Here is a 55,592-nt window from a genome sequence, read left to right as displayed (position 1 = left end):
TCCTTCACCGCGCTGTCGGCCGCGTCGGCGACCTCCGGGAAGCGGGCGGAGACGGCGTCGAGGAAGGGCACGGAGACGTCCGCGCCGGCCAGTTCGCGGTAGAACTTGGCGCCGTGGAAGTCGTGCGGGCCGACCAGGTCGGCACGCAGGACCGTACGCGAGATCAGGCCGGAGACGGTCGAGTTGAGGCAGGCGGAGGGGATGAGGAAGTCCTCGCGGGTGCCGTAGGTGCGCACGCAGGAGCCGGGGTCGGCGAGGACGGCGATCTCCGGGTCGAACCCGGTGACGCCCTCGGCGGCCTCGAACTCCTCGACGGCCTCGGCGAGTTCGCGGGTGATCGCACCCTTGCCGGTCCAGCCGTCGACGAAGACGACGTCCCGGGGGTCGTGGTGGGCGGCGAGCCAGCGCAGCGCGTTGGCGTCGATGCCCCGGCCGCGCACGATCGACACGGCGTAGTGCGGAAGCTCCAGGCCGTGCCGGAACTGCGCCCAGCGGCGCATCAGGATCCCGACCGGGGTGCCCGCGCGGGCCAGGGAGACCAGCACCGGACGGGGCGACCGCTCGGTGACGACGGTCTCGGTGACGACGCCGACGGCGTGCGCGAGCCGGGCGGCCGACGCGTCGAGCGCCGCGTGGAACAGCTCCTGGTACTGCTCGCTGGGCTGGTACTCCACCGGCAGCGACTCGGCATAGTGCGCGCCGCCGCTCTGGATGGCCTCCTCCCGCTCCTCCGTCGGCGCCTCCAGGGTCACGTCGGACAGGTCCTGGAGCAGCCAGCCGACCTCCTCCGGCGCGTACGAGGAGAATGCGGGGCCACGGAGGGGCTCGGGCAGCATGACCGGCCTTTCGGGAGCATGCGGGACGTACGACGGTACGACCGCGAGCAGGACGTGCGGGACGTGCGCGGCGAGGCGGGCGAGCAGGCCGTCGGGCGCGTGCAGGGCGGGGGTGTCGGCGACGGAGTCGACCACCGCGACGACGGCGTCGAAACCGGCGCCGGCCACGTTGTACGCGTACCGCTCGCCGGGACCGTCGGCCGGGTCGTCGTGGGCCGGGAAGACCAGGCGGGTGCGGATCGCGTATCCGGGGTCGTCCACCGCGAGGACCGGCGAGCGGGTGGTGGTGGAGAACCGCACCTCGGCGTCCGCACCCCGCTCCAGCTCCTGGGCGAGCCGCAGCGGGGCGTACATCAGCTCCTCGAAGCCGAGCACGAGCACCCGCCGGGCGCCGGCGGGCAGGGCCTCGCGTATGCGGCCGGCCATGGCGGGAAGCGCCGCTTCGAGCCGGGCCCGGTGGGCGGGGGTGAAACCGTGCCGCCCGCCGTCGGGGAGCCCGGGAGGCCAGTGCAGGTCGACCTCGGTGACGTGGCCCGGCTGGTGCGCCCCTTCGTTCCCGCACCCGGCGGGCTCACATTCCGCGACCAGCCGCTGCCCCTGCTCCAGCACACCCTCGGGCAGCCGTACGGTCCCGGACGCGGCGGCGACCAGATCCACCCGCGCCCCGATCTCCTCCGCGAACCGCTCCAGCCGGCCGGAGTCCTCCGCCGACCGCATGTCGACCAGCGCCACCACCACGTACCGCCGCCGCGGATACCGCGCGTGCAGATCACGGATGGTGTTGAGCACGGTGTTACCGGTCGAGAACTCGTCGTCCACCAGCACCAGCGGCCCGTCCCCGGCCAGCAGGCCGGGGTCCTCCGGCAGCAACAGGTGCGATGTGGCATGGGAGTGCGACTCCTCGAACCCGCCCGCAGGGGCGACCCCGGGGACCGGCCGCCGCGTGGAGTGCAGATACGGCACCGCACCGAGACCGTCGGCCACCGCATGCCCCAGCCCCGTCGCGGTCTCCGCGTAACCGAGGACGGCAGCAGCCCCCGCCTCGGCCTCGCCGAGCACCGCCGCGACCCGTCGGCCCAGCCGGAACCCGTGGTCGTAGACCACGGCCGGCGACTGCGGCACGTGCTTGCCGAGGACGTTCGAGACCAGCAGGTGGGCCCGCTTGGGGTTGCGCCGCAGGGCGAGCCCGAGCAGCGCCGGCAGCGCGTCGTCCCCCACGAGTCCGACCCCGAGCCGCTCGGCGACCCAGCTGCCGGACCAGACCCCGTCGTTCACTGCGTTGTTCATGCGTTCCTTGGAGAGGTGGCGAAAGGTTCAGCCGGGTATGCCGGCGGCGAGCAGTTCCACGAAGCCGACGTCCTCGTTGGCGACGCCGAACACCTCGGCGCGCAGGAGGGTCCGCTCCGCCCAGGCGCGGTGCGGTTTCACTTCGTTCATCTTGTTCGTGTAGGCCGACCGGAGTACACCCCCGCCGCCGCGTTCCGGCCGCAGGATGTCCTGGGCGTCGCTGAACTCCTCGTGACTGACCACGGAGAGCGCGTGCACGGGCAGGACGTGGGAGGGGTGGATGCAGGTCTTGCCGAGCAGACCGTTGGCCTGGTCGAGGGAGATCTCCCGGAGCAGTCCGTCCATGGCGTGTTCGATCAGCTTCTCGCGCAGCTCGACGGCCTGCATCTGGAGGAAGGGGCTCTGCCGGAGCTGCGGCTTGAACATGCGTTCGGGTACGCGGAAGTACTCCCAGACCGGGCCGGTGACGGTGAAGCCGGTGCCGTCGGCGCGGCCGAGCATGTTCACGACGTCGGCGATCACGGAGGCGACGATCTGGACGTCGTACGCCGTCATGTCGGGGGCGCGGCGCAGGCCGTAGGAGGAGCAGAAGTCGGTCACGCCGAGGCGGAGGGCCAGCACCCGGTCGCGGTACTTGTCGACCGCGCGGGAGATGCCCTCCAGGGTCTCCACCCGCGACTCGCGGTAGAGCAGCTCGGGGGACTCCAGGACGGGCATGGCGAAAAGCCGCCGGCCGCAGGCCTTCTCGGCGGTGGCGAGGGCCTCCAGGAAGGGGACGCCGCGTTCCTCGGTGAACTTGGGCAGCACGAATCCGGACAGCAGGCGTACGGACGGGCCGAGGCGGCGGACCAGGTCCGGTATCTGCTCGGGGGTGCGGACCCGGATGAACAGCAGGGGCGGCTCCGCCCCGGGCCGGCCGGCGAGATCGGCGAACTGCCGGACGAGGTTGTCCTCGCCGGCCCCGACCTCCGCGTCGTCGATCGAGTCCTCCAGGCACAGCACCATCGAGACCACGCCGTTGGCTGCCTGTTTGACGATGTCGTCGGCGAGCCGCGGCCGGGTGGCCGGGCTGTACAGCGTGGCGCCCAGGGCCGCGGAGAGCAGCCGGGCCGGGGAGTCGGCGGTGAAGGCGCACGGCTCCTGATGGAAGAGGCGCTGTCGCACCTCGGGGGCGATGTGCCCGAAATGACGCATAGGACTCCCTTGGAGCGCGAGCCGATCCTCTGGGTTCGGTAAAGGGTGGCCGGTAATAGTACGTAGGGATCCATGTCCGGGGTTCCCTGCGCGCATGAATTTCCGGTAACCCACCCGTGTCGGCGTCAACCCCCCGCATTGTCGTGACCAGGACCGAGAAGGCAGGATGACCGCATGACGCACGCGATGCTGAAGGGGTCGAACGTCCCGCTGGAGGCCACCACGGTGCGCGCCGTGCTGCGCTGGACACCCGGGCAGGGTGTCCCGGACGTGGATGTGTCGGCGCTGCTGCTGGGCCCCGACGGCCGTGTGCGCTCCGACGAGGACTTCGTCTTCTACAACCAGCCCCGGCACCCCTCCGGGAAGGTGTGGCGGCTCGGCAAGAAGCGGGTCGCCGAGGGGCTGACCGACACGATCCAGACAGACCTCTCCGCCGTGGAGCCGGGGGTCGGCCGGATCCTGCTGGTCGCCTCCGCGGACGGGGTCACCTTCGACCGGGTGCCGGCGCTGTGCATCCTGCTGTACGACGCGGCGCTCGCCGACGGGGAGCCGCTGGCCCGGTTCGAGATCAAGCCGGAGACCGGCGCGGAGACGGCGCTGATCTGCGGTGAGCTGTACCGGCGCGGGGAGGGCTGGAAGTTCCGGGCGCTGGGCGAGGGCTACTCGAACGGGCTGAAGGGGCTCGCCACGGACTTCGGTATCTCGGTGGACGAGTCGGAGGGGGCGGAGCCTCAGGCCGAGCCGACGTCGTCCCCGTTGCCTCCGGAGCAGCCGACGCCTCCGGAGCAGCCGACGCCTCCGGAGCTGCCGACGGCTTCGGTGCCGGCGCAGCCGCCCGCGTACGGCTATCCACAGCCCATGCAGGCACCGGCGGCTGTGGTGGGGGACGCATACTTCCGGCTGCCGCCACAGGGGCCGCAGTTCATCGGGCGGTAGGGCGCCTCCGCCGGCCCGCGGTGTTCATCTGTCCGCCTTCGTCTTGTAGCCCCTGCCCCACTGGAGGCCCCAGCCGTAGAGGCGGTCGAGTTCGCCCTGGAAGCCGTAGACGAACTTGACCTCGCGGCGGACGATCAGTTCGCCCTTGACGTTCTCGATCATGACGACGGCGCAGGAGCGGGCCTGCGGGTGGCGTTCGTCGAGGCCTATCTCGATGCGGGGCCCGTTGCTGGGGTACAGGGTGACGACGGCGTGGGTACGGTCGAAGGCGGGGGTCTGGTCGTAGATGTAGACGAAGACCAGCAGCCGCTTCAGGGCGTCGCGGTGGTCGAGATTGACGTACATCGTCTCGCCGGACGCCGAGCCGAACCGGTCGTCTCCGCTGAGTTTGATGTACGGCGGTGCGTTGACGTCGCCGAGATAGCCGCCGAGGGGCTGTACGACCCCCTTGGTGCCGTCGGTCAGCTCGTACAGGCAGCCGAGGTCGAGGTCGACGTTGACCATGCTCTGGCCGTGGCCGAGGACCTCCGGCGGCTTCAGGGCCTTGAAGGGGTGCCGGAACAGGCTGGCGCGCTGGGTTCCGTCGAAGTCGGAGGTCCGCATCCGCCAGGAGAGGTTCACGCGCAGGTGACCGGTGGCCGCTTCCTGCCTGGTGAGAGACACCGTCTGGTGCCGCCTGGTCAGTTCGATGGCGTTGGTCGACGCGTTGCCCGAGTCGAAGTCGGCGGCGCGCCCGCCCAGCAGTCCGTCGAAGAAACCCATTCCCGCCCCCAGGTACCTGTTGTGACGCCGACGGGGCGGCCGACCGTGTCGGCCGCCCCGCTCAGAGCGTTCCTCACCGTCCGGGCCGTCACACCCCGGAGGAGACCTCGGCCTTCTCGTCGGTGCCCTCCTCCCCCGCCGCGGCCAGTGCGCGGTTGCGGCGGACGGAGGAGAAGAAGGACCAGGCGATCAGGACGACACCGACGAGACCGGTGACGACCTCGTTGATCTCGTGCTGGATGGTGACCATGAGGATCACGGCGAGGGCGCCGATGGCGTAGTGGGCGCCGTGCTCCAGGTAGACGTAGTCGTCGAGGGTGCCCTGGCGGACCAGGTAGACCGTGAGCGACCGGACGTACATCGCGCCGATGCCGAGTCCGAGGGCCATCAGGACGATGTCGTTGGTGATGGCGAAGGCGCCGATGACGCCGTCGAAGGAGAACGAGGCGTCCAGCACCTCCAGGTAGAGGAACATGAAGAACGCGGCCTGGCCGGCCAGGACGATCGCGGGCTTCTGCTTGCCGCTGCGGGCGGCCTCTTCCTCCTCCTCGTGCTCGCGCTCCTCCTCTTCCTCCAGCTTGTCCTCGAAATAGCCGGAGAGACCGCCGACGACCATGTAGGTGATCAGGCCGGCGATCCCGGCGATCAGGACCGTCTCCGCCTTGTCCACGTGGGCGCCGCCGTGCTGGTGGGCGTGGGTGGCGAAGGTGAAGGACGTGATCAGCAGGACGACCAGGGCGATGCAGACCGACAGCATGTCGACCTTGCCGAGCTTGGCCAGGGGCCGCTCGATCCAGCGCAGCCACTGGATGTCCCGGTCCTCGAAGATGAAGTCGAGGAAGATCATCAGCAGGAACATGCCACCGAAGGCGGCGATCGACGGGTGGGCGTCGGTGACCAGCTGCTGGTAGCGGTCCTTGTTGTTGAGCGCCAGGTCGACGGCCTCGATCGGGCCCATCTTGGCGCTGATCGCGACGATGACGACGGGGAAGACCAGCCGCATGCCGAAGACCGCGATGAGGACGCCGACCGTGAGGAAGATCTTCTGCCAGAAGGCGTTCATCTTCTTCAGGATTCCGGCGTTGACGACCGCGTTGTCGAAGGACAGCGAGATCTCAAGGATGGCGAGGATCGCCACGATGCCGAAGGCGGTCCACCCCCCGTAGAACGCCGCCGCGACCAGGCCGAGCGCGGTGACCGCGAACGACCAGCCGAAGGTTTTCAGAAGCACTGGCTACCCCATCTGTGTGTACGGGTCTCCCCCGAGCCGTACCGAGTTTTACGAAACGTTGACTCCGAAGTCTAGAGCGATGCCCCGGAGGCCCGACGCGTACCCCTGACCGACTGCACGGAACTTCCACTCGCCCTGATACCGGTACAGCTCACCGAAGATCATCGCGGTCTCGGTGGACGCGTCCTCGCTCAGGTCGTAGCGCGCCAGTTCCTGGCCGTCGGCCTGGTTGACCACGCGGATGAAGGCGTTGGAGACCTGGCCGAAGGTCTGGCCGCGCTCGTCCGCCATATGGATGGACACCGGGAAGATGATCTTCTCGCACTGCGGGGGCACCTTCGCGAGGTCGACCAGGATCGATTCGTCGTCGCCCTCACCCTCACCGGTGAGGTTGTCACCGGTGTGCTCCACGGAGCCGTCGGGGCTCGTGAGCTGGTTGTAGAACACGAACCACTCGTCGCCCAGCACGCGGTTCCCCGCGCCGCACAGCAGGGCGCTGGCGTCCAGGTCGAAGGGGGCGCCCGTGGTGGACCGGGCGTCCCAGCCGAGCCCGATCAGGACGTTGGTGAGGTTCGGTGCGGCCTTGGAGAGGGAGACATTGCCTCCCTTGGCGAGCGTGACGCCCATGATGCTGGTCCTCCCCTGGTGGTGCTTCCCTGGTTGTCCTGCGCGTCCGGCGCCGCCCGTAAACGGTGCGGCGCCGGATGGTGCAGGTGTCGTGACTCTGCCGGGATCAGACGTTGACGCCGAAGTCCTGCGCGATGCCACGCAGGCCAGACGCGTAGCCCTGGCCGATGGCGCGGAACTTCCACTCCGCGCCGTGCCGGTACAGCTCGCCGAAGACCATGGCCGTCTCGGTGGAGGCGTCCTCGCTCAGGTCGTAGCGGGCGATCTCCTGTCCGCCGGCCTGGTTCACGACGCGGATGAACGCGTTGCGGACCTGTCCGAAGGACTGCTGGCGGTTCTCGGCGTCGTAGATCGACACCGGGAACACGATCTTTTCGATGTCGGCCGGGACGCCGGCCAGGTTGACCTTGATCTGCTCGTCGTCGCCCTCGCCCTCACCGGTGATGTTGTCACCGGTGTGCTCCACGGAGCCGTCGGGGCTCTTGAGGTTGTTGAAGAAGACGAAGTGCTGGTCGCTCGCGACCTTGCCGGAGTTGTTCAGCAGCAGCGCGCTCGCGTCGAGGTCGAAGTCCGTGCCGGTCGTCGTGCGCACGTCCCACCCCAGGCCGACGATGACGGCGGTCAGGCCCGGGGCCTCCTTCGTCAGCGATACGTTGCCGCCCTTGCTGAGGCTGACTCCCACGGGTCCTCCATGTGGTGTTCAGGGGCGGGGAGCCCCGTCGTGCTTCGGATATGGGATCAACGTGCCGATCCTAGTGACGGGTTCCCGCCCTCCGCAGACCCTGGAGCCGAAGATTCACAGGTGTCGGCCCGCGGGCCGGCTCACAGGGTGTCGAGCGCCTTCACGTAGTCGTCGAGGTCGCGGGCGTCCGGCAGGCCGTTGACCACGGTCCACCGCACGACGCCCTCCTTGTCGATGATGAAGGTGCCCCGGACGGCGCAGCCCTTGTCCTCGTCGAAGACGCCGTACGCGCGCGAGACGTTGCCGTGCGGCCAGAAGTCGCTCAGCAGGGGGTACTCGAGGCCCTCCTGCTCGGCGAAGACGCGCAGGGTGTGGATGGAGTCGTTGGAGACGGCGAGCAGCTGGGTGTCGCGGTCGGCGAACTTCGGCAGGTTGTCGCGCAGCTCGCACAGCTCGCCGGTGCACACGCCGGTGAAGGCGAAGGGGTAGAAGAGCAGGACCACGTTCTTCTCGCCGCGGAACTCGGAGAGCTTCACGGTCCGGCCGTGGTTGTCCTTCAGCTCGAAGTCGGGCGCCTTGTCGCCGACCTGGATCGCCATCGTCGTGCATCCCTTCGGTGGGCTGTTCGGGTGGGAGCGTGCAGACGCTCGGGTCCACCCTACGCAGCGGGCACCGGGGTCCTACGGACGGGCCGAGCCTGCTCGGCCCGTCCGGTGGACGAGGACGGTCACCTCTTGGACTTGGCCGCCTTCGGCGTGGCCAGCCGGCTGCCGCTCCAGTCCTTGCCGACGCTGACGCTCTTCGAGGCGGTCAGGCCGGCCGTCGTGGCGGCGTCCTGGATGTCGCTCGGCTCCACGTACCCCGCACGGCCGGTCTTCGGCGTGAGGAGCAGGATCGCGCCGCCCTCTTCGATGTACGTGGTGGCATCCACCAGCGCATCCGTCAGGTCGCCGTCGTCGTCACGGAACCACAGCACAACGGCGTCGGCCACGTCGTCGTAGTCCTCGTCCATGAGGTCGCCTGCGATGGTTTCCTCGATGGCCTCGCGGAGCTCCTGATCGACGTCGTCGTCGTAGCCGATCTCCTGGACCACCTGCCCGGGCTGGAACCCCAGCCTGGCGGCAGGGTTCGTCCGCTCCTCCGCGTGGTCCGCGGTCGCGCTCACGGGTTGCCTCCTGATCATTTCTTGTTGAGTATCTCAGCCACGCGCGTGCGCGAAGCATTGGCCGTAGTCCACACGGGCGGGGCGGATCGCGCAAGTACCCGGCCGTCGGGACCGTCGAAACGGTGACGATCCCGGCCGTGTCGCCGCAACTCCTGGCACCGTATCCCGTTTCCACGGAACCCACATCACACCGATGTGCCCGGTTTGCGCCGTTCGGAATCATCCAGTGTTACGTCGCTCGAACAACTTTGCAAAGCACGTCACACCCCGGGCGTATCGTTGCGTTTTGACCGATCCAGACGACGGTGCGGATGACGTACGCCTTCCCGAGGTACACGATGGGGAACGGTGTAGGCAGGCAGAAACTGGCCCTCTGACAGGTAAGGAACAGCGTGGCTTCCGGATCCGATCGCAACCCGATCATCATTGGCGGCCTTCCGAGTCAGGTTCCTGACTTCGATCCCGAGGAAACCCAGGAGTGGCTCGACTCCCTGGACGCCGCCGTCGACGAGCGCGGGCGGGAGCGGGCCCGCTATCTCATGCTGCGCCTCATCGAGCGGGCCCGCGAGAAGCGGGTGGCCGTGCCCGAGATGCGCAGCACGGACTACGTCAACACGATCCCCACCAAGAGCGAGCCGTTCTTCCCGGGCAACGAGGAGATCGAGCGCAGGATCCTGAACGCGACCCGCTGGAACGCGGCCGTGATGGTCTCGCGCGCCCAGCGCCCCGGCATCGGCGTCGGCGGCCACATCGCCACCTTCGCCTCCTCCGCCTCGCTCTACGACGTCGGCTTCAACCACTTCTTCCGCGGCAAGGACGAGGGCGACGGCGGCGACCAGGTCTTCTTCCAGGGCCACGCCTCCCCTGGCATCTACGCGCGCGCGTACCTGCTCGACCGGCTCACCGAGGAGCAGCTGGACGGCTTCCGCCAGGAGAAGTCGAAGTACCCGAACGGCCTGTCCAGCTACCCGCACCCGCGCTCGATGCCGGACTTCTGGGAGTTCCCGACGGTCTCCATGGGCCTCGGCCCGCTCGGGGCGATCTACCAGGCGCGGATGAACCGCTACATGGAGGCCCGCGGGATCGCGGACACCTCCAAGTCGCACGTCTGGGCGTTCCTCGGCGACGGCGAGATGGACGAGCCGGAGTCGCTCGGCCAGCTGTCCATCGCCGCCCGGGAGGGCCTGGACAATCTGACCTTCGTGGTCAACTGCAACCTGCAGCGCCTCGACGGGCCGGTGCGCGGCAACGGCAAGATCATCCAGGAGCTGGAGTCCATCTTCCGGGGTGCCGGCTGGAACGTGATCAAGCTGATCTGGGACCGCACCTGGGACCCGCTGCTCGCGCAGGACCGGGACGGCATCCTGGTCAACAAGATGAACATCACGCCGGACGGGCAGTTCCAGACGTACGCCACCGAGACCGGCGCGTACATCCGCGAGCACTTCTTCGGCGACGACCACCGGCTGCGCGCCATGGTCGAGAACATGACCGACGACCAGATCCTGCACCTGGGCCGCGGCGGCCACGACCACCGCAAGATCTACGCGGCGTTCAAGGCGGCCAAGGAGCACAAGGGCCAGCCGACGGTCATCCTGGCCAAGACGATCAAGGGCTGGACGCTGGGCCCGAACTTCGAGGGCCGCAACGCCACGCACCAGATGAAGAAGCTGACGGTCGACGACCTCAAGCGCTTCCGCGACCGGCTGCACCTGCCGATCTCCGACAAGGAGCTGGAGTCCGGCCTGCCGCCGTACTACCACCCGGGCCCGGACTCGGAGGAGATCCAGTACATGCACGACCGCCGCAGGAGCCTCGGCGGTTACGTCCCGACCCGCGTGGTCCGCTCCCAGCCGCTCCCCCTGCCGGACGACAAGGCGTACGCGACCGTGAAGAAGGGCACGGGCCAGCAGTCCATCGCGACGACCATGGCCTTTGTGCGCCTGCTCAAGGACCTCATGCGGGACAAGGAGATCGGCAAGCGGTTCGTGCTGATCGCGCCGGACGAGTACCGCACGTTCGGCATGGACTCCTTCTTCCCGAGCGCGAAGATCTACAACCCGCTCGGCCAGCAGTACGAGGCGGTGGACCGCGATCTGCTGCTCGCCTACAAGGAGTCGCCGACCGGCCAGATGCTGCACGACGGCATCTCCGAGGCGGGCTGCACGGCCTCGCTGATCGCCGCGGGCTCGGCGTACGCCACGCACGGCGAGCCGCTGATCCCGGTGTACGTCTTCTACTCGATGTTCGGTTTCCAGCGCACCGGCGACCAGTTCTGGCAGATGGCCGACCAGCTGGCGCGCGGTTTCGTCCTGGGTGCGACCGCGGGTCGTACGACCCTGACCGGTGAGGGTCTGCAGCACGCGGACGGCCACTCCCAGCTGCTGGCCTCCACCAACCCGGCGTGTGTGGCCTACGACCCCGCGTACGCCTACGAGATCGCGCACATCGTGCAGGACGGCCTGCGCCGGATGTACGGCAGCTCGCCCGAGCACCCGCACGGCGAGGACGTCTTCTACTACCTGACCGTCTACAACGAGCCCATCCAGCACCCGGCCGAGCCGGCGGACGTGGACGTCGAGGGCATCGTCAAGGGCGTCCACAAGCTGAGCGAGGGCACGGGCGGCTCGATCCCGGCGCAGATCATGGCGTCGGGCGTGGCGGTCCCGTGGGCCCTGGAGGCCCAGCGGATCCTCGCCGAGGAGTGGAACGTCAAGGCGGACGTGTGGTCCGCGACCTCCTGGAACGAGCTGCGCCGCGAGGCCGTGGAGTGCGAGGAGCACAACCTTCTGCACCCGGAGGAGGAGCAGCGGGTGCCGTACGTGACGCGGAAGCTGAGCGGCGCCGAGGGTCCGTTCGTGGCCGTGTCCGACTGGATGCGATCGGTCCCGGACCAGATCGCGCGCTGGGTGCCCGGCCCGTACCAGTCGCTCGGCGCCGACGGCTTCGGCTTCGCCGACACCCGGGGCGCCGCGCGCCGCTTCTTCCACATCGACGCCGAGTCGATCGTCGTCGCGGTGCTGACCGAACTGGCCCGCGAGGGCAAGGTCGACCGTTCGGCGCTGAAGCAGGCCATCGACCGGTACCGGCTGCTGGACGTCTCTGCGGCGGATCCGGGGGTGGCGGGCGGCGACGCGTAGCCGCTGCGCTCGGCTTGGGGCCGGACGGCTGCTGGAGAGGGGCTGCCGGTTCGTTGCCGGGTGCGGGTCTGTGGTGGCCGGGCGGGCAGTTCCCCGCGCCCCTTCGGGGGCGCGGGCCCCTTACTGTTTCTTTACGATGCGGGGCATGGAGCAACTTTCGGCGCAGGCCAGGTGGGAGCGGCACACCCAGCGGCCGCTGTTGGCGCTCGCGGTGGCGTTCGCCGTCGCGTACGCGGTGCCGATTGTGGACGACTCCGCCGGTCACTCGCTGACGGCCGCGTGCACGGCGGTGGAGTGGGTGGTGTGGGCGGGGTTCGCCCTCGACTACGTGGTGCGGCTGGCCCTCGCCCGGCACCGGAAGGACTTCGTGCGCCGGCACTGGCTCGACCTGTGCGCGGTGGTCCTGCCGCTGCTGCAACCGCTGCGGCTGCTGCGGCTGGTGTCCACGCTGATGCTGGTGGGCCGGCGGGCGCGGATGGCGCCGCAGATCCGGCTGACCACGTATGTCGTCGGGGCCGTGATCGGTCTGCTGATGTTCGGGTCGCTGGCGGTGCTGTCCGTGGAACGGGAGTCGCCGCACGGGAACATCCGGACGCTGGGTGACGCGGTGTGGTGGTCGTTCACGACGATGACGACCGTGGGCTACGGGGATCACGCGCCGACCACCGGGCTCGGGCGGATGATCGCGGTCGGGCTGATGCTGTCCGGGATCGCGCTGCTCGGTGTGGTCACCGCGAACATCGCCGCGTGGTTCATCTCCCGCTTCGAGAAGGACGATGTGGAGGAGCGGCGCCAGACGGAGGCGATCACCTCTCTGACCGAGGAGGTACGGCTGCTCCGGGCGGAGGTGGCTCGCCTGGCCGAGCGCCCCGAGGAGGGGCGGGGAACTGCGCGGTCAGCCACCGCGCAGCCGCGGCCGCGAGCGCACCCTCCGCTCGGCGGCGAGGGGCTGTCGGCTACAGGAGACCGTGGCCCCAGGTCGCCGCGCCCGCCAGGGCGATGATGGCCAGCAGCGTGTCGATCGCGCCCAGGATCAGGGCCACCAGGGCAGGGACGTTGCGGTCGTTCGACCACTTGCGGCCCATCGCCTGCCAACCGCAGAACATCGCCACCGGACCCAGCACGATGCCCAGCGCGAAGAAGCCGGCCACCGCGCAGATCGTGCCGATGATTGCGAGCGTCGCACGGTCCGGCCCTGTCCGTTGCCACGTCCGGCCACGTGACCGGGGGTACCCGCGCGTTCCGTGCCCGAAGCCTGCCATCATCAACTCCCTGAGGTTTGCGGACAGTTCGGCTTCGGACTGCGGGTACCCCGGTTCCGCGGGGACAGACCTGCGCGCGCTGCCCCCCTCCAGCAGCGCGCGCCGCGGCCCGTCCGTCCCCCCATGCCCTGCGGAGGACTTGACCCACTGTGACCTGCGGCGCGTGCCGAGGGCGAGGGATCTTTAGCGGAGTCACCCTGATAGGGGAACTCCGCTCAGATGTGGCCGACGCCCGCGCCCGCCTCCGCGTTCGTGCCCCGCTTGGTGAGCAGCGCGACGAAGATGGCGACCACCGCCACCCCGGCCGCGACCAGGGACGCGAGGCTCATGCCGGAGAGGAAGGTGTCGTGGGCGACCGCGGTGATCTTCGCGGCGACCGGCTCCGGCATGCCCTTCGTCACCGGGGCCACGCCGACCTGGACCGCCTCGGAGGCCTTGTCCAGCTGGTCGGGGGTCAGCTTCGGCAGTCCGGCGCCGGCCCAGTTGCCCGGCAGTTCGCTGTCGACCTTGGAGGCCATCACGGCACCGAGCACCGCCGTACCGAGGCTGCTGCCGATCTGCATGGCCGCCTGCTGGAGGCCGCCCGCCACACCGGACAGCTCCAGGGGGGCGTTGCCGACGATGACCTCGGTGGCGCCGACCATGACCGGCGCGAGGCCGAGGCCGAGCAGGGCGAACCAGAGGGACATGACACCGCTGCCGGTGTCGCTCTCCAGCGTCGACATGCCGTACAGCGCGACCGCGGTCACGGCCATGCCGAAGGCCAGCGGGATGCGCGGGCCGAGCCTGGTGATGGCGGCGCCGGCGAGCGGTGAGCCGATGATCATCATGCCGGTGAGCGGCAGCAGGTGCGCGCCGGCCTTGACCGGGCTCATCCCGTGGACGTTCTGCAGGTAGAAGGTCACGAAGAACAGGCCGCCCATGAAGGCGATGGCCATCAGGACCATCAGGACGACACCCGCCGACAGCGCCACCGAGCGGAACAGGCCCAGCGGGATCAGCGGTTCGGCGACCTTCGTCTCCCAGAAGGAGAACAGGGCGAAGAGCACCGCGGACCCGGCGATGAACAGCCACGTCCTGCCGTCGCCCCAGCCCCAGGTGGGCGCCTTGATGAGCGCCCAGACCAGGCAGAACATCGCGCCGGACAGCAGGGCGATGCCGAGCAGGTCGAAGGAGCGCGGGGCGTTCTCGGCGCGGTGGTCGAGCAGGATCAGCGTGCCGAGGAGCAGTGCGAGGACACCGACCGGCACGTTGATGAAGAACACCGACTGCCAGTTGACGTGTTCGACGAGGACACCGCCGAGGATCGGGCCGCCCGCGGTGGACGCGCCGATCACCATGCCCCACACGCCGATGGCCATGTTCAGCTTCTCGGCCGGGAAGGTGGCCCGCAGCACGCCGAGCGCGGCCGGCATCAGCAGCGCGCCGAACAGGCCCTGGAAGACCCGGAAGACGATGACCGCGGTGATGCTGCCGGACAGCCCGATGGCGCCGGACGCGGCGGCGAAGCCGGTCACGCCGATGAGGAAGGTCTGCCGGTGGCCGAAGCGGTCGCCGAGCTTGCCCGCGGTGATCAGGGTGACCGCGAGGGCGAGGAAGTAGGCGTTCGAGACCCATTGCACGTCGGCGAAGGACGCGTTCAGGTCGTCGCGGATGGCCGGGTTGGCGATGGCCACGATGGTGCCGTCGAGGGCCACCATCATGACCCCTACGGCGACGGTGATGAGGGTGAGCCACGGATGGCCGCGCAGGCCGGCGGCCGGCCGCGGCCCCGACGGTGCTGCCGGTGCCTTGTCCCCCGGCCCCGTTGCGTCGGCGGTGGTCTGACTAGTCATGAACTCAGGCTAGTGACAGCCACTGACAGTTGACAAACGAATTCAGTAGTCGGTTACTGACACGACATCGGCGCATAGTCTTCAGGGGCCGGGCCGACGGACGTACACAGGGGAGAGAGGCCATGGAGACGCTGCGGGAGCGCAAGAAGCGGCGTACGCGGGAATCGCTGCTGCGGGCCGCTCTCGAGCTGTTCACCAGCCAGGGGTACGAGCAGACCACCATCGACGAGATCGCCGAGGCCGTCGACGTCTCGCAGCGCACCTTCTTCCGCTACTTCGCGGGCAAGGAGGACGTGGCCTTCGCGGTGCAGAAGATGACGGAGGCGGCCTTCGTGGCGGCCGTCCGCGCGCGTCCGCCGCACGAGGCGCCGATGGAGGCGCTGCGGCAGGCGTTCCTGGAAGGCTGGGACACGATCCGGGAGACCGTCGAGTCGGTGGTGCCGGTCGAGCTGTACCTGCGCATGTACCGGACGATCGAGTCCACGCCCGCGCTGCTCGCCGCCCATCTGCGCCGGTCGGCGGCGACGGAGGAGACCATCGCGCGGGTGCTGGCCGAACGGGAGGGAGTCGACGTGGACACCGACCCGCGGCCCCGGCTGGCGGTGGCCGTCTTCGGCGGGGTGATCCGGGTCAGCGAGCGGCAGTGGTGCACGAGCGAGGACTTCGGCCTGGAGTCCATCCGCGCCCTCACCGCGTCGTACCTCGATCAGGTGGGTTCGGCGCTCACGGGACACTGGCGCACCGCCTGAGACCGCCGGCGGATCGCGGCGAGATCATCCGCTGCGCACCGGCGCCGTGTTCGGTAACCGACGAAACGTGATCCCTGTCACTCGGTTACCGCGAGACCCTCTCGTTCTCCTAGTGTGTCCTCCCAGTGACTTCCTTCGACACCTCCCCGCAATTGAACGTCTGGCGCGCACTGCTGGCGCTGGCCGTCGTGTTCGTGATGCTCGCGACCACCGGCTGGACCGCCCTGCGCAGTCACCGGGAGTCGACAGCGCTGCAGGCCTCGCTCACCAAGTGGGAGCACGGCAGCATCCACGGCCTCCACCTGCCCGACCCCGAGGCCGCCCCGGCCCGCCTCGCCCGCTTCTTCGGCTCGCTCACCCCGCACGAGCGCGACCGTCTCGCCCACCGCTACCCGCTCGCGGTCGGCAACATGAACGGCGCCCCCGTCTCCCTGCGCTACCGGGCCAACCGCATCGCGCTGGGCCAGGCCCGCAAGGTCGAGCACCAGCGCGTGCACGACAGCCGGCTCAGCTCGGCGGGCCAGCAGGACGCGGCCCGCCGGATGGAGCGCTACGCGTCCCTGCAGGACCCGGACCGGCACATCCTGGCCTTCGACCCCGAGGGCTCGGGCCGGGTCGCCGAGGTGTTCGGCGACCTCGACAGGGCCGAACGGATCTCGGTCGTCGTCCCCGGGGTCGACACCGATCTGCTCACCTTCCAGCGGACGTACCGCAAGTACAGCGCCCCGGCCGGCATGGCCAAGGCCCTGTACGCGGCCGAGCGCGCGGCCGACCCCGCGACCCGTACGGCGGTGATCGCCTGGGCCGACTACACCTCCCCCGACGGGCTCGGGGTGGACGCGGCCACCGGTCTGCGCGCCGAAGAGGGCGCCGTACGGCTCAACGCGCTGCTGCGCGCCCTGCCCGGCCGGGCCCCGGTGTCGATGTTCTGTCACAGCTACGGCTCGGTGGTCTGCGGGGTCGCCGCACACGACATGCCCCGCCGGGTCGCCGACATAGCCGTGGCCGCGAGCCCCGGCATGCGCGTCACCAAGGCCGCCCGCCTGGGCACCACGGCCCGGGTGTGGGCCATGCGGGACGCCAGCGACTGGGTGGCGGACGTCCCGTACCTGGAGCTGGGCGGCCTCGGCCACGGCGCCGACCCGGTGTCCTCGGCGTTCGGGGCGCGGGTGCTGTCGGCCCGGGACGCCCAGGGCCACAGCGGTTACTTCCAGCCCGGCACGGACAGCCTGCGCAACCTCGCCGACATCGGCGTGGGCGCGTACGACGCGGTGACGTGCGCGCGGGAGAACGATGCGTGCCGGTCCGGTCTGTCCGGCGCGACGACGGCCGGACGCGCGTAGAAACAGCAGGAAGTGCGGTCTGCGCGGGTGGCGACGGAGGAGCACGTGCCGCATACGATGAGCCGCATGGGTGACGTACTGGCGGGGTTTCATGCCGTCTGGGAGTTCGAGTCCGACTCCGTGCTCATCCGTTACGAACGGGGGATTCGAACACCGAAGCTGTTCCAGGCGCTCGGTGAGCGCCGGATTCCGTTGTCGGCGGTCCAGGGGGTGAGCCTCGCCCCGGGCAAGCGCGGCACGGTCGTCCTGCGGCTGGAGCCGCGCCCCGGCGCCGATCCGCTGATGGAGGCGGCCGACGGCCAGCTCAAGGAGGGCGCCGATCCCTACCGGCTGGTGCTGCCGGCCGAGCGGGAGACCCTCGCCGAGTACTACGCCGACGAGCTGGAGGGGCTGCTGACCGAGTCCGGGCCCGCCGAGCGGCACCTGGTGGCGGCGCCCGAGGCGCCGCTGCAGTTCAAGGCGTACGACGGGAAGGCGTCCTTCGACGGGACGGCCGTGCAGTTCCGCTGGTCCTGGACCGGGGCGTCCTCGGCGAAGTGGAAGGCCGGCGACCAGAGCTTTCCGGTGGCCGAGCTGAGCGGGGTGGAGTGGCGGTCGCCGGAGATCTTCGAGGGGCATCTGCGGCTGGTGCCCCGCGACCCGGGCTCGGCACGGTCCGCGCAGCCGGACCAGGACCCGGCGTCGGTGGTCTTCGGCCTGGGGTACGGGCCGGTGCACGAGTCGCTGCCGTTCGCCGCCGCGGTCCTGGCGGCGGTGCGCACGCGCGGGCCGGTGCCGGTGGCACCGGCCGTGTCCCGGCGCGACCCCGCGGACATCGCCGAGCGGATCCGGCATCTCGGGGAGCTGCATCAGGCGGGCCTGGTCACCGACGAGGAGTTCTCGTCGAAGAAGGCCGAGCTGCTGGCCGAGCTGTAGCTACTGCTCGCGCGCGTAGAAGCTGATCTTCCGGTCCAGGACGCCGAGGGTGTCGTGGAGTTCCGTGATCCGGGACAGGACGTCCCTGCGGGTCGACTCCAGCAGCTGCCGGCGCTCCGCGAACGTGTGGTCGCCCTCCCTGACCAGTTCCGCGTACCGGACCATGTCGGCCACCGGCATGCCGGTCAGCCGGAGCTTGGTCACGAAGTCCAGCCAGTCCAGGTCGCGGTTGCTGTAGCGGCGCTGGCCGGTGTGCGAGCGGTCGACGTGCGGCATCAGCCCGATCCGCTCGTACCAGCGCAGCGTGTGCGCGGTCAGGCCGGTGAACGCGACGACCTCGCTGATCGTGTAGCGGTCCTGGCCGTCGGGGCGGGGATGGCGCCGGGGTGGGGCGGAGCAGATGTTGGTGGGCGTGGCGTGCTCGGTGGCCGCCGGCGGGGTCTGCATCACCGTCATGGCCCCACGCTATGACCTTGGAGTGCACTCCAAGCAAGCGGCTTCGGTAAGAAATCGGCACGACGCGGCCCGGGGCGGCGCTCTAACGTGCGGTCCATGAGTCTTGCACGCCGGGCCGGACCCGGGGATGCCGCCGAAGTGCTGCGACTACGCCAGGTGATGATCGATTCACTGTGGAGCGCGGGGGGTGCCGGGCCGACCGAGTGGCACGCGGAGTCGCTGCCGACGCTGCGGGAGCGGCTCACGGAGGAGGACGGGGACTTCGCCGCGTTCGTCGTGGAGCACCCCGGCCGGCCGCGGGCGCTGGCCGCGCTGGCGGCGGGGACGGTGGAGTACCGCATCGGCAAGGCCGGGAACCCGCGGGGGCGGGTCGGGCACGTCTTCAGTGTGGCGACCGACCCGGACGCCCGCCGGCGCGGGCACGCGCGCGCGTGCATGGAGGAGCTGCTGGCCTGGTTCCGCGCGCGGGGTGCCGGGCACGTGCTGCTCAACGCCTCGCCGGAGGCCGAGCCGCTGTACGCCTCCCTCGGCTTCACGCGGGATCCGGACCCGTCGATGCGGCTGCTGTTGTGAGCCGCATAGGCTCGGACGCATGTCGTTGCAGAGCCTGGCGCTGATCGAGAACTGGCCCGTCCCCACCGCCGCGGCGGGTGTCGTACGAGCCGACGGAACCGTCCTCGGGACGCACGGTCCCCTCGGGCACCGCTTCCCGCTGGCCTCCGTCACCAAGCCGCTGGCGGCCTACGCGGCGCTCGTCGCGTACGAGGAGGGGGCGATCGAGCTGGACGAGCCGGCCGGTCCGCCCGGGTCGACGGTCCGGCACCTGCTCGCGCACACCTCCGGGCTGGCCTTCGACGAGCACCGGGTGACGGCCGCGCCCGGGGAGCGGCGGCTGTACTCGAACGCCGGGTTCGAGCAGCTCGGGGACCACATCGCCAAGGCGACGGACATACCGTTCGCGGAGTACCTGCGGCAGGCCGTGCTGGAGCCGCTGGGCATGACCTCGACGTCGCTGGCGGGGTCGCCGGCGAAGGACGGGGTGTCGACCGTGGAGGACCTGCTGCGGTTCGCGGGCGAGGTGCAGGCGCCGAGGCTGCTGGACGCGCGGACGGTGGCGGCGGCGATGACGGTGCAGTTCCCGGGGACGAAGGGGGTGCTGCCGGGGTACGGGCACCAGAACCCGAACGACTGGGGGCTGGGCTTCGAGATCCGCGACGGGAAGTCCCCGCACTGGACGGGGGGTTCGTCGTCACCCCGCACGTTCGGGCATTTCGGGCAGTCCGGTACGTTCCTGTGGATCGACCCCGATGCCGGGGTGGCGGGTGTCGCCCTGACGGACCGGGCGTTCGGACCCTGGGCGGTCGAGGCGTGGCCCGTCTTCACGGACGCGGTGCTCGCGGAACTGCGCGGCTAAGCCGCCATCTCCCACAGCAGCAGCTCCGCCGGCGTCGCCGCCACCGCCTCCAGGCCCTCCGCGCCGGTGATCCTCGCCGCGTCCCCGGGGCGCAGCTCCTCCCCCGCCAGCCGGATCTCGCCCCGCACGACGTGCACGTACACGTACGCCGCGTCCGGGACCGCCGTCCGCTCACCGGGCTCCAGGCGCCGCACGTGGAGCATCGCGCCGGCCGCCGGCAGCACGTACGGCGTGGAGTCGGCGATGCCCGGGACGAGGTCGTAGGAGGGGTCGCCGCCGGGTTCGCGTGGCGTCAGCCACATCTGGACGAAGGTCAGCGGCACGTCCCCGTCGTTGCGTTCCACGTGCCGTACGCCCGCCGCGGCGCTCAGGTGCTGGACGTCCCCGGGGCGGACCCGGGTCTCGTGGCCCGTGGAGTCCCGGTGGGTCAGCTCGCCCTCCACCACCCACGTGACGATCTCGGTGTGGCTGTGCGGGTGTTCGTCGAAGCCGGCGCCGGGCGCGAGCCGCTCCTCGTTGCAGGCGATCACCGCGCCGAAGCGGAGATTGTCCGGGTCGTAGTGCGGGCCGAAGGAGAAGGCGTGCCGGGTCTCGATCCCGGCCTCCGGGTCCCCTCCGCGGTAGCGCTCACCGGCGCGCCGAACATCCATCACCCGGCCCACGGTAGACCTCACCCCTGACCCTGCGGCGCACGGGTCCGGCCCGATAAGGCAGTCTTGTCCCCGTGCCCGAACCCGAATCCCACAACGGTGATCCTGCAGTCCACGACGTCCACGCGCACGCCGCGACCCTGAAGCGACTGGAGAAGTCCTCGGGGCGTCTCGCCGCGCAGGCGATCGCGCGCATGGACGAGTCCCTGCCGTGGTACCGGGCCATGCCCCCGGAGAACCGTTCCTGGATCGGCCTCGTCGCCCAGGCGGGCATCGCGGCCTTCACCGAGTGGTTCCGGCGCCCGGACGCGCCCCAGGCGATCTCCACGGACGTCTTCGGGACCGCGCCGCGCGAGCTGACCCGGGCCATCACGCTGCGGCAGACCGTGGAGATGGTGCGCACCACCATCGAGGTCATGGAGAGCGCCATCGACGAGGTGGCCGCGCCCGGTGACGAGCGCGTGCTGCGCGAGGCGCTGCTGGTGTACGCCAGGGAGATCGCCTTCGCCACCGCCCAGGTGTACGCCCAAGCCGCCGAGGCACGCGGTGCCTGGGACGCGCGCCTGGAGTCGCTGGTGGTGAACGCCGTGCTGAGCGGCGAGGCGGACGAGGGCGCGGTCAGCCGGGCCGCCGCGCTGGGGTGGAACTCCCCCGAGCATGTGTGCGTGGTGCTCGGGACGGCGCCCGACGGGGACAGCGAGCTGACGGTCGAGGCGATCCGGCGGGCCGCGCGCCACGCCAAGCTGCAGGTGCTCACGGGGGTGCTCGGGGACCGGCTGGTCGTCATCGCCGGGGGCAGCGCCAACCCGCTCGCCGTCGCGAAGTCGCTGATCGGGCCGTTCGCCGCCGGGCCGGTGGTCGCGGGTCCGGTCGTGCCCGACCTGCTGGCCGCCACCCGGTCCGCGCAGGCCGCCGCCGCGGGACTGAAGGCCTGTTCGGCCTGGCAGGACGCGCCGCGGCCGGTGCTCGCGGACGATCTGCTGCCGGAGCGGGCGATCGCGGGTGATCCGAGCGCCCGCGAGCAGCTGGTGGAGGAGATCTACAGACCGCTGGAGGAGGCCGGCTCGGCGCTCCTGGAAACCCTGAGTGTCTACCTGGAGCAGGCGAGCAGTCTGGAAGGCGCGGCGAGGATGCTCTTCGTTCACCCGAACACCGTGCGCTACCGGCTCCGACGTGTGACTGATGTCACCGGATGGTCGCCCTCGGATGTACGATCCGCGTTCACACTACGGATCGCGCTCATCCTGGGGCGTCTGGCCGATGGTGAACCCCAGACATAGGGTTTTGTCGGAGGCCCACAAAAGCCCTTCGTGTTCTTCGTCCTTGTCCTCACGGGCGGCCTTGCCCGTCCCCAAGAGAGAGTGTGAGAGTGCTCGTACTCGTCGCTCCCGGCCAGGGCGCTCAGACGCCCGGCTTCCTGACCCCCTGGCTCGAACTGCCCGGTGCCGCGGACCGCGTCGCCGCCTGGTCGGACGCCATCGGACTGGACCTCGTCCACTACGGCACCCAGGCCGATGCCGACGCCATCCGCGACACCGCGGTGGCCCAGCCGCTGCTCGTGGCCGCCGGCATCCTGTCCGCCGCGGCACTCGGTGACATGTCCGAGATCGCTCCCGGCGCGGTCGCGGGTCACAGTGTGGGTGAGATCACCGCCGCCGCCTTCGCGGGTGTCCTGGACGACACGGCCGCCCTCGGTCTCGTCCGCACGCGGGGTCTGGCGATGGCCGACGCCGCCGCGGTCACCGAGACCGGCATGGCGGCGCTGCTCGGCGGGGATCCCGAGGTGACCCTTCCGCACCTGGAGAAGCTGGGCCTGACCCCGGCGAACATCAACGGCGCGGGTCAGATCGTCGCCGCCGGCACGCTGGAGCAGCTGGCCGCGCTGGCCGAGGACAAGCCCGAGGGCGTCCGCAAGGTCGTCCAGCTGAAGGTGGCCGGCGCCTTCCACACCGGCCACATGGCCCCCGCGGTGGACACCCTGGCCGAGGCCGCGGCGAAGCTGTCGCCGGCCGACCCGAAGGTGCCCTACGTCTCCAACAAGGACGGCCGGACCGTCGCGTCCGGTGCCGAGGTGCTGGAGCGGCTGGTCGGCCAGGTCGCCAACCCGGTGCGCTGGGACCTGTGCATGGAGACGTTCAAGGAACTCGGCGTCACCGCGCTCGTCGAGGTGTGTCCGGGCGGCACGCTGACCGGCCTGGCCAAGCGCGCTCTGCCCGGCGTCAGGACGCTGGCCCTGAAGACCCCCGACGACCTCGACGCGGCCCGCGCTCTCCTCGCAGAGCACACCGGCGCCTAAGGAGCCGTACATGGCGAAGATCAAGCCCAGCAAGGGCGCCCCGTACGCGCGCATCCTCGGCGTCGGCGGCTACCGGCCGACCCGGGTGGTGCCCAACGAGGTGATCCTGGAGAAGATCGACTCCTCCGACGAGTGGATCCGGTCGCGTTCCGGCATCGAGACCCGGCACTGGGCCGGTCCCGAGGAGACCGTGGCCGCGATGGCGATCGAGGCCTCCGGGAAGGCGATCGCGGACGCCGGCATCGACGCCGAGCGGATCGGCGCGGTGGTCGTCTCGACCGTCTCGCACTTCACCCAGACCCCGGCCGTCGCCACCGAGATCGCCCACAAACTGGGCACGGACAAGGCCGCCGCCTTCGACATCTCGGCCGGCTGCGCGGGCTTCGGCTACGGCCTGACGCTCGCCAAGGGCATGGTCGTGGAGGGTTCCGCCGACCACGTGCTCGTGATCGGCGTGGAGCGGCTGAGCGACCTGACCGACCTGGAGGACCGGGCGACCGCGTTCCTGTTCGGTGACGGCGCCGGCGCGGTCGTGGTCGGCCCCTCGAACGAGCCGGCGATCGGCCCGACGGTGTGGGGCTCCGAGGGCGACAAGTCCGAGACCATCAAGCAGACCGTCTCCTGGGACCGGTTCGCCATCGGCGACGTCTCCCAGCTGCCCGTGGACAGCCAGGGCAACATCAAGTTCCCTGCGATCACGCAGGAGGGCCAGGCGGTGTTCCGCTGGGCCGTGTTCGAGATGGCGAAGGTCGCCCAGCAGGCGCTGGACGCGGCCGGAATCACCGCGGACGACCTGGACGTCTTCATCCCGCACCAGGCCAATGTGCGGATCATCGACTCGATGGTGAAGACACTGAAGCTGCCGGAGCACGTCACGGTCGCCCGTGACATCCGCACCACCGGCAACACCTCGGCCGCCTCGATCCCGCTCGCGATGGAGCGGCTCCTGGCGACCGGGGAGGCCAAGAGCGGCGACACCGCGCTCGTCATCGGATTCGGGGCGGGTCTCGTCTACGCCGCCACGGTCGTTACCCTCCCCTAGGCACTCCGTGCCGGATCATGCGGTCCGGCAGGGGGACAACTGCCACAAACCGTCTGGAATATCTAAGAAGGAGCGCCTGACATGGCCGCCACTCAGGAAGAGATCGTCGCCGGTCTCGCCGAAATCGTGAACGAGATCGCCGGCATCCCGGTTGAGGACGTCCAGCTGGACAAGTCCTTCACCGACGACCTGGACGTCGACTCGCTGTCCATGGTCGAGGTCGTCGTCGCCGCCGAGGAGCGCTTCGACGTGAAGATCCCGGACGAGGACGTCAAGAACCTCAAGACCGTCGGCGACGCGACCGCCTACATCCTCAAGCACCAGGCCTGAGCCACCCCCTAGGCCGCAGGCTGCAAGGCCCCGCCACCCGGCGGTGGCGCCGTAATCCCCGCTGACGCGGGGGTAGTCCTCCCGTATCCGTTGGAGAAAGAATTCCCGTGAGCCCGACCAATCACACCGTGGTCGTCACCGGTATCGGCGCAACCACACCGCTGGGTGGCGACGCAGCCTCGACCTGGGAGGCCCTCCTCGCCGGCACGTCCGGCGTCGGCCCCCTGGAGCAGGAGTGGGCGGCTCAGCTGCCGGTCCGCATCGCCGCGCAGATCGCCGTCGAGCCGGGCGAGATCATCCCCCGCCCGCAGGCCCGCAAGCTGGACCGGTCCGCGCAGTTCGCGCTGATCGCCGCTCAGGAGGCCTGGAAGGACGCCGGTTTCACCGCCAAGGCCGGTGAGGACGCGTCCGTGAACCCCGATCGTCTCGGTGCGGTCATCGCCTCCGGCATCGGCGGCGTGACGACCCTGCTGGACCAGTACGACGTTCTGCGGGAGAAGGGCGTACGCCGCGTCTCCCCGCACACCGTCCCGATGCTGATGCCCAACTCCCCGGCGGCCAACGTCGGGATCGAGCTGGGTGCCCGCGCCGGTGTGCACACCCCGGTCTCGGCCTGCGCCTCGGGCGCGGAGGCCATCGGGTACGCGATCGAGATGATCCGCACCGGTCGTGCGGACGTGGTCGTGGCCGGTGGCACCGAGGCCGCCATCCACCCGCTGCCGATCGCCGCGTTCGGCAACATGATGGCGATGTCCAAGAACAACGACGACCCGCAGGGCGCCTCGCGTCCCTACGACGCCGACCGGGACGGTTTCGTGCTCGGCGAGGGCGCCGGTGTGATCGTCCTGGAGTCCGAGGAGCACGCGAAGGCCCGCGGCGCCCGGATCTACGTGGAGGCGGTCGGTCAGGGCATCTCCGCCGACGCCCACCACATCACGCAGCCGGAGCCGTCCGGCAACGGCATCGCGCACGCGCTGCAGAACCTGCTGGACAACACCGACCTGAAGCCGGCCGAGGTCGTGCACGTGAACGCGCACGCCACGTCCACGCCGCAGGGAGACGTCGCCGAGATCAAGGCGCTGCGCAAGGTGTTCGGCGACGACGTCGACCACATGGCGATCTCCGCGACCAAGTCGATGACCGGTCACCTGCTGGGCGGTGCCGGGGGTATCGAGACCGTCGCCTCGATCCTGGCGCTGGTGAACCGTACGGCGCCGCCGACGATCAACGTGGAGAACCTCGACCCCGAGGTCAACGCGGACGTCGTCGTCGGTAAGGCGCGGGCTCTCCCCGAGGGCCGTATCGCCGCACTGAACGACTCGTTCGGGTTCGGCGGGCACAACGTGGTGCTGGCGTTCCGGACGATCTGAGTCCCACCGCGCCGAACGGCCCGGTCTCCTGTGCGGAGACCGGGCCGTTTTGCCGTTTCCCGCGCGCTACACCACCTGGTGCAGCCAGCGGACCGGGGCGCCCTCGCCGGCGTAGCGGAACGGTTCCAGTTCGTCGTCCCAGGGCTTGCCCAGGAGCTTGGCGATCTCTGCTTCCAGGTCGGTCTCGCCCCGCTGAGAGCGTGTCAGCGCCGCGCGCAGGCGGTCCTCGGGGATCAGGATGTCGCCGTGCATGCCGGTGACGGCGTGGAAGATGCCGAGGTCGGGGGTGCAGCTGTAGCGCTCACCCTCCGCGGTGGGGCAGGGCTCGGCGGTGACCTCGAAACGCAGCAGGTGCCAGCCGCGCAGCGCGGAGGCGAGTTTGGAGGCGGTGCCGGCCTCGCCCTGCCAGGAGAACTCCGAGCGCCAGGTGCCGGGGGCCGCGGGCTGCCGGATCCAGTCGAGGTTGACGCGCGTGCCGAGCACCCCGGCGACGGCCCACTCGACGTGCGGGCACAGCGCGCGCGGCGCGGAGTGCACGTACAGAACTCCACGTGTCGTCACCGGAACCTCCGGGCAGAGCGGGACATCTTGCGGACTGGCTGGGCGGCAGTGGCGCGACGGCCGCGTTGATGGCGAGGCTACCCTGCGGCGGGGCAAGGAGTGTGACGTACCGTCGGTCCCGGTGCCAGGAAACCGCCGCCATTCACCCAGGGGGACGCTTGTACGGGGCTGCGCCGTTCCCGGAGGCGGGGCCGGGAACCCCCGCACGTTGTCATGGGAGGGAAGTGCCGACCGTCGAGCGAGGGGAACAGCAGGGATGCGGAAGCGAACCCACCGTGTGCGGGCCGGCCTCGCCGTCGTGGCGGCCGTGGTGCTGGGAGCCGCCGGCTGTGCCGGCGGGGACGGGCACGCGCCGGCCCCGAAGGGCACCAAGGCGCGCGCGGCCCGGCCTCCGGTGTGGGACCGCAGTCCCGACTCCATCGCCGCGGTGGGCGACTCCATCACGCGCGGCTTCGACGCGTGCACGGTGCTGTCGGACTGCCCGGAGGTGTCGTGGGCGACGGGCGGCGACGCCAGGGTGGACAGCCTGGCGGTGCGGCTGCTGGGCGTGACGAGGGCGGCGGAGCACAGCTGGAACTACGCGGTGACCGGCGCCCGCATGGCCGACCTGCCGGAGCAGATGGAGCAGGCGGCGGCGCACAGCCCGGAGTTGGTGACGGTGATGGTGGGCGCGAACGACGCCTGCCGGTCCTCGGCGTCGGCGATGACCTCGGTGGCCGACTTCCGCGCCGACTTCGAGGAGGCGATGGGCACCCTGCGCTCGTCGCTGCCGAAGACGCAGGTGTACGTGGCGAGCGTGCCGAACCTGAAGCGGTTGTGGTCCGAGGGCCGGACGAACGCGCTGGGCAAGCAGGTGTGGAAGCTGGGCATCTGCCCCTCGATGCTGGCCGACGCGGACGATCTGACCAGTGCGGCGATGGTGCGCCGGGACAGCGTGCAGCAGCGGGTGGTGGAGTACAACAAGGTGTTGAAGGAGGTCTGCGCCAAGGACCACCGCTGCCGCTTCGACGACAACGCGGTGTACGACTACCGCTTCGGCACGGACCAGCTCAGCCACTGGGACTGGTTCCACCCCAGCACGGACGGCCAGGCGCGGCTGGCGGAGATCGCGTACCGCAGGATCACGGCGAGCCGGCCGTGACCTAATGTTCCCCACATGAACGAACTTTTCGGCACACTTTCCGACGGCACCCCGGTGCACCGGTGGACGCTGGAGCGCGACGGGGTGCGGGTGCGGGTGCTGTCGTACGGCGGGATCGTGCAGTCGGTCGAGGTCCCGGACGGGGCCGGGCGGACGACGGACGTGGTGCTGGGCTTTCCGGATCTCGACGGCTATCTGGCGCATCCGGAGCCGTATCTGGGTGCCGTGATCGGCCGGTACGCGAACCGGATCGCGGGCGGCCGGTTCGCGCTGGACGACCGGACGTACGCGCTGGCGCGGAACAACGGCCCGAATTCGCTGCACGGCGGCGAGCGCGGTTTCGACCAGCGGGTGTGGGAGGTGGCGCCCGTCGCGCACGGGCTGCGCCTGAGCCGGGTGAGCCCGCACGGCGAGGAGGGCTTTCCGGGCCGGCTGGCGGTGACGGTGACCTACACGCTCGGGGAGTCGGGTGCGCTGCGGATCGCGTACGAGGCGGTCACCGACGCGCCGACGGTGGTGAACCTGACGAACCACACGTACTGGAACCTGAGCGGCTCCGGCCACGCCGGCGGCCACGAGCTGCGGCTGGCCGCGTCCCGGTACACGCCGGTGGACGCGGACCTGATCCCCTGCGGGGAACCGGCGGACGTCACGGGGTCCCGCTTCGATTTCCGTACGGCCCGGAAGATCGGCTCCGGTTACGACCACAACTTCGCGCTCGACAAGGGGCTGACCGGGGCGGCCGAGGAGGTGGCCGAGCTGTACGACCCCGCGTCCGGGCGGACTCTCACGGTGGCGACGACCGAGCCGGGCCTCCAGCTGTACACCGCCGACCACCTGTCCGGCCCGTTCTTCCCCGGCGCCGGGATCGCCCTGGAGACGCAGCACTTCCCGGACGCCCCCAACCGGCCCGACTTCCCGAGCACGGTGCTGCGGCCCGGGGAGGTCTTCCGGTCCGAGACGGTGTACGCCGTCTCGGCGGCCTAGCCCTGCCGGCCCCGGACAGCGCGGAGGCCTCCGTGCCGGCGAGGACGGAAGTCCCACCGGCCCGGAGGCCTCGACCGTGGCGAGAAACCTCACCACCGAGCTGGCTGCTGCCTGACTCAGCCGCCGGCACCCGCACCGGCTCCGGCTCCGGCACCAGCACCGGCCCCGGCGCCAGCACCCGCACCCGCACCCGCACCGGCTCCGGCGCCCGCGCCGGCCCCAGCACCCGCACCCGCACCCGCACCCGCTCCGACCCCAGCACCCGCACCCGCACCGGCTCCGGCACCAGCACCCGCACCGGCCCCAGCGCCCGCACCGGCTCCAGCGCCTGCACCAGCCCCAGCACCAGCACCAGCACCCGCGCCAGCCCCGGCACCAGCACCCGCACCCGCACCGGCTCCGGCGCCGGCGCCTGCACCAGCGCCGGCCCCAGCACCAGCACCCGCGCCAGCCCCGGCCCCAGCACCAGCCCCAGCACCCGCACCCGCACCCGCACCCGCACCCGCACCCGCACCCGCACCATTGCCCTTGGTCGGCTTGTTGTGCTTGGTCTGCTTGTTGTGCTTGGACTTGTGGTGGGCGTCGTGCTTGGCCTGGTCATGCACCTGGGTGTGCACCGCCTGCGGTGCGACCGTCGGTGCGGCGAAAGCGGTGGTGGGGAGCAGTACACCGCCGGCTGCCAGGGTGACCGTGGTGGCCAGCATCGCGAGCCGCTTCTTGCAGGTCTTGCGCTCGATGTTCGTCATGGGAATCCGCCTCCGTGGGGGTTGGTGCCCGAGCCGTTCTCGGGCTGCTTCAAATGAACCCCGGCGGCGGCACCCCGGTCAGGTTCCGGGAAGTCGTAACTTGACGAACCGGACATAACACTGTTAACGCACATACCGAGCCCCGGCCCAGGGGTCAGGTCCCGGGCCGGGGCTGCTCATGCGGGAGGCTTGTCCCGGATCAGACGTTAATCGGCGCGATCAGCCTCCGGTCGGCGATCGAGCGCCCGGCGGTGATCTCGTACGAACCCTTCACACATGCCCACGCCTTCCCCGTCTCGTCCCAGACCTCGAAGGCGCGGCGCGGCAGCTCCACGGTGACCTCGGCGCTCTGCCCCGGCCCGGCCTCGACGGACGCGAAGCCCGCCAGCCGGTGCGCCGGGCGCTCGGGGCCGGGCCCGGCCGGGGAGACGTAGACCTGGACGACCTCCCGGCCGGCCCGCTCGCCGGTGTTGCGCACGCGGACGCGGACGGTGGTGCCGTCGACGTCCAGGGACTCGTAGGCCCAGTCGGTGTAGCCGAGGCCGTGGCCGAAGGGGTACGAGGGGGTGCGGCCGGCCTGTTCCCAGGCCCGGTAGCCGATGAACACGCCCTCGCTGTACGGCAGTTCGCCGTCGACCGGGACGACCTGGGTGACCGGGGCGTCGGCGAGGGAGCCCCAGGTGGTGGGGAGCCGGCCGCCGGGCTCGTGGGCGCCGGTGAGGACGTCGGCGAGGGCGGCGCCGCCCTCCTGGCCGGGGAACCAGGTCAGCAGGACGGCAGCGACCTCGTCCCGCCAGGGCAGCTCCACCGGGGAGCCGGCGTTGACGACCACGACGGTGTTCGGGTTGGCGGCGGCGACCGCGCGGACCAGGTCGTCCTGGCGGCCGGGCAGGGCCAGGTCCCGGCGGTCGAAGCCCTCGGACTCCACGCGGTCGGTGGTGGCGACCATGACGACGGCCGTGTCCGCGCCGCGGGCGGCCTCGACGGCCTCGGCGATCAGCTCGTCCGGGTCGCGCTGCGGGCCGGAGTGGGCGAGCGCGAAGCCGACCACCTTCATCGGGAGGTCCTCGGGGAGCCGGACGACGTGGGTGAGGGAGACCTCGACCGGTTCGCCGGCGGTCAGCTCCACCTCGGCACGGGGGGCGGGGGCGCCGAAGAAGGCCTCGAAGGGGTCGTCCTTGCCGGGGCGCTGGACGTCGTCGTAGTACGTCGTGCCGCCGATGGTGAGGGTGAAGGGGCCCGTGCCCTTGATCCCGAAGGTGTGCGGGCCGGACTCGCGGGGCGTGAAGGTGCCGGTCAGCTCGACGGTGTGCAGGGTGTCGTAGGTGACGCCGTCGGGGAGGTCGGAGCCCATCCACTGGATGAGGCCGCCGGGGGCGGAGCGGGTGCCGATGACCTCGCCGGCGGCGTTGCGGCAGACGGCCCGCAGGGTGAAACCCTGGTCGGCGACGGCCATTTCGGTGGCCGGGTCGGCGCCGACGGCGTAGCTGAGGGTGCCCTCGGGGAGGGCGGCGGTGAGGCCGTCGAGCGGGGAGACGATCCGGGCCGGGAAGACGGTGGCGGAGCCGCCGCCGAGCACGCGGGCGTCGCGGGCGGCGGCGCCGATCAGGGCCACGGTGCCGTGGGGCGGCAACGGCAGGGCACGGTTCTCGTTGCGGACGAGGACGAAGGAGCGGCGGGCGATCTCGCGGGCCAGGGCCTCGCCGTCGACCGGCGCGGGCGGTTCGGCGACCTCCGGTTCGGCGCCGGCCAGGACGCCGACGCGGGCGGCGAGCCGCAGCACCCGGCGGACGGCCGCGTCGACCGTGGCCTCGGCGACCTTGCCGTCCCGCACGGCCCGGGCGAGGGCGGGGCCGTAGACGGTCCGGGGGCCGGGCATGGCGACGTCCAGGCCGCCGTTGACGGCGCCGACGGTGTCCCGGGCGGCCGTCCAGTCGGAGACGTTGAAGCCGTCGAAGCCCCATTCGCCGCGCAGGACCTCGTTGACGAGGTGGTGGTGCTCGGTCATCGTCGTGCCGTTGACGGTGTTGTAGGCGGTCATGATGCCCCAGGGGCGGGCGTTCTCGACGATGGCCTCGAAGGGGGCCAGGTACAGCTCGCGCAGGGCGCGTTCGGAGACCAGGTTGTTCACCGTGAGGCGGTCGGTCTCGGCGTCGTTGGCGACGAAGTGCTTGACGGTGGTGCCGACTCCGCCGGACTGGACGCCGCGGACGTAGCCGGCGCCGATGACGCCGGTCAGGTACGGGTCCTCGCTGTAGCACTCGAAGTGGCGGCCGCCGAGCGGGGAGCGGTGCAGGTTGACCGTGGGGGCGAGCAGGACGTGGACGCCCTTGCGGCGGGCCTCCTGGGCGAGCAGGACACCGGCGCGGCGGGCGAGTTCGGGGTCCCAGGTGGCGGCGAGCGCGGTCGGGGAGGGCAGGGCGACGGAGGGGTCGTCGGCGGTCCAGCGCACGCCCCGGACGCCGATCGGACCGTCCGACATCACCAGGGACTCCAGGCCGATCTCGGGCAGCGCGGGCAGGGTCCACATGTCCTGGCCGGCCAGCAGTCGTGCCTTGGCGTCGAGGCCGAGCGCGCCGAGGGCGGTCTCCACGACCGCCTCGCGGGCCTTCTCGGCCGGGGTGAGCTGGGATCCCGCCATCTGGTTCCTCCTCGTCGAGTCCATGCAGGTGGGTCCATCGTGCACGGGTGACCTGTAGAGCGGTAGGTTTCGTCACCTTGCCGTTACATTCAGGGTGGGGGGATGTCGTACGGTGACGTCATGAACGCGAGGGTCAGGAGCGAGGAGCGGCGCGCGGAGATCGTCGGCGCCGCGCTCGAGGTGATCGCCGAGCGGGGATACCGGGGGGCGAGCCTGGCCGCGGTGGCCGAGCGCGTCGGGCTCACCCAGCAGGGGCTGCTGCACTACTTCCCCACCAAGGACGCCCTGCTGGTGGCCGTGCTCCGGGAGCGGGACCGGTGGGACGCGGTGCCGGACTCCCAGTGGCGGATGGATCTGCTGGCCTCGCTGGTCGAGTACAACGCGATGCGGCCGGGGATCATCCAGACCTTTTCCGCGTTGCTCGGTGAGAGCGTGACGGAGGAGCATCCGGCGCGCGACTACTTCACCGAGCGGTACGCCCGCGTCCGCGCGACCATGGCCTCGGTCCTGCGCACCGAGTACGGCGACCGGCTGCCGAACGGGCTCACCCCCGAGCGGACCGCTCCGCTGCTCGTGGCGGTGATGGACGGCCTCCAGTACCAGTGGCTCCTGGACCCCGGGTCGGTGGACATGCCGGGCGCCTTCCGCGACTTCCTGCGGTTGCTGGGCGAGCCGGTGGAATAGGGCGCACCTGGAAGCCGACGGCACCGCGACTCCTCAAGGGCGCGGGGAACTGCGCGAGCGGCCACGGCGGGCACCCACCGGGCCATGGCGCGCAGCCCTCGCGGCGCCTACCGTGGAGCGGCCCGTGCCTGCCGGCGATGGAAGGACCCAAATCCCTTGACCCGCATACGCGTTCACGTAGGCGTCCTCGGTCTGGCCCTGTTGGCCGGGCCGGCCGTTCCGCCGGTCACCGCCTCCGCCGCACCGGTCACCGCCCCCTTCCTCACCGTTGAGGAGCAGCGGCTCGACGACGCCGTGCCGCAGGAGATTCTCCGGCGGTCGGGATTCGGCGACGCGGCCCCGGACTTCGGCCGCGCGCTGGAGCGGGCGCACGACTACGCGCAGGCCCGCCGCATCGTCGTACGGCAGGGATCCGTGCTGTGGCGACGGGCCGTGGACCGGGCGCAGGGGCGGGGGCCGGCGGGTGGTGACCTGAGCCGGGACGACGACCGGCCGCTGTACTGGGCGCGGCTTGGGATGAGCCGGGAAGTGCGGACATGGGAGCCGCGGTTCGGCCTCACCGGCGAGCAACGCGACGCACTGCTGGACCGCTTGGAGCGGACCTCGCGGGGGCAGACCGACATCCGCTACCCGGCCGGGGGCCGCCTGCGCCGTGTGCTGCTCACCGGCTTCGACCCCTTCACGCTCGACCGGGACATCCGCATCTCCAACCCGTCCGGGGCGACGGCGCTCGCGCTCGACGGCACGGTGGTCCGGACGGCGCGGGGACCGGCCCGGATCGAGACCGCCGTGTTCCCGGTGCGCTGGCGGGACTTCGCCGAGGGCACGGTGGAGCGGACGCTGCGGCCGTACCTGCCGAAGGTGGACCTGTTCACGACCGTGAGCCAGGGCCGCGTCGGCCGGTTCGACATCGAGCGCACCAACGGCGCCTGGCGCGGCGGCTTCCCGGACAACGACAACGTCTCCCGGACCGGGACCGTCCCGGTCGCCGACCCGGCGACACAGCCGCAGTGGACGAGCACGACCCTGCCGTACGCCACCGTCGTGGCCGCGCGGACGGGCCGCTTCCCGGTCTACGACCACACGGAGGTGACCGAGATCCCGGCGGGCGGCGCCGGTCCCGTCGTACGGCCGGACGGACCGACCCCAGGCTCCACCGCGCGCGCCGGGGCCGGTGGCGACTACCTGTCCAACGAGATCGCCTACCGGGCCACCCTGCTGCGGGACCGGCTCGGGCTGCGCGACACCCTGCCCGGCGGGCATGTGCACACCCCGGTGCTCCAGTTCGGGACCGGGAACACCGCCGAGGTGACCGACCCCGAGTTCGTGCGCAACCGGCTGGACATCATCGACCAGGTGCGGGCGATCGTCGCGGTGGCCGTCAGTGCGACGGAGCGAAGGCCAGGCTGATGCCGAGGCCGGCCAGGACGGAGCCGATGACCTTGTTGAGGACCTTCTGGGCGCGGAGCATCAGCGTGCGCATGCGCTCCTGCGAGAAGAAGAGCGCGACGACGCCGAACCACAGCAGGTGGGCCAGCGACATGAACAGGCCGTAGCCCACCTGCCGCCAGACCGGCGTGCCGGGGCTGACGACCTGGGCGAAAGTGGAGACGACGAACAGGGTGGTCTTGGGGTTGAGGACGTTGGTGAGGAAGCCGGTGCGCAGCGCGGCGAGCGGCGTCAGCGCGGCCTTGTGCTCCAGGTCCACCTCGACCTCGCCGCGGGTGCGGAAGGTGCGTACGCCGATGTGGACGAGGTAGGCGGCGCCGATCAGCTTGACGACCGTGAACAGGAAGGTGGAGGAGGCGATCAGCAGGCCCACGCCGAGCATCGTGTAGCTGACGTGGACCAGTACGCCGGCGGCGACGCCGGCGGCGGCGAACAGGCCGGTGCGGCGGCCGTACAGATAGCTGTTGCGGACGATCATCGCGAAGTCGGCGCCGGGGGCGATGACGGCCAGGACGGTGATGACGGCTACGGCGAGTACCTCGGTCACGGGGTGACGTCCTCCACTTCGGGTTCGTCGGCGCCGTCCTCGCCGGTCTCCTCGCCCAGCAGGTCGCGGGCGAGGAGCGTGGCGCCCGCGACCGCGCCCGGCATCAGGAACACCGCGACGAACGGCACCAGGAAGGCCAGGCCCAGCGGCGTGCCGAAGCCCCAGACCAGGGTCTTGCGGGAGCGGAGCAGGGCGAGCCGGGCGCGCAGGTCGACGCCCCGGCGCTGCAGCGCCACGGCGGCGAGTTCCTCGGTGAGGAAGAAGCCGGTGACGAAGAAGCCGATCACGGGTACGGCGGTCTGCCCGACGAAGGGCAGGAACCCCAGGGCGAAGAGCAGGACGCCCCACAGGCCGGCCCGGACCAGGATGCGCAGGCTGTCCCGGGCCGAGATCCACAGCTCGCGCCAGTGCGGGAGGTCGGACCGGGGAGCGGTGCCGTCGGGCGAGACGTCGGCGTCGACCTTCTCCGAGAGGCTCTCGTAGAAGGGCTGGCCGACCAGCAGGGTGACGGCGGTGAACGTCAGCACGGCCAGCAGCAGGCCGAGGGCGAACAGGACGGCCGTCAGGAAGCCGCGGAACAGGCCCTGCCAGGGGCTGGACCAGTCGTCCGCGAACGGGGTCGCCCAGCCGACCGCGTCCGCGCCCCACAGGGCGAGCGCGACCAGCGCGGCGGCGTACAGGACCAGCGTGATCAGGCCGGGCAGCAGTCCGAACCCGTACTGCCGTCCATGCCGGGCCACCCATCGCTGGCCCTTCAGCAGATAACCGAAACCCACCCCAAGATCGCGCATGGCGAGGACTTTACTGGCTCGGCCGGGCCGGCGCGGCTGCTCAGACGTCCAGCATGCGGCGGAGCAGGTCGCGCAGGGAGCCGCGCTCGTCGTCGGTGAGGGCGGCGAGCGGTTCGCGCGCGAAGTGCAGGCTCTCGCGCAGGTCCCGGGCCACCCGGCAGCCCTCCTCCGTGGCGGCGGCCACCTTCACCCGGCGGTCGGCCGGGTCGGGGCGGCGCTCCACCAGGCCGCGGGACTCCAGGCGGTCCACGATCCCGGTGACGTTCGACGGCTCGCACTTCAACTTCTGCGCCAGCTTGCGCATGGGCAGCGGTTCCAGCGAGAGCAGGCTGAGCAGCCGGGCCTGCGGACCGGTCAGCGTGTGCTCGCCCGCGGCCTTCTCGTAGTCCGCGTAGAAGCGGGCCACGACGTCACCGATCAGCTCCACGACTTCCAGGGTGACGGCGTCGGGGCGATGACTCTTCGTTGGGGTGGACATGGGCTCCAGGATACCCGCTTACTTGACATCATGAAATATTCAGGTGCAGGGTTGTTTCAGGTACTGAAGTAAAGGAAAGGCTCTGTCATGATCAACCGCGAGTGGCACCTGCTCAGCCGTCCCGTCGGCTGGCCGAAGCCCGAGGACTTCGCCCTGGTCGAGGCGCCGGTCCCGACCCCGGGCGAGGGTCAGGTGCTGGTGCGGAACAAGTACCTCTCCGTCGACCCGTACATGCGCGGCCGGATGAGCGAGGCGAAGTCGTACGTCGCCCCCTTCCAGCTGGGCGAGGTCATGCAGGGCGGCGCGGTCGGCGAGGTGATCGAGTCCCGCGCCGAGGGCATCGCGGTCGGCGACCACGTCCTGCACTTCCTCGGCTGGCGCGAGTACGCGGCCGTGGACGCGAGGAACGCCGTGAAGGTGGGCCCGACCGCCGTCCCCGCCGTCAAGGTCGACGCCGGCGCCCAGGAGGTGCCCCTGTCGGCGTACCTGGGCGTCCTCGGCATGACCGGTCTGACCGCCTACGCCGGCCTGCTGCGCACCGCCTCCTTCAAGGAGGGTGACGTCGTGTTCGTGTCGGGCGCCGCCGGGGCCGTGGGCAGCCAGGTGGGCCAGATCGCCAAGCTCAAGGGCGCCTCCCGGGTCATCGGCTCGGCCGGCTCCGACGAGAAGGTCAAGCTGCTGGTGGAGGAGTACGGCTTCGACGCCGCGTTCAACTACAAGAACGGCCCGGTCGCCGAGCAGCTGCGCCAGGCCGCGCCCGACGGCATCGACGTCTACTTCGACAACGTCGGCGGGGACCACCTGGAGGCCGCCATCGGTTCCCTGAACGAGGGCGGCCGGATCGCCGTCTGCGGCATGATCTCGGTCTACAACAACACCGAGCCCGCCCCCGGCCCGAAGAACCTCGCCCGCCTCATCCAGACCCGCGGCCGCATCGAGGGCTTCCTGGTCGGCGACCACTACGACCTTCAGCCGCAGTTCGTCCAGGAGGTCGGCCCGTGGGTCGCCTCGGGCGCGCTGAAGTACCGCGAGACCGTGGCCGAGGGCATCGAGAACACCCTGGAGGCGTTCCTCGGGGTCCTGCGCGGCGACAACGTCGGCAAGATGGTCGTCAAGCTCTAGCCTTCCCGTGATTTTCGGCATGCGGTAACTTCTTTCCGAAAATCCGTCGTCGATCGTGGGCGCGAGTCGCGGCGGACCGAGGAGGAAGACAACCGCATGCCCATCACGCAGTCCGACGTCCTGTACACCGCCGTCGCCACCGCCGAGAACGGCCGCGACGGGCGGGTCGCCACGGACGACGGCCGACTCGACGTCGTCGTCAATCCGCCGAAGGAGATGGGCGGCAGCGGGTCCGGGACCAACCCGGAGCAGCTGTTCGCCGCCGGTTACAGCGCGTGCTTCCAGGGGGCGCTGGGTGTGGTCGCCCGGCAGGAGGGCGCCGACGTCTCCGGGTCGACCGTCACCGCGAAGGTCGGGATCGGGAAGAACGACGAGGGGTTCGGGATCATCGTGGAGATCTCGGCGAGCATCCCGAACGTGGACGCGGCCACCGCGCGGGACCTGGTCGAGAAGGCCCACCAGGTGTGCCCCTACTCGAAGGCGACTCGGGGCAACATCACCGTGACGCTGGTCTGACCTTCGTCGTTGGCACATCGGCAGCCGCACCCTTGGACGTGGGGTGCGGCTGCTTTTCCCTAGGCGGTCGCCGGCGCCGCTCGCTGGACGGCTGCCGCCATCCTGTTGTTCTCGGGGGCCGCTCCGCCGGGGAACGCGAATCTGCGCCTCGTGTAGGCGTAGGCGATGCCGCTGTGCGGGTCCGCGAAGGCCTGGACGCCGTTGGCGCCGCTGTGGCCCAGGGTGGCGGCGCCCAGGAAGGGGTGCCAGGTGTCGGCGGTCGCCTGGAAGCCGAGGCCGAAGGACTTGTGGGCGCGGGCCACCAGGTCGTAGCCCGTGGAGTGGATCTGCCCGAACTCCGCCAGCGTGTCCTCCTTGAGCAGCGGGGTCCTGCCGTCCATCTCGCTGATCATCGCCGCGTACATGCCCGCGAGACCGCGTGCCGAGCCGACGCCGCCCACCGAGGCGGGGCCCTTGGCGCGGATCAGCCGCTCGTTCGGCAGGCTCTCCAGGTCCGTGGGCTGGGCGCCGTGCCGGTTGAAGGCGATCGACTCGAGGGTGTGCGGGCCGGTCGGTACGGCGTCGAGCTGGGCCTGCTGCGCGGGGGTCGGCAGCATCGGCTGGACCGTGCGGAAGCGCGGCTCGTGCGCGGCCGGCAGGCCCAGGTGGAGGTCGAGGCCGTGGGGGGCGCGGATCCGCTCCTCGTAGACCTCCTGGAGCGTACGGCCCGTCGCCCGGCGGACGACCTCGCCGGTCAGCGCGCCGATGACCAGCGCGTGATAGCCGAAGGCCGTGCCCGGCCGCCAGAAGGGCCGCTGGTCGGCGAGGCGTTCGGCGATCATCCGGTCGTCCGCCAGCTCGGCGAGCGTGAACCCGGTGTCGGTACCGACCAGCCCCGCACGGTGCGACAGCAGGTCCCGCAGCGTCAGCGCGCCCTTGCCCTCGGCGGCGAACTCCGGCCAGTAGTAGGTGACTTTGCGGTCCAGCTCCAGCGTGCCGTCCTGCACGAGCAGCGCCGCGACCAGGTGGGCCGCGCCCTTCGTCGCCGAGTACACGGCGTACAGCGAGTCGCCCGTCACCTGGGGGCCCGCCCACAGATCCACGACCCGGCGGCCGTGGACGTACGCGCACAACTGGCCCTCGAAGTCCTGCCGTTCCCCGGCGACGAGGGCGGCGAACTCCTCGCGCACCGGCTCGAAGCCCTCGGCGACCGTGCCCTGGACGGTGATCTCCTGCGTCATCCGCTCTCCTCGACCGATCCGCTGCTCGCTGCTCCCCGTCGGCGCAACGCCCTGGCGATCTCGGGCGTTCCCGGGATCGGTACGGCGGGACGTGCCCGTTCGACTCAACCCCCGTGCGGGCCGGTGGGTGTCACGGATGCCCCGGATGGCGGATGGGAGGGGTCGGCGCGGGGTGCGCCGGGCGCGCCGCGGGTGCGCTCAGGTGCACCACCACAGAAAGCGGTCGCAGGTCTTGGTGGGCGAGGGCGCGGGGGTGGGGGCGGCGGTCGTGGGCGCCGCGGTGGGGGTGCCGGCGGGCGCGCTGGCGGCCGGGCTGGCGGGGGTGGTCGCGGCCGTACCGGAGCCCGTGGTGGCCGGCTCACGGGCCTCGCCGGTGTCCTCGGCGGAGGGGGAAGCGGAATCCTTGTCCTTTGCGGACTTCGAGGGGGACGCGGAGGCCGAGGCGTCCGGGGAGGCGGAGTCGCCCGCGCTCGGAGAGGTGCCGGAGGTGGCGTCGATCGGGTCCGCGGTGCGGTCCGGCGCGGTGGAGGCGGCGCCACCGTCCGCCGTGGTGTCCCCGGCGGGGGCCGGGGGGTCGCTGGAGAACGGCGAGAAGGGCGCGTCCGTGCCGAGTTCGGCGAGGCTCAGTCCGCCGGCCGCGAGCACGAACCCGGCCGCGATCAACACGGTGCGGCGACGGCGACGGCGGTGCACGGCGGCCTTGCGGTCCCGCCGGCTCCCCCCGGCCCGGGCGGCCCGCCGGCCGCCGGGCGCGGCCTCCTCGGCGGTCTCGCGGTCGGCGTACTCGCCCGTGTGCTCCCCCGCGTGCTCCCCCGCGTGTTCGTCCGTGTACTCGTCGGCATGACCGTCGGCATGGCCGGCCTCGCCGGTCTCCTGCCAGTGGTCGGGCCGGTCGGGAGCCTCGGGTGCGCCGAGCGGGTCGTAGGGTGCGTCGTACGGGTTGCCGTACGCCGTCGGTGGCTGCGCGTACCCGTGCTCGTACGCGTGCGGGTGCGCGGTCGCCGCGGCCGTGGTGACGGGGAGGCGGCCGGCCGGCGTTCCGCACCCGGGGCAGGCCAGGGCGCCGTTGAGGTGCCGTTGGCACGGGGGGCAGTAGTCCATGACGCGGGAAGACTAAGGTCCGCGCGGTCCCCGTTCCAGGCGGGACTGTGAAGGTTTCGTGCGAGGTCGAAAGAGTTCTCGAAAGCCTTGCCGAAACCGTTACCTGTTCGACCCATTGACACTCCTGCCGGACCATCCTTACTGTCACGCCAGCATTTCGAACGTGTGACGAAATCTCGAACAGCTGAGGGGCAACTGTCGTGCGCATCACCGGAATCAGCACGCACGTGGTCGGCACGCCGTGGCGCAACCTGACCTACGTTCAGGTGCACACCGACGAGGGCATCACGGGAGTCGGCGAGACCCGGATGCTCGGGCACACCGACGCGCTGATCGGCTATCTGCGGGAGGCCGAGGCCAACCACATTCTCGGATCCGACCCGTTCGCTGTCGAGGACCTGGTGCGCCGCATGAAGTACGGCGACTACGGCCGCGCCGGCGAGATCGTCATGTCCGGCATCGCGGTCGTCGAGATGGCGTGCTGGGACATCAAGGGCAAGGCGCTTGGCGTGCCGGTGTGGCAGCTGCTCGGCGGGAAGGTGACCGACAAGGTCAAGGCGTACGCCAACGGGTGGTACACGACCGAGCGGACGCCGGAGGCGTACCACAAGGCCGCACAGGGGGTCATGGAGCGCGGGTACAAGGCGCTGAAGATCGACCCGTTCGGCACCGGGCACTTCGAGCTGGACCACGAGCAGACCCTGTACGCGGTCTCGCTCATCGAGGCCGTGCGGGACGCCATCGGCCCGGAGGCCGAGCTGATGCTGGAGATGCACGGCCGGTTCTCCCCCGCCACCGCCGTCCGGCTGGCCAAGGAGATGGCCCCCTTCAAGCCGGCCTGGCTGGAGGAGCCGGTGCCGCCGGAGAACCTGAAGGCGCTGGAGAAGGTCGCCGCCAAGGTCGACATCCCGGTCGCCACCGGTGAGCGGATCCACGACCGGATCGAGTTCCGCGAGCTGTTCGACAGCCAGTCCGTGGACATCATCCAGCCGGACGTCGGCCACATCGGCGGCATCTGGGAGACCCGGAAGCTGGCCGCCACCGCCGAGACCCACTACATGCTGGTCGCTCCGCACAACGTGGGCGGGTCCGTGCTCACCGCCGCCTCCCTCCAGGTCGGGTTCACCTCCCCGAACTTCAAGATCCTGGAGCACTTCAACGACTTCGCGGACGCGGAGATCAAGAAGGTGGTCAAGGGCGCGCCGCAGGTCGTGGACGGCTACTTCCACCTCTCCGACGCGCCCGGTCTCGGTGTCGAGCTGGACGTCGACGCGGCGGCCGAGTTCCCGCAGCAGCAGGCCCGGTTCGACCTGTGGGCCGAGGGCTGGGAGCAGCGCAAGCCGAAGGCCACCAAGTGAGTTCCCAGGTCCTGATCGAGGCGCCGGGCGTGCACCGGGTCGAGACCCACACGCCGCGCGAGCCCGGTCCCGGCGAGGCGCTGGTCGCGGTGCACGCGGTCGGCATCTGCGGCAGCGACCGCGAGGTGTACCAGGGCAACCGGCCCGAAGGGTACGTGCGGTATCCGCTCACGCCCGGGCACGAGTGGTCCGGGACCGTGCGGGCGGTGGGGGCCGGGGTGCCCGGCTCGCTCGTCGGCCGCAAGGTGGTCGGCGAGGGCTTCCGCAACTGCCAGGTCTGCGACCGGTGTCACGCGGGCGAGACCACGCTGTGCACGGCCGGGTACGAGGAGACCGGGTTCACCCAGCCCGGCGCCATGGCGGCCACGCTCACCCTGCCCGCCCGGCTGCTGCACGTCCTGCCGGACGACGCCGACCTGACCGCCGCCGCGCTGCTGGAGCCGGCCGCCTGCATCGCCGCCGCCGCGCTGAAGGCGAACGCCCAGCCGGGCGAGCGGGTCGCGGTGGTCGGCACGGGCACGCTGGGCATGTTCGCGGTGCAGTTCCTGACGGCGGTCTCGCCGGTGGAGCTGCTCGTGGTGGGCACGCGGGGCGACCGCGAGGTGCTGTCCCGGCAGTTCGGGGCGAGCGACTTCCGGTTGAAGGACCAGCCGCTGCCCGACGACTTCGACGTGGTGATCGAGACCGCCGGTTCGGCGTCCGCCGCGCGCACCGCCGCCTCGCTGCTGCGGCGCGGCGGGCGGCTGGTCCTCACCGGGATCCCGGCGGCGGGCGCGGACGGGCTCGACCCGACCGATCTCGTCGTGCGGCAGCTGGAGGTGCACACCGTCTTCGGGGCGCCGCCGGACGCCTGGGCGCACGCCGTGCGGGTGTTCGGCGCCGGGCTGCTGGCCCCGTTGCCGCTGGTCACGCACGAGTTGCCGCTGACCGAGTTCCCGCAGGCCATCGAGCTGGTGGGGGCCGGTGATCCGAAGGTGGGCAAGGTGCTGCTCCGCCCCTGACCGTACGCCGGTCAGGGCGCGACCTGACGGCGCCCTGACCGGCGTACACCCAGCGCTTTTTCGTACCGAGAGCCGCGAACCTTGTCCGATATATCGAACACGAAGGACAGCTTGTGACCGACGCTTCCGCTCCGGCAGCCCGCAGGCCCGGCGAGCAGGTGCTCGCCGCACTCGGCCTGGCCGCGCCCGCCCTCGACCCCGCCGACGCCTCCGCCCACACCTTCCCGGGCGGCGGTCGCTGGCGCACCGAGATCCCCTCGTGCGAGGGTCCCGAAGCGCTGGCGGTCGTCCTCAAGGAGGCGTCGCGCCTCGATGTGCCGATCCACCGGATCAGTCAGGGCAGCGGCGTGTGGATGCTCACCGACGCCGAGATCACCGAGATGGTCGAGGCCACCGGTGAACGCGACATCGAGCTCTGCCTGTTCACCGGCCCGCGCGGCACCTGGGACATCGGCGGCTCGGTGCGGTCCGACTCGCGGGGGGCCGGACTGCGCGCCCGGGGCCACGACGCGGTCGCCGGCTGCGTCGAGGACGCCGTCCGGGCCACCGAGCTGGGCGTCAAGTGCCTGCTCGTCGCCGACGAGGGCGTGCTGTGGACCCTGCACCGGGCCCGCCGGACCGGCATCATCCCGGCCGACACCACGCTGAAGGTCTCGGCGCTCATCGGCCCCGTCAACCCGGCCTCGTACGCCGTCTACGAGCGGCTCGGCGCCGACTCCGTCAACGTGCCCAGCGATCTGACGCTGGACCACCTCACGGAGATCCGCCGGGTGTCCGGCGCCCCGATGGACATGTACATCGAGGCCCCCGACGACCTCGGCGGCTACGTCCGGATGTACGAGGTCGCCGAGCTGATCCGGCGCGGCGCACCGCTCTACCTGAAGTTCGGCCTGTCCAAGGCGCCCGGCATCTACCCGTGGGGCACCCACCTCAGAGACGTCACCCTGGACACCGCCCGGGAGCGGGTGCGGCGCGGCCGGCTCGCCCTGGACCTGCTCGCCCGGCACGGCGCGGACGGCGACATGGCGCCGCTCGGCTCCCGGCTGCCCGGAACCCTCAACCGCTTCCCCGTCGAAGCATCCGCTCCCCTCACCTCCGCTCCCCTCACCTCCGCTCCTCTCAACGACGAGAACGACAAGGACTGATCCCCATGCGCAACCGCAGAGCCGCACTCGCCGCGATAGCCGGAGCCGCCTCGCTCGCCCTCACCCTGACCGCCTGCGGCCAGAACAGCGAGGGCGGCAGCAAGCAGAAGTCGGGCGACGTCAAGGGCGCCACCATCGGCATCGCCATGCCGACGAAGTCCTCCGAGCGCTGGATCTCCGACGGCAAGAACGTCGTCAAGGACCTCGAGGCCAAGGGCTACAAGACCAAGCTGGTCTACGGCGAGGACGACCCCGACACCCAGGTCTCGCAGATCGAGAACCTCATCACGCAGGGCGTGAAGGGCCTGATCGTCGCGGCGATCGACAACAAGTCGCTGAACAACGTCCTCCAGGAGGCCGCGGACGCGAACATCCCGGTCATCTCCTACGACCGGCTGATCCTCGGCACCAAGAACGTCGACTACTACGCCTCGTTCGACAACGAGAAGGTCGGCACGCTCCAGGGCCAGTACATCGTGGACAAGCTCGGCCTGAGCAAGGGCAAGAAGGGCCCCTTCAACATCGAGCTGTTCGCCGGTTCCAACGACGACAACAACACGAAGTACTTCTTCGGCGGCGCGATGAAGGTGCTCCAGCCCTACATCGACAAGAAGCAGCTCGTCGTCAAGTCCGGGCAGACCAAGCTCAACCAGGTCACCACCCTGCGCTGGGACGGCACCACCGCGCAGAAGCGCATGGAGGACCTCCTCACCTCCGCCTACAAGAGCGGCCGGGTCGACGCGGTCCTGTCGCCGTACGACGGCATCTCCATCGGCATCCTGTCCGCGCTGAAGTCGGACGGCTACGGCTCGGGCAGCAAGGCGCTGCCGGTCATCACCGGCCAGGACGCCGAGCTGGCCTCGGTGAAGTCGATCATCGCCGGTCAGCAGACGCAGACCGTCTACAAGGACCTCCGCAAGCTGGCCGAGGTCGCCGCCACGATGATGGACGACTCCCTGAAGGGCAAGAAGCCCCAGGTCAACGACACCAAGACGTACGACAACGGCACCAAGGTCGTGCCCGCCTACCTGCTGCAGCCGGTGAGCGTCGACAAGAGCAACTACAAGCAGGTGCTGGTCGACGGCGGTTACTACACCGAGGCCGATCTCAAGTAACACGCCCTTTTCCTACGGATTGAAAGGCACGACCATGGCGGGACCCGTCCTGGAAATGCGCTCGATCGTCAAGACCTTTCCCGGTGTCAAAGCGCTGTCGGACGTCACGCTGACCGTCCGGCAGGGCGAGGTCCACGCCATCTGCGGGGAGAACGGCGCCGGCAAGTCCACCCTCATGAAGGTGCTGTCCGGCGTCCACCCGCACGGCAGTTACGAGGGGGACGTCCTCTTCGAGGGAGAGGTCTGCCAGTTCCGGGACATCCGGGCGAGCGAGCAGCACGGCATCGTGATCATCCACCAGGAGCTGGCCCTGGTGCCGCACCTGTCCATCGCCGAGAACCTCTTCCTCGGCAACGAGCACGCCACGCGCGGACTCATCAACTGGCGCGAGACCCTGCGCCACGCCACCGAACTGCTGCGCCGGGTCGGTCTGGACGAGCACCCGGAGACCCGGGTCGCCGACATCGGCGTGGGCAAGCAGCAGCTGGTGGAGATCGCCAAGGCGCTGTCCAAGCAGGTGAAGCTGCTGATCCTGGACGAGCCGACGGCGGCCCTGAACGACGAGGACAGCGACAAGCTCCTCGACTTGATCCTGGAGCTGAAGAACCAGGGCATCACCTCGATCATCATCTCCCACAAGCTCAACGAGATCCGCAAGGTCGCCGACTCGGTGACGATCATCCGGGACGGCCGGTCCATCGAGACCCTCGATGTGAAGGCGCCGGGGACGACCGAGGAGCGGATCATCGCCGGCATGGTCGGCCGCGACCTCGACCACCGCTTCCCCGAGCGCAGCCCGCACCAGCCGGAGGAGGGCGCGGCACCGGCGCTGGAGATCCGCGGCTGGACCGTGTTCCACCCGATCGACCAGCAGCGCAAGGTCGTGGACGACGTGTCGCTGACCGTGCGCCGCGGGGAGATCGTGGGCATCGCGGGCCTGATGGGCGCGGGCCGCACCGAACTCGCGATGAGCGTCTTCGGGCGGACGTACGGCCGGTACGCGGGCGGCACGGTCCTGAAGGACGGCACGGAGATCCGGACGAAGACGGTCCCGCAGGCCATCGGGCACGGCATCGCGTACGTCACCGAGGACCGCAAGCACTACGGCCTGAACCTCATCGACACCATCAACCGGAACATCTCGCTGACCGCGCTGGACAAGGTCGCCAAGCGGGGTGTGGTGGACGAGCACGAGGAGCGGCAGGTCGCCGAGGGCTTCCGGAAGTCCATGAACATCAAGGCGCCCACGGTGTTCGAGCCGGTGGGCAAGCTCTCCGGCGGCAACCAGCAGAAGGTCGTCCTCAGCAAGTGGATCTTCGCCGGTCCGGACGTGCTGATCCTCGACGAACCGACCCGCGGCATCGACGTGGGCGCCAAGTACGAGATCTACACGGTCATCGACCAGCTCGCCGCCCAGGGGAAGGCGGTCGTCTTCATCTCCTCCGAGCTGCCCGAGCTGCTCGGCATGTGCGACCGCATCTACACGATGGCCGCCGGGCGGCTGACCGGCGAGGTGCCGCGGGCCGAGGCCACGCAGGAAGTGCTGATGCGCCATATGACGAAGGACAAAGAGGTAACGCGATGAGCACGGATGTGACCGCCAAGAGCCCGGCCCCCGCGCCGCCGGGCAAGAGCGGACCGGCTGCCGACGGGGGGCTGCTCGGCCTGGTGCTGGCCGGACTGCGCCGCAACATGCGCCAGTACGGCATGCTGATCGCGCTCGGTCTGATCGTGGTCCTCTTCGCGATATGGACCGACGGGGACCTGCTGCTGCCGCGCAACGTCTCCAACCTGGTGCTGCAGAACAGCTACATCCTGATCCTCGCGATCGGCATGATGCTGGTGATCATCGCCGGGCACATCGACCTGTCGGTCGGCTCGCTCACGGCGTTCGTCGGCGCCTTCGCGGCCGTGCTGACCGTGCAGCACGGGGTGGCCTGGCCCGTCGCGCTGGTGCTGTGCCTGGTGGTCGGCGCGGTCGCCGGCTCGGTCCAGGGCTATCTGATCGCCTATCTCGGCATCCCGTCGTTCATCGTCACCCTCGCCGGGATGCTGCTCTTCCGCGGCCTCACCGAGATCCTCCTCAAGGGCCAGACCCTCGGCCCCTTCCCCGACGGTCTGCAGAAGCTCGGCAACGGCTTCCTGCCCGAGGCCGGCCCGCACACCAACTACCACAACCTCACCCTGCTGCTCGGGCTCGTCCTGATCGCGGCCGTGGTCTGGCAGGAGTTCCGGGACCGCCGCCGCCAGCAGGAGTTCTCCCTGGACGTCGTGCCGACCCGGCTGTTCCTGCTGAAGCTGACCGCCCTGGTCGCCGCGATCCTCGTGCTCACCCTGCTGCTCGCCAGCTACAAGGGCGCCCCGATCGTGCTGATCATCCTCGGCGCGCTGGTCGTCGGCTACGGCTACATCATGCGCAACGCGGTCTTCGGCCGGCACATCTACGCGATCGGCGGCAACCTGCCGGCGGCCAAGCTGTCCGGCGTGAAGGACAAGAAGGTCACCTTCTACGTCTTCCTGAACATGGGCGTGCTCGCGGCCCTGGCGGGCATGGTGGTCGCCGCCCGGCTGAACGCGGCCTCGCCGAAGGCGGGCGTCAACTTCGAACTGGAGGCGATCGCCTCCTCGTTCATCGGCGGCGCTTCCATGAGCGGCGGTGTCGGCACCGTCCTCGGCGCCATCATCGGCGGTCTCGTCCTCGGCGTGCTGAACAACGGCATGAACCTCCTCAGCGTCGGCACCGACTGGCAGCAGGTCATCAAGGGCCTCGCCCTGCTGGTGGCGGTCGGGTTCGACGTGTGGAACAAGCGCAAGTCCGGTTCGTAAGCGCCCAGAAAACACGGAGCCGCACCATGGAACTGAACAGACGCACGGTCATAGCAGGAGCAGCGGCGGCGGGCCTGGCCGCCACCACCCTCGGCACGGGCAGCGCCCAGGCCGCCACCGGTTCGAAAGGCCGCAAGCCGGTGAAGGAACTCTTCGGCACCCTCGCCGACGGCACCAAGGTGTACCGGTGGTCGCTGGAGAACGGCGGCACCCGGCTGAAGGTGCTCTCCTACGGCGGCATCGTCCAGACCCTGGAGATCCCCGACCGGCACGGCCGGCACGCCAACGTCGTGGCCGGCTTCGACAACCTCGCCGACTACGTGGCGAAGAGCCCGTACTTCGGCGCCCTGATCGGCCGGTACGGCAACCGCATCGGCAAGGGGCAGTTCACGCTGGACGGCAAGGCGTACCAGCTCTCCGTGAACGACGGCGTGAACAGCCTGCACGGCGGGGCCAAGGGCTTCGACAAGCACGTGTGGCACGTCGAGCCGTTCACCAAGGGCTCGGACGTCGGGCTGCACCTGCACTACACGAGCGTCGACGGCGAGATGGGCTACCCGGGCACGCTGCGGACGAAGGTGACGTACACCCTCACCCGGCACGGTGACTGGCGCATCGACTACGCGGCCACCACCGACAAGGCCACCATCGTCAACCTCACCAGTCACGTCTACTGGAACCTGGCCGGCGAGGGCAGCGGCACGATCGAGGACCACGAGCTCTCGATCGCCGCGTCCCGCTACACCCCCACCGACACGGGTCTGATCCCCACCGGTGAGCTGGCCAAGGTCGCGGGCACCCCGTTCGACTTCCGGCACGCCAAGCCGATCGGCCGGGACATCCGGGCGGGCCACGAACAGCAGGTGCAGGCCAAGGGCTACGACCACAACTGGGTCCTGGACAAGGGGATCACGGCGAAGCCCGAGCACGTCGCGACCCTGCGCGACCCGCGCTCCGGCCGCACCCTGAAGATCGCCAGCGACCAGCCGGGCCTGCAGTTCTACTCCGGCAACTTCCTCGACGGGACGCTCACCGGAACCGGTGGCCGCACCTACCGGCAGGGCGACGCCCTGTGCCTGGAGACGCAGCACTTCCCGGACTCGCCGAACCACGCGAACTTCCCGTCGACGGTGCTCAGGCCGGGGCAGACGTACCGGACGACGACCATCCACACCTTCGGGCAGTGAAGCGGCTCACACGCCGGGTGAGTTGAACGCCACCAGCGTGTCCTCCGTATCGAAGGGTGGCCCGTGCTCCCCCGCACGGGCCACCCCGAACGGAGGTCCCCTTGGCCGGCAACGTCACCTCGTTGTTCCGCGGCACCGCCGCGCACAGCCCCTCCATGGCGGCGCTGACGCGGGAGGGCGGCGACGCGACCGGCCCGGTGGACTTCTGCATCCCCTGCAATCCGTACTTCCCGACGCCCGCCATGTTCGAGGAGATGGCGGGCCGGCTGCGTGAGATCGTCACGTACTACCCGAGCAGCGCCGACACCATCACCGGTGAGCTGTGCTCGCTGCTCCAACTGCCGCCGCAGTGCGTGGCGATGGGCAACGGCTCCACGGAGCTGATCACCTGGATCGACCACCTCCTGGTCCGTGAGTCCCTGGCCGTTCCGGTCCCCACGTTCGGCCGCTGGACCGACCAGCCGATGGAGACGGGCAAGCGGGTCGACATGTTCCCGCTCCAGGAGGCGAACGGCTTCGCCCTGGACCTCTCCCAGTACGCCGAGTTCATCCGCACCCGGGGCACCCGGGTCGCCGTGGTCTGCAACCCGAACAACCCCGACGGCGGCTTTCTGCGCCGGCAGCAGGTCGTGCAGTTCATGGACGCCATGGCGGACCTGGACCTCGTCGTGGTCGACGAGTCGTTCCTGGAGTTCGCCGACGCGGAGGCCGAGCCCAGCGTCGTCCAGGAGGCCATGCTCCGCCCCAACGTGATCGTGCTGCGCAGCCTCGGCAAGAACTTCGGCCTGCACGGGATCCGCTTCGGCTACCTCGTCGCCAATCCGGCGCTCGCCGGCAAGGTGCGTTCGATGCTGCCGAAGTGGAACCTCAACTCCTTCGCCGAGCACGTGGTGTTCATGCTGAAGGAGCACGGGGCCGAGTACGCGCAGAGCCTGCAGCAGGTCCGCCGCGACCGGCTGGAGATGGCCAGCCACCTCTCCGCGCTCCCCGGCCTCACCGTCTACCCCTCCCAGGGGAACTTCCTCTTCGTGCGCCTGCCCGTGGGCGCCGAGGGCACGGTGGTGCGGGACCGGATGCTCACCGAGCACCGGATCCTGGTCCGCGAGTGCGGCAACAAGATCGGATCCTCCAGCCGCTTCCTGCGGCTCGTGGTGCGCCCCCAGGTCGACGTGCGTCGCCTGGTGTCCGGCCTGGAGCAGGTGCTCTACGGGTCCGGGAGGGGAGCCGCCGTACCCGAGCTGGGCACCGGGACCAGCTACAGCTCGGGTACGGCGGCCGTCGACCGGCTGGTCAGCGAGACCAACGGGGCCGGGATGCGGCTCACCGCGGCCGGCCCCGCTCCGGCCGCCGGCACCGGCATGCCGCTCCCCGCCGCCGTCACGCCGGCCGGCGGCGGGATGCCGATGCCGGCGGCAGCCCAGCCGACACCCACCCCGGCCCCACAGCCCACGTTCACGCCCGTGCCGACGCCGACGCCCGCGCCCCTGCCCGCTCCGGCCCCGCAGCCGGCGTTCACCCCGGTCCCGGCGCCGACGCCCATGCCCGCCCCGGCCACCCCGGCCGCGCCGCCGGCCGCCGCCGTCGCCCCCACTCCCCCCGGGGTTCCGGCCCGGGGCGGGCTCACCGCGGCCCAGGTGCGCGGGATGACGGCACCAGCGCCTGCCGCGGGCCTGACCCCGGCCCCCGCGACGGGCTGGCCCAACGCCCAGAGCTGGCCGAACGCGGCGGGGACGGGCCAGGCAGCCGGCTGACCTTCCCGCCGATCGAGTCGGGTGGTGGACGTCAGAGGATGAGCAGCAGGGTGGCGAGGGTGGTGCAGCCGGCGCACACCGCCAGGACGATGCCCACGCAGCGCCGCCGCAGCTCCCGGTAGCGCTGCTCGTACTCCGCGCGCAGCGACACACACCGGGCCGCGACCCGTTCGAGGTCACCCCTGGCCCGCTGCAGGCTGTCGGCGACGTACCGCTGCTCGATCTGCTCCCGCTGTGCCGTCGTCAGCCATTCCAGCGGACCGGTGAACTCCCGGGCGCGCCGCTCCGCCTCCGCGACCCGGGCCTGCCACAGCAGGTAGCCCTCCACCTCGTTGCCGAGGTCCCCGCCGGCGCCTGCCCCCTGCTTGGGCAGACCGCTCACCCGCGGCCCCGTTCGTTCGTCACCGGGAGCGCCTGAGCCTCTTGCTCCCGCATCGCGATGTCCGGGTGGTGCAGGTCGAACGCCGGGGACTCGCTGCGGATCCGCGGCAGGGTGACGAAGTTGTGCCGCGGCGGCGGGCAGGACGTCGCCCACTCCAGCGAGCGGCCGTAGCCCCACGGGTCGTCCACGCCGACCGGCTTGCCGTACTTGGCCGTCTTCCACACGTTGTAGAGGAACGGCAGCATGGACAGGCCGAGCAGGAAGGAGCTGATGCTCGAGACCGTGTTCAGCGCGGTGAAGCCGTCGGCGGCGAGGTAGTCGACGTACCGGCGCGGCATGCCCTCGGCACCCAGCCAGTGCTGGACCAGGAAGGTGCCGTGGAAGCCGACGAACAGCGTCCAGAAGGTGATCTTGCCGAGGCGCTCGTCCAGCATCTTGCCCGTGAACTTGGGCCACCAGAAGTGGAAGCCGGCGAACATCGCGAAGACGACCGTGCCGAAGACCACGTAGTGGAAGTGCGCCACCACGAAGTACGAGTCGGTCACGTGGAAGTCGAGCGGCGGCGAGGCCAGGATGACCCCGGTCAGACCGCCGAAGAGGAAGGTGACGAGGAAGCCGGAGGCCCACAGCATCGGTGTCTCGAAGGACAGCGAGCCCTTCCACATGGTGCCGATCCAGTTGAAGAACTTCACCCCGGTCGGCACCGCGATCAGGAACGTCATGAAGGAGAAGAACGGCAGCAGTGCCCCCTGGGTGGGGTACATGTGGTGCGCCCACACGGTCGCGGACAGCCCCGCGATCGCGATGGTCGCGGCGACCAGACCCATGTAGCCGAAGATCGGCTTGCGGGCGAAGACCGGGATCACCTCGGTGACGATCCCGAAGAACGGCAGGGCGATGATGTACACCTCGGGGTGGCCGAAGAACCAGAAGAGGTGCTGCCACAGCAGCGAGCCGCCGTTGGCCGGGTCGTACACATGGGCACCGAACTTGCGGTCCGCCTCCAGGGCGAACAGCGCGGCCGCGAGGACCGGGAAGGCGAGCAGGACCAGTACGGCGGTCAGCAGCACGTTCCACACGAAGATCGGCATGCGGAACATGGTCATGCCGGGCGCGCGCATGCAGATGATCGTGGTGATGAAGTTGACGGCGCCGAGGATGGTGCCGAAGCCGGAGAACGCCAGGCCCATGACCCACAGGTCGCCGCCGAGCCCGGGGGTCCGGGTCAGGCTGGACAGCGGGGTGTACGCGAACCAGCCGAAGTCGGCCGCGCCGTTCCCGGTGAGGAAGCCGCCGACCGCGATGAGCGAGCCGAAGAGGTACAGCCAGTAGGCGAACATGTTCAGCCGCGGGAACGCCACGTCGGGCGCGCCGATCTGCAGCGGCATGATCCAGTTGGTGAAGCCGGCGAACAGCGGCGTCGCGAACATCAGCAGCATGATCGTGCCGTGCATCGTGAACATCTGGTTGTACTGCTCGTTGGAGATCAGCTGCACGCCCGGCCGGGCCAGTTCGGCCCGGATGATCAGGGCCATCACTCCGCCGACCAGGAAGAACGCGAACGACGTCGCCAGATAGAGCGTGCCGATCGTCTTGTGGTCGGTGGTCGTCAGCCACCTCACCACGACATTGCCGGGCTGTTTGCGCCGGAGCGGCAGCTCGTTCTCGTACGAGTCCTCGGCTGCGGCTGCACCGCCCTGGGGTTCGTTCAGGATGCTCACAAGTCGTCCGTCTCCCGATGCTCGCCGACCGCCCACGCGATGGCGTCGGTCATCCGCCATCCTGGCCGCGCGAAGGCGGCGCGGGCATCCTGAGCGGCCGAGGCGCAGCCGTTCGGATGACGGATGCACACGTTCGGAGCAGCGCGGGGGACGGACCGTCCGGCGCGCCGGGGGGCGCCCGGGGTCCTGATTCCCTCGCTCAGTACGCCACCGGCCAGCCCGTCGACCAGTTGAGCAGGTTGACGCCGAGCTTCGGGGTGCCGCCGCCGTTGCCGTCGTAGTAGTGGTTCTCACACGAACTCTTTTGTGGCACCGGCACCTTGACGGGGAGGGGACGCGTCCGCGTCCCCTCCGTCGCCGGCTAGGAGTTCGGGCACTGCTTCCACGCCATGTGGTACACCGTGCTGATGTCACCGTCCGTCGAGTCCATGGTCATGAAGCTGACCTTGTCGGGGCTCGCGGTGCCGGCGTTGACGCGCAGCTCGGTGTTGATGTTGAAGTTGCGCAGGACCCCGCAGGGCGCCCAGACCAGCTGGGCCCAGTCGGTGGAGTCGGTGGCCTGCCAGTCGTCGTTGTAGGGGCCGCCGAAGGGGTGCGTCTTGGGCACGGTGGTCGACGAGCCCTGGAAGTAGTACGACGCCTTCTGCGTGGCCGTGGCACCCCGCTGGAGCGAGGCGAAACCCCGGTAGTCGGCGCTGGCTATCGCGTAGGTGAAGCCCTGCGGGACGTGGACCACCAGGTTGAGCTGGCAGTTCTTGCGGAAGGCCGTGGGGTCGGAGTTGCCGCCGGCCTGGGCCAGGTAGGCGCTGTAGGTCACCGTGAAGGCGGTGTTGTCCGGCGACACCGCGACGGCGGCCGTGCCGGCCGGACAGCCCGAGCCGTTCACCGTGGCGACGTCGATGACGATCTTGTCCGGGGGCGGGTCGTCGAACGGGGACGAGGCGTGCGCGGGCAGTGCGGTGGTGAGGAGAGCGGCCACTGCGCCGCTCATGAGGAGTCCACCAGCCATGGTCTCTCCCGGTTGTCGGGTGGGGGGTTACGCCTCCCGCCGGCCCCTTCCAGAGCGTTCACCTTTGAAGAAGGTGTGCGTCATCTGTGAAGGGGAGAGGGAGGCGTGGGTAGCGTAGGGAGCCCCACCCGGCCCCGGCAGAGCGAACTCCGGCCATTCACACCGGGCTTTTCACGGCCTCGGGGCGCCTTGCTCGCCCTGGAGGCCCGTGGGGAGCAGCGTGCGCAGGGACGTGGCGGGATGGCCCACTTCGAGGGACCCGAGGATGCCGTTCAGGAGGGCCCCGCCGGGGACCGCGGCGTGCGGGGTGGGGAGCTGGGCGGCCTCGGCGGCAGGGGCGGCGGCCAGGAGTGCGGCGGCCAGGACGGTGACACGGGCGAGCTTCTTGATCATGGCCTTACCAACGACCGGGGCCCACGAGGGGAAACCTCCCGTCCCCCGGCCGGCCGAACGGCGGCCCCTACGGGTTCTCCCAGGCCGCCGGCTCCGCCGCCAGGGCGCGGACCGGTTCGGGGAGGGCGTCCGCCGCGAGGTCGGCGAGGGTGACGCCCTCCAGGATGCGGCGCACATTGGCGCGCAGGGCGATCCACAGGGGCAGCAGGGGCTGGGCGGTGCCGGTGTAGGAGAGGCCGGTCGGGCGTTCGCCGCGCACCGACACGATCGGGCCGTCGACCGCCCGGATGACGTCGGCCACGGTGATCGAGGCCGCGGTCCGGGCCAGCCGGTAGCCACCGCCCCCGCCGCGCCGGCTGTCGACGATCCCGGCCCGGCGCAGGTCGCCGAGGATCCCTTCCAGGAACTTGTGCGGGATGTCCTGCACGGCGGCGATTTCCTCTGCCTTCACCGGGCCGTTACCCTGCCGTACGGCCAGCTCCAGTACCGCCCGTACCGCGTAATCCGCCCGTGCCGAGATCCTCATGGGTCCATTGTGGGGCGTGGGCGCGGGGAGAATGGCCGGACCGCGCCCCCGTAAGATCGCCCGGGAGGATCCACCTTGGCGCTCAGCAGACGTACCTTCAGTGCCCTGGCCGGCTCGGCCGCGCTCGGGCTCGCCCTGGGCGGCAGCGGCGGCCCCGGCGCGCCCTCGGCGTATGCGGGTGCCAGCGCGCCCACCGGTCCGGCGCCCGCCCCGCCGCGCGCGGACGGCCGGCGGCACACCATCGGGTACGACCGCTACTCGCTGCTCGTGGACGGGCGGCGGCTGGTGCTGTGGTCCGGCGAGATGCACCCGTTCCGGCTGCCGAGCCCGTCCCTGTGGCGGGACGTGCTGCAGAAGATGCGGGCGCACGGGTTCAACGCCGTCAGCGTCTACGTGGCCTGGAACTACCACTCCCCCGCGCCCGGCCGGTACGACTTCACGGGCGTGCGGGACCTGGACCTGTTCCTGCGGACGGCCGCCGAGACCGGGCTGTACGTCGTCCTGCGGCCCGGCCCGTACATCAACGCCGAGGTGGACGGCGGCGGCTTCCCGGGCTGGCTGACGGCGGCGAAGGGCACGGCCCGCACCGACGACCCGGCGTATCTGGCGCACGTCGACGAGTGGCTGACCCAGGTGAACCGGATCGCCCGCCGGCACCTGTTCACGCAGGGCACCGGCACGGTCCTGCTGTACCAGATCGAGAACGAGTACGACGCCCATGCCGGGGAGGCCACCGGCCGGAACTACATGGCCCACCTGTACCGGAAGGTGCGGGCCGACGGGATCGACGTACCGCTGTTCCACAACGACAAGGGGCGCAACGGGTACTGGACCCCCGGGTCGTTCGACACCGGCGGCGAGCGGGGCGGCTGGCTGTACGGGTTCGACGGGTATCCGTCGCCGTCGCAGACCCCGCCGGACTGGGGACACTACGGTCCCGGCGGCGCGAAGGGCGGGGCCACCGCCTCGCCCGCCACGCCCGGGTTCGTCCCCGAGTTCGGGGGCGGCTGGTTCGATCCGTGGGGCGGGGCCTGGTTCGACGGCAAGGGGTACGCCGAGTCGCGGCGCACCCGTGACGCCGCGTACGAGCGCCGGTTCTACCTGACCAACCTCGCCAACGGCCTCACCCTGCACAACGTGTACATGACCTTCGGCGGCACCTCGTGGGGCTGGCTGCCCGCGCCGGTCGTCTACACGTCGTACGACTACGGCGCCGCCATCGACGAGGCCCGCAACGTCACGGACAAGATCGCGCCCATGCACCAGCTGGGGCACCTGCTCCAGCGCGTACCCGACTTCGCCAAGCTCGACCGGGCGGCGGACGTGACCGCCGAGGGGCTGAAGGTCTACCACCTGACCAACCCCGACACCGGCACGCACGTGTACATCGCGCGCAACGACGGCACGGACCCGGTCACCACCGACCTGCCCACCGACGCCGGCGCACTGCCGGTCACCGTGCCCGGCAAGGACGCCACGCTGCTCACCACCGGGCTGCCGCTGGGCAAGCGGACCCTGAAGTACGCCACCGCCTCGCCCATGACGTTCCTGACCGCGGGCCGGCAGGACATCGCGGTGTTCGCTGGCCGGCGCGGCCAGATGGCCGAGCTGGTGCTGGACTGCCCGGCCGAGCCGTTCGTGCAGCGGCTGGACGAGGAGGCCGGCTGGGCCT

52 protein-coding genes (2 of these 52 cut by a window edge) are annotated in these 55,592 nt (G+C 70.9%); 28 read left to right on the top strand and 24 right to left on the bottom strand.

The window, feature by feature from the left end; genetic code table 11:
• A protein-coding gene (locus ACIP4Y_RS03460) for a phosphoribosyltransferase (RefSeq protein WP_401387153.1) crosses the window boundary here: on the bottom strand, nucleotides 1-2,123 show its 5' portion. The gene continues 322 nt to the left of window position 1, outside the view; the window shows 2,123 of its 2,445 coding nt (coding positions 1-2,123); it begins with the start codon at nucleotides 2,121-2,123; its stop codon lies beyond the left edge, outside the window.
• 27 nt (nucleotides 2,124-2,150) lie between these two features.
• Nucleotides 2,151-3,317 carry an HpcH/HpaI aldolase/citrate lyase family protein gene (locus ACIP4Y_RS03455; RefSeq protein WP_401387150.1) on the bottom strand — a complete coding sequence of 389 codons (1,167 nt, stop codon included), beginning with the start codon at nucleotides 3,315-3,317 and terminating at the stop codon, nucleotides 2,151-2,153.
• Nucleotides 3,318-3,491: 174 nt separating this feature from the next.
• Here ACIP4Y_RS03455 and ACIP4Y_RS03450 point away from each other — a divergent pair, with 174 nt between their 5' ends.
• Nucleotides 3,492-4,253, top strand: a complete 762-nt coding sequence (locus ACIP4Y_RS03450) for a TerD family protein (RefSeq protein ID WP_401387147.1) — start codon at nucleotides 3,492-3,494, stop codon at nucleotides 4,251-4,253.
• Nucleotides 4,254-4,277: 24 nt separating this feature from the next.
• On the opposite strand, the gene ACIP4Y_RS03445 is transcribed toward ACIP4Y_RS03450, so the two are convergent.
• From ACIP4Y_RS03445 to ACIP4Y_RS03420, 6 genes are all read right to left on the bottom strand, one after another.
• Complete coding sequence (locus tag ACIP4Y_RS03445; RefSeq protein ID WP_358635252.1) at nucleotides 4,278-5,015, bottom strand: Tellurium resistance; 738 nt, start codon at nucleotides 5,013-5,015, stop codon at nucleotides 4,278-4,280.
• A gap of 88 nt (nucleotides 5,016-5,103) precedes the next feature.
• Nucleotides 5,104-6,246 carry a DUF475 domain-containing protein gene (locus tag ACIP4Y_RS03440; RefSeq protein WP_358635254.1) on the bottom strand — a complete coding sequence of 381 codons (1,143 nt, stop codon included), beginning with the start codon at nucleotides 6,244-6,246 and terminating at the stop codon, nucleotides 5,104-5,106.
• A 48-nt stretch (nucleotides 6,247-6,294) separates the two neighbouring features.
• On the bottom strand, nucleotides 6,295-6,873 hold the full coding sequence (locus ACIP4Y_RS03435; RefSeq protein WP_030341258.1) for a TerD family protein: 579 nt from the start codon (nucleotides 6,871-6,873) through the stop codon (nucleotides 6,295-6,297).
• Nucleotides 6,874-6,979: 106 nt separating this feature from the next.
• Nucleotides 6,980-7,555, bottom strand: coding sequence for a calcium homeostasis/redox stress adaptation protein (locus ACIP4Y_RS03430; protein WP_358635256.1), 576 nt, complete (start codon nucleotides 7,553-7,555; stop codon nucleotides 6,980-6,982).
• Between the two features lie 140 nt (nucleotides 7,556-7,695).
• On the bottom strand, nucleotides 7,696-8,154 hold the full coding sequence (locus tag ACIP4Y_RS03425; RefSeq protein WP_358635258.1) for a peroxiredoxin: 459 nt from the start codon (nucleotides 8,152-8,154) through the stop codon (nucleotides 7,696-7,698).
• Nucleotides 8,155-8,282: 128 nt separating this feature from the next.
• Complete coding sequence (locus tag ACIP4Y_RS03420) at nucleotides 8,283-8,720, bottom strand: DUF3052 domain-containing protein (protein WP_030649446.1); 438 nt, start codon at nucleotides 8,718-8,720, stop codon at nucleotides 8,283-8,285.
• A gap of 392 nt (nucleotides 8,721-9,112) precedes the next feature.
• On the opposite strand from ACIP4Y_RS03420, the gene aceE reads away from it, so the two are divergent.
• Nucleotides 9,113-11,860, top strand: a complete 2,748-nt coding sequence (gene aceE, locus ACIP4Y_RS03415; RefSeq protein WP_358635260.1) for a pyruvate dehydrogenase (acetyl-transferring), homodimeric type — start codon at nucleotides 9,113-9,115, stop codon at nucleotides 11,858-11,860.
• A 145-nt stretch (nucleotides 11,861-12,005) separates the two neighbouring features.
• Nucleotides 12,006-12,863, top strand: a complete 858-nt coding sequence (locus ACIP4Y_RS03410; protein WP_401387140.1) for a potassium channel family protein — start codon at nucleotides 12,006-12,008, stop codon at nucleotides 12,861-12,863.
• On the opposite strand, the gene ACIP4Y_RS03405 is transcribed toward ACIP4Y_RS03410, so the two are convergent.
• Nucleotides 12,817-13,122: a small hydrophobic protein gene (locus tag ACIP4Y_RS03405; RefSeq protein WP_358635264.1), complete on the bottom strand. Its 306-nt coding sequence runs from the start codon at nucleotides 13,120-13,122 to the stop codon at nucleotides 12,817-12,819. The genes ACIP4Y_RS03410 and ACIP4Y_RS03405 overlap by 47 nt on opposite strands.
• Before the next feature lie 215 nt (nucleotides 13,123-13,337).
• The gene (locus tag ACIP4Y_RS03400) at nucleotides 13,338-14,957 is read right to left on the bottom strand and encodes an MFS transporter (RefSeq protein ID WP_401387137.1); all 1,620 of its coding nucleotides are present in this window, start codon (nucleotides 14,955-14,957) and stop codon (nucleotides 13,338-13,340) included.
• Between the two features lie 122 nt (nucleotides 14,958-15,079).
• Between ACIP4Y_RS03400 and ACIP4Y_RS03395 the strand changes: the two genes are divergently transcribed.
• From ACIP4Y_RS03395 to ACIP4Y_RS03385, 3 genes are all read left to right on the top strand, one after another.
• Complete coding sequence (locus tag ACIP4Y_RS03395; RefSeq protein WP_358635268.1) at nucleotides 15,080-15,706, top strand: TetR family transcriptional regulator; 627 nt, start codon at nucleotides 15,080-15,082, stop codon at nucleotides 15,704-15,706.
• A 125-nt stretch (nucleotides 15,707-15,831) separates the two neighbouring features.
• The gene (locus tag ACIP4Y_RS03390; RefSeq protein ID WP_401387134.1) at nucleotides 15,832-17,049 is read left to right on the top strand and encodes an alpha/beta hydrolase; all 1,218 of its coding nucleotides are present in this window, start codon (nucleotides 15,832-15,834) and stop codon (nucleotides 17,047-17,049) included.
• 66 nt (nucleotides 17,050-17,115) lie between these two features.
• Nucleotides 17,116-17,964, top strand: a complete 849-nt coding sequence (locus ACIP4Y_RS03385; RefSeq protein WP_401387131.1) for a DUF4429 domain-containing protein — start codon at nucleotides 17,116-17,118, stop codon at nucleotides 17,962-17,964.
• On the opposite strand, the gene ACIP4Y_RS03380 is transcribed toward ACIP4Y_RS03385, so the two are convergent.
• Entirely contained in the window at nucleotides 17,965-18,420 is a 456-nt protein-coding gene (locus tag ACIP4Y_RS03380; RefSeq protein WP_401387129.1) for a MerR family transcriptional regulator, read from the bottom strand.
• 96 nt (nucleotides 18,421-18,516) lie between these two features.
• On the opposite strand from ACIP4Y_RS03380, the gene ACIP4Y_RS03375 reads away from it, so the two are divergent.
• On the top strand, nucleotides 18,517-18,993 hold the full coding sequence (locus ACIP4Y_RS03375; protein WP_401387126.1) for a GNAT family N-acetyltransferase: 477 nt from the start codon (nucleotides 18,517-18,519) through the stop codon (nucleotides 18,991-18,993).
• Between the two features lie 19 nt (nucleotides 18,994-19,012).
• Entirely contained in the window at nucleotides 19,013-19,834 is an 822-nt protein-coding gene (locus ACIP4Y_RS03370) for a serine hydrolase domain-containing protein (protein ID WP_401387124.1), read from the top strand.
• Here the strand turns inward: ACIP4Y_RS03370 and ACIP4Y_RS03365 are convergent.
• A complete protein-coding gene (locus tag ACIP4Y_RS03365; RefSeq protein ID WP_401388649.1) occupies nucleotides 19,831-20,484 on the bottom strand; it encodes a pirin family protein in 654 nt (217 codons plus the stop codon). The genes ACIP4Y_RS03370 and ACIP4Y_RS03365 overlap by 4 nt on opposite strands.
• Nucleotides 20,485-20,558: 74 nt before the next feature.
• On the opposite strand from ACIP4Y_RS03365, the gene ACIP4Y_RS03360 reads away from it, so the two are divergent.
• From ACIP4Y_RS03360 to fabF, 5 genes are all read left to right on the top strand, one after another.
• Complete coding sequence (locus ACIP4Y_RS03360; RefSeq protein WP_358635279.1) at nucleotides 20,559-21,764, top strand: helix-turn-helix domain-containing protein; 1,206 nt, start codon at nucleotides 20,559-20,561, stop codon at nucleotides 21,762-21,764.
• 89 nt (nucleotides 21,765-21,853) lie between these two features.
• Nucleotides 21,854-22,780, top strand: coding sequence for an ACP S-malonyltransferase (locus ACIP4Y_RS03355; protein ID WP_358635281.1), 927 nt, complete (start codon nucleotides 21,854-21,856; stop codon nucleotides 22,778-22,780).
• Nucleotides 22,781-22,790: 10 nt separating this feature from the next.
• Nucleotides 22,791-23,822, top strand: coding sequence for a ketoacyl-ACP synthase III (locus ACIP4Y_RS03350; RefSeq protein ID WP_401387119.1), 1,032 nt, complete (start codon nucleotides 22,791-22,793; stop codon nucleotides 23,820-23,822).
• Between the two features lie 81 nt (nucleotides 23,823-23,903).
• Nucleotides 23,904-24,152 carry an acyl carrier protein gene (locus ACIP4Y_RS03345; protein ID WP_358635285.1) on the top strand — a complete coding sequence of 83 codons (249 nt, stop codon included), beginning with the start codon at nucleotides 23,904-23,906 and terminating at the stop codon, nucleotides 24,150-24,152.
• 107 nt (nucleotides 24,153-24,259) lie between these two features.
• Entirely contained in the window at nucleotides 24,260-25,522 is a 1,263-nt protein-coding gene (gene fabF, locus ACIP4Y_RS03340; RefSeq protein ID WP_401387115.1) for a beta-ketoacyl-ACP synthase II, read from the top strand.
• 66 nt (nucleotides 25,523-25,588) lie between these two features.
• Here fabF and ACIP4Y_RS03335 read toward each other — a convergent pair whose 3' ends face one another.
• Nucleotides 25,589-26,083 (bottom strand): DUF3145 domain-containing protein, encoded by a 495-nt coding sequence (locus ACIP4Y_RS03335; protein ID WP_358635288.1) that lies wholly within the window; start codon nucleotides 26,081-26,083, stop codon nucleotides 25,589-25,591.
• 256 nt (nucleotides 26,084-26,339) lie between these two features.
• On the opposite strand from ACIP4Y_RS03335, the gene ACIP4Y_RS03330 reads away from it, so the two are divergent.
• Both ACIP4Y_RS03330 and ACIP4Y_RS03325 read left to right on the top strand, forming a co-directional pair.
• Nucleotides 26,340-27,224: an SGNH/GDSL hydrolase family protein gene (locus tag ACIP4Y_RS03330; protein ID WP_401387111.1), complete on the top strand. Its 885-nt coding sequence runs from the start codon at nucleotides 26,340-26,342 to the stop codon at nucleotides 27,222-27,224.
• 15 nt (nucleotides 27,225-27,239) lie between these two features.
• A complete protein-coding gene (locus tag ACIP4Y_RS03325) occupies nucleotides 27,240-28,211 on the top strand; it encodes an aldose epimerase family protein (RefSeq protein WP_401387108.1) in 972 nt (323 codons plus the stop codon).
• Between the two features lie 945 nt (nucleotides 28,212-29,156).
• On the opposite strand, the gene ACIP4Y_RS03320 is transcribed toward ACIP4Y_RS03325, so the two are convergent.
• On the bottom strand, nucleotides 29,157-31,598 hold the full coding sequence (locus tag ACIP4Y_RS03320; protein WP_401387105.1) for a glycoside hydrolase family 3 protein: 2,442 nt from the start codon (nucleotides 31,596-31,598) through the stop codon (nucleotides 29,157-29,159).
• A gap of 102 nt (nucleotides 31,599-31,700) precedes the next feature.
• On the opposite strand from ACIP4Y_RS03320, the gene ACIP4Y_RS03315 reads away from it, so the two are divergent.
• Both ACIP4Y_RS03315 and ACIP4Y_RS03310 read left to right on the top strand, forming a co-directional pair.
• On the top strand, nucleotides 31,701-32,282 hold the full coding sequence (locus ACIP4Y_RS03315; RefSeq protein ID WP_358635295.1) for a TetR family transcriptional regulator: 582 nt from the start codon (nucleotides 31,701-31,703) through the stop codon (nucleotides 32,280-32,282).
• Between the two features lie 156 nt (nucleotides 32,283-32,438).
• Nucleotides 32,439-33,692, top strand: a complete 1,254-nt coding sequence (locus ACIP4Y_RS03310; protein ID WP_401387102.1) for a pyroglutamyl peptidase — start codon at nucleotides 32,439-32,441, stop codon at nucleotides 33,690-33,692.
• Here ACIP4Y_RS03310 and ACIP4Y_RS03305 read toward each other — a convergent pair.
• From ACIP4Y_RS03305 to ACIP4Y_RS03295, 3 genes are read right to left on the bottom strand one after another with little or no spacing between them, the layout of a single operon-like run.
• Nucleotides 33,664-34,278 carry a LysE family translocator gene (locus tag ACIP4Y_RS03305; protein ID WP_401387099.1) on the bottom strand — a complete coding sequence of 205 codons (615 nt, stop codon included), beginning with the start codon at nucleotides 34,276-34,278 and terminating at the stop codon, nucleotides 33,664-33,666. The genes ACIP4Y_RS03310 and ACIP4Y_RS03305 overlap by 29 nt on opposite strands.
• Entirely contained in the window at nucleotides 34,275-35,069 is a 795-nt protein-coding gene (locus ACIP4Y_RS03300) for an EI24 domain-containing protein (protein ID WP_401387096.1), read from the bottom strand. The genes ACIP4Y_RS03305 and ACIP4Y_RS03300 overlap by 4 nt, the downstream gene beginning before the upstream one ends.
• A gap of 40 nt (nucleotides 35,070-35,109) precedes the next feature.
• Nucleotides 35,110-35,547, bottom strand: coding sequence for a MarR family transcriptional regulator (locus tag ACIP4Y_RS03295; RefSeq protein ID WP_358635303.1), 438 nt, complete (start codon nucleotides 35,545-35,547; stop codon nucleotides 35,110-35,112).
• Nucleotides 35,548-35,634: 87 nt separating this feature from the next.
• Here ACIP4Y_RS03295 and ACIP4Y_RS03290 point away from each other — a divergent pair, with 87 nt between their 5' ends.
• Nucleotides 35,635-36,669: an NADP-dependent oxidoreductase gene (locus tag ACIP4Y_RS03290; RefSeq protein WP_401387092.1), complete on the top strand. Its 1,035-nt coding sequence runs from the start codon at nucleotides 35,635-35,637 to the stop codon at nucleotides 36,667-36,669.
• 96 nt (nucleotides 36,670-36,765) lie between these two features.
• Nucleotides 36,766-37,185: an organic hydroperoxide resistance protein gene (locus ACIP4Y_RS03285; RefSeq protein WP_358635307.1), complete on the top strand. Its 420-nt coding sequence runs from the start codon at nucleotides 36,766-36,768 to the stop codon at nucleotides 37,183-37,185.
• A gap of 59 nt (nucleotides 37,186-37,244) precedes the next feature.
• Here the strand turns inward: ACIP4Y_RS03285 and ACIP4Y_RS03280 are convergent, their stop codons facing one another.
• Nucleotides 37,245-38,405, bottom strand: a complete 1,161-nt coding sequence (locus ACIP4Y_RS03280) for a serine hydrolase domain-containing protein (protein ID WP_401387089.1) — start codon at nucleotides 38,403-38,405, stop codon at nucleotides 37,245-37,247.
• A 198-nt stretch (nucleotides 38,406-38,603) separates the two neighbouring features.
• On the bottom strand, nucleotides 38,604-39,506 hold the full coding sequence (locus ACIP4Y_RS03275) for a hypothetical protein (protein ID WP_401387086.1): 903 nt from the start codon (nucleotides 39,504-39,506) through the stop codon (nucleotides 38,604-38,606).
• A 200-nt stretch (nucleotides 39,507-39,706) separates the two neighbouring features.
• Here ACIP4Y_RS03275 and ACIP4Y_RS03270 point away from each other — a divergent pair, with 200 nt between their 5' ends.
• The 8 genes from ACIP4Y_RS03270 to ACIP4Y_RS03235 all read left to right on the top strand — a co-directional run bounded on the left by ACIP4Y_RS03270 (nucleotide 39,707) and on the right by ACIP4Y_RS03235 (nucleotide 49,889).
• Nucleotides 39,707-40,864 carry a mandelate racemase/muconate lactonizing enzyme family protein gene (locus tag ACIP4Y_RS03270; protein WP_358635313.1) on the top strand — a complete coding sequence of 386 codons (1,158 nt, stop codon included), beginning with the start codon at nucleotides 39,707-39,709 and terminating at the stop codon, nucleotides 40,862-40,864.
• A complete protein-coding gene (locus ACIP4Y_RS03265; protein WP_401387083.1) occupies nucleotides 40,861-41,865 on the top strand; it encodes a zinc-binding dehydrogenase in 1,005 nt (334 codons plus the stop codon). Before ACIP4Y_RS03270 ends, ACIP4Y_RS03265 begins: the two co-directional genes overlap by 4 nt.
• Before the next feature lie 113 nt (nucleotides 41,866-41,978).
• Nucleotides 41,979-43,010, top strand: coding sequence for a hypothetical protein (locus ACIP4Y_RS03260; RefSeq protein WP_401387080.1), 1,032 nt, complete (start codon nucleotides 41,979-41,981; stop codon nucleotides 43,008-43,010).
• A 5-nt stretch (nucleotides 43,011-43,015) separates the two neighbouring features.
• Nucleotides 43,016-44,125: a multiple monosaccharide ABC transporter substrate-binding protein gene (gene chvE, locus ACIP4Y_RS03255; RefSeq protein ID WP_401387077.1), complete on the top strand. Its 1,110-nt coding sequence runs from the start codon at nucleotides 43,016-43,018 to the stop codon at nucleotides 44,123-44,125.
• A 34-nt stretch (nucleotides 44,126-44,159) separates the two neighbouring features.
• Nucleotides 44,160-45,710, top strand: a complete 1,551-nt coding sequence (gene mmsA, locus ACIP4Y_RS03250; protein ID WP_358635321.1) for a multiple monosaccharide ABC transporter ATP-binding protein — start codon at nucleotides 44,160-44,162, stop codon at nucleotides 45,708-45,710.
• Entirely contained in the window at nucleotides 45,707-46,951 is a 1,245-nt protein-coding gene (mmsB, locus tag ACIP4Y_RS03245) for a multiple monosaccharide ABC transporter permease (RefSeq protein WP_401387073.1), read from the top strand. Before mmsA ends, mmsB begins: the two co-directional genes overlap by 4 nt.
• Nucleotides 46,952-46,977: 26 nt before the next feature.
• Entirely contained in the window at nucleotides 46,978-48,138 is a 1,161-nt protein-coding gene (locus ACIP4Y_RS03240) for an aldose epimerase family protein (RefSeq protein ID WP_401387070.1), read from the top strand.
• Nucleotides 48,139-48,239: 101 nt separating this feature from the next.
• Nucleotides 48,240-49,889, top strand: a complete 1,650-nt coding sequence (locus tag ACIP4Y_RS03235) for a pyridoxal phosphate-dependent aminotransferase (protein ID WP_401387067.1) — start codon at nucleotides 48,240-48,242, stop codon at nucleotides 49,887-49,889.
• 31 nt (nucleotides 49,890-49,920) lie between these two features.
• On the opposite strand, the gene ACIP4Y_RS03230 is transcribed toward ACIP4Y_RS03235, so the two are convergent.
• From ACIP4Y_RS03230 to ACIP4Y_RS03210, 5 genes are all read right to left on the bottom strand, one after another.
• Entirely contained in the window at nucleotides 49,921-50,271 is a 351-nt protein-coding gene (locus ACIP4Y_RS03230; RefSeq protein WP_358635329.1) for a cytochrome C oxidase subunit I, read from the bottom strand.
• The gene (gene ctaD, locus ACIP4Y_RS03225) at nucleotides 50,268-51,992 is read right to left on the bottom strand and encodes a cytochrome c oxidase subunit I (protein ID WP_401387063.1); all 1,725 of its coding nucleotides are present in this window, start codon (nucleotides 51,990-51,992) and stop codon (nucleotides 50,268-50,270) included. Before ctaD ends, ACIP4Y_RS03230 begins: the two co-directional genes overlap by 4 nt.
• A gap of 361 nt (nucleotides 51,993-52,353) precedes the next feature.
• The gene (locus ACIP4Y_RS03220; protein ID WP_401387060.1) at nucleotides 52,354-53,001 is read right to left on the bottom strand and encodes a DUF4360 domain-containing protein; all 648 of its coding nucleotides are present in this window, start codon (nucleotides 52,999-53,001) and stop codon (nucleotides 52,354-52,356) included.
• 171 nt (nucleotides 53,002-53,172) lie between these two features.
• Nucleotides 53,173-53,394: a hypothetical protein gene (locus ACIP4Y_RS03215; RefSeq protein WP_401387057.1), complete on the bottom strand. Its 222-nt coding sequence runs from the start codon at nucleotides 53,392-53,394 to the stop codon at nucleotides 53,173-53,175.
• 67 nt (nucleotides 53,395-53,461) lie between these two features.
• Nucleotides 53,462-53,920: an Rrf2 family transcriptional regulator gene (locus tag ACIP4Y_RS03210; RefSeq protein WP_030347877.1), complete on the bottom strand. Its 459-nt coding sequence runs from the start codon at nucleotides 53,918-53,920 to the stop codon at nucleotides 53,462-53,464.
• A 75-nt stretch (nucleotides 53,921-53,995) separates the two neighbouring features.
• On the opposite strand from ACIP4Y_RS03210, the gene ACIP4Y_RS03205 reads away from it, so the two are divergent.
• Nucleotides 53,996-55,592, top strand: partial view of a beta-galactosidase gene (locus ACIP4Y_RS03205; RefSeq protein WP_401387054.1) — the 5' portion only. It continues 1,358 nt past the right edge of the window; the window shows 1,597 of its 2,955 coding nt (coding positions 1-1,597); the start codon lies at nucleotides 53,996-53,998; its stop codon lies beyond the right edge, outside the window.

This window comes from Streptomyces sp. NPDC088810 (assembly GCF_044750305.1).
Classification (GTDB): domain Bacteria; phylum Actinomycetota; class Actinomycetes; order Streptomycetales; family Streptomycetaceae; genus Streptomyces.
The sequence above is the reverse complement of the archived record's forward strand: the minus strand, read 5'-3'. Positions and strand labels throughout refer to the sequence as shown.

What these genes read in the sequence shown, in the direction of transcription:
- ACIP4Y_RS03455 (WP_401387150.1), bottom strand. Translation starts at nt 3,317, where the DNA reads ATGCGTCATTTCGGGCACATCGCCCCCGAGGTGCGACAGCGCCTCTTC.
- ACIP4Y_RS03450 (WP_401387147.1), top strand. Translation starts at nt 3,492, where the DNA reads ATGACGCACGCGATGCTGAAGGGGTCGAACGTCCCGCTGGAGGCCACC.
- ACIP4Y_RS03445 (WP_358635252.1), bottom strand. Translation starts at nt 5,015, where the DNA reads ATGGGTTTCTTCGACGGACTGCTGGGCGGGCGCGCCGCCGACTTCGAC.
- ACIP4Y_RS03435 (WP_030341258.1), bottom strand. Translation starts at nt 6,873, where the DNA reads ATGGGCGTCACGCTCGCCAAGGGAGGCAATGTCTCCCTCTCCAAGGCC.
- ACIP4Y_RS03425 (WP_358635258.1), bottom strand. Translation starts at nt 8,154, where the DNA reads ATGGCGATCCAGGTCGGCGACAAGGCGCCCGACTTCGAGCTGAAGGAC.
- ACIP4Y_RS03410 (WP_401387140.1), top strand. Translation starts at nt 12,006, where the DNA reads ATGGAGCAACTTTCGGCGCAGGCCAGGTGGGAGCGGCACACCCAGCGG.
- ACIP4Y_RS03405 (WP_358635264.1), bottom strand. Translation starts at nt 13,122, where the DNA reads ATGGCAGGCTTCGGGCACGGAACGCGCGGGTACCCCCGGTCACGTGGC.
- ACIP4Y_RS03400 (WP_401387137.1), bottom strand. Translation starts at nt 14,957, where the DNA reads ATGACTAGTCAGACCACCGCCGACGCAACGGGGCCGGGGGACAAGGCA.
- ACIP4Y_RS03395 (WP_358635268.1), top strand. Translation starts at nt 15,080, where the DNA reads ATGGAGACGCTGCGGGAGCGCAAGAAGCGGCGTACGCGGGAATCGCTG.
- ACIP4Y_RS03385 (WP_401387131.1), top strand. Translation starts at nt 17,116, where the DNA reads ATGGGTGACGTACTGGCGGGGTTTCATGCCGTCTGGGAGTTCGAGTCC.
- ACIP4Y_RS03380 (WP_401387129.1), bottom strand. Translation starts at nt 18,420, where the DNA reads ATGACGGTGATGCAGACCCCGCCGGCGGCCACCGAGCACGCCACGCCC.
- ACIP4Y_RS03375 (WP_401387126.1), top strand. Translation starts at nt 18,517, where the DNA reads ATGAGTCTTGCACGCCGGGCCGGACCCGGGGATGCCGCCGAAGTGCTG.
- ACIP4Y_RS03370 (WP_401387124.1), top strand. Translation starts at nt 19,013, where the DNA reads ATGTCGTTGCAGAGCCTGGCGCTGATCGAGAACTGGCCCGTCCCCACC.
- ACIP4Y_RS03365 (WP_401388649.1), bottom strand. Translation starts at nt 20,484, where the DNA reads ATGGATGTTCGGCGCGCCGGTGAGCGCTACCGCGGAGGGGACCCGGAG.
- ACIP4Y_RS03350 (WP_401387119.1), top strand. Translation starts at nt 22,791, where the DNA reads ATGGCGAAGATCAAGCCCAGCAAGGGCGCCCCGTACGCGCGCATCCTC.
- ACIP4Y_RS03345 (WP_358635285.1), top strand. Translation starts at nt 23,904, where the DNA reads ATGGCCGCCACTCAGGAAGAGATCGTCGCCGGTCTCGCCGAAATCGTG.
- ACIP4Y_RS03330 (WP_401387111.1), top strand. Translation starts at nt 26,340, where the DNA reads ATGCGGAAGCGAACCCACCGTGTGCGGGCCGGCCTCGCCGTCGTGGCG.
- ACIP4Y_RS03325 (WP_401387108.1), top strand. Translation starts at nt 27,240, where the DNA reads ATGAACGAACTTTTCGGCACACTTTCCGACGGCACCCCGGTGCACCGG.
- ACIP4Y_RS03320 (WP_401387105.1), bottom strand. Translation starts at nt 31,598, where the DNA reads ATGGCGGGATCCCAGCTCACCCCGGCCGAGAAGGCCCGCGAGGCGGTC.
- ACIP4Y_RS03315 (WP_358635295.1), top strand. Translation starts at nt 31,701, where the DNA reads ATGTCGTACGGTGACGTCATGAACGCGAGGGTCAGGAGCGAGGAGCGG.
- ACIP4Y_RS03300 (WP_401387096.1), bottom strand. Translation starts at nt 35,069, where the DNA reads ATGCGCGATCTTGGGGTGGGTTTCGGTTATCTGCTGAAGGGCCAGCGA.
- ACIP4Y_RS03295 (WP_358635303.1), bottom strand. Translation starts at nt 35,547, where the DNA reads ATGTCCACCCCAACGAAGAGTCATCGCCCCGACGCCGTCACCCTGGAA.
- ACIP4Y_RS03290 (WP_401387092.1), top strand. Translation starts at nt 35,635, where the DNA reads ATGATCAACCGCGAGTGGCACCTGCTCAGCCGTCCCGTCGGCTGGCCG.
- ACIP4Y_RS03285 (WP_358635307.1), top strand. Translation starts at nt 36,766, where the DNA reads ATGCCCATCACGCAGTCCGACGTCCTGTACACCGCCGTCGCCACCGCC.
- ACIP4Y_RS03280 (WP_401387089.1), bottom strand. Translation starts at nt 38,405, where the DNA reads ATGACGCAGGAGATCACCGTCCAGGGCACGGTCGCCGAGGGCTTCGAG.
- ACIP4Y_RS03275 (WP_401387086.1), bottom strand. Translation starts at nt 39,506, where the DNA reads ATGGACTACTGCCCCCCGTGCCAACGGCACCTCAACGGCGCCCTGGCC.
- chvE (WP_401387077.1), top strand. Translation starts at nt 43,016, where the DNA reads ATGCGCAACCGCAGAGCCGCACTCGCCGCGATAGCCGGAGCCGCCTCG.
- mmsA (WP_358635321.1), top strand. Translation starts at nt 44,160, where the DNA reads ATGGCGGGACCCGTCCTGGAAATGCGCTCGATCGTCAAGACCTTTCCC.
- mmsB (WP_401387073.1), top strand. Translation starts at nt 45,707, where the DNA reads ATGAGCACGGATGTGACCGCCAAGAGCCCGGCCCCCGCGCCGCCGGGC.
- ACIP4Y_RS03240 (WP_401387070.1), top strand. Translation starts at nt 46,978, where the DNA reads ATGGAACTGAACAGACGCACGGTCATAGCAGGAGCAGCGGCGGCGGGC.
- ACIP4Y_RS03220 (WP_401387060.1), bottom strand. Translation starts at nt 53,001, where the DNA reads ATGGCTGGTGGACTCCTCATGAGCGGCGCAGTGGCCGCTCTCCTCACC.
- ACIP4Y_RS03215 (WP_401387057.1), bottom strand. Translation starts at nt 53,394, where the DNA reads ATGATCAAGAAGCTCGCCCGTGTCACCGTCCTGGCCGCCGCACTCCTG.
- ACIP4Y_RS03210 (WP_030347877.1), bottom strand. Translation starts at nt 53,920, where the DNA reads ATGAGGATCTCGGCACGGGCGGATTACGCGGTACGGGCGGTACTGGAG.